This is a genomic window from Lentilactobacillus laojiaonis (genome assembly GCF_020616595.1).
GTDB lineage: Bacteria > Bacillota > Bacilli > Lactobacillales > Lactobacillaceae > Lentilactobacillus > Lentilactobacillus laojiaonis.
The window spans coordinates 519,043-576,713 of record NZ_CP085278.1 but is presented as its reverse complement, the minus strand read 5'-3'; the positions used below and the strand labels follow the sequence as shown (position 1 = coordinate 576,713).

The following is a 57,671-nucleotide window of genomic DNA, read 5'->3' as shown; positions in this document are numbered from 1 at the left end:
ATTCATCAACCTCAATTAACTTCTTAGAATTTAGTTTAACAATTCCATCTAGCCACTCAGTGTTAGGCTTGTTGCCAACTGCTAATAGAACCATGTCTGCCAAATACTCACCTTTATTAGTCTCTACTGATGCCACGGTGGTATCACCATTAATTCTGATAACTTGTTGCGATAATTCTAAATCAACTTGATGATTTTTTAAATCATTCATTAGTATCTCAATAAAATCATCATCTAGATAATTATCTAATATTTGCTGACTACCATTAATTAGAGTTACCTGTTTGCCAGCTTGGCTAAACATATTGGCTGCCATTATTCCAATATATCCTCCACCAACAATAATTACATTCTTAATTTGCGCATTATGCAATTGTTGTTTAACCTTATTAATTCCAACCTTCCCGCGCATGGTCATTACTCTATCAAGATTGGTTCCAGGAATTCTTAATTTATTAGCATCAGATCCAGTTGCGATAATTAATTTATCATAATAATCAACTATTTCTTCATCGGTAACTAAATTTTTAGCAATAATACAATGTTTTGAAGCATCGATATTAATTACCTTACTCAAGCTAAACAAATTGATATGATTTTTATTTAAAGCTTCATTAGTCATATGCCTAACATCTTTAGCATCATCAACTCGTTCTTTACTCCAATTAACTACTAAATCTAGGTCACCTTGATCATACCAATTAACCACAGTATTCTTAGGCATAGTTTCATAGATTGTTTCAACCGATTCATAACCACCGTGTGAGCCACCAATTACAATAACTTTCATATTTAAATCTCCTTAATTATAATCTGATCCAACTAATAAGATACATATTGTATTTAATATGATGATTAATATTATAATTAAGATACACTTTGTTTTCTACCTATTTTACGGTACACTTTTAATTAGTTCGTATCTAACCATAACTATCAGGAGTGATAAAATCATGCAAAAAGATACCAGAAGACGTGGCGACACGTTACAAATTCAAATATATGAAGCAACCTATTATTTATTAGAAAAAGATGGCTATAACCACATTAATTTTTCCAAAATTGCTAAGCAGGCTCATACCAGTAGATCTGTACTCTATCGATATTGGGACCAATTATTTGATCTAGTTTTAGAAACTATTTTATACGAAATCAAAATTTCTAATAACGTATTAACTAGTCTAGAGTTCGATTTAGGATCATTGGAAAAAAATTTAATGTTCGTTGGCAAAGAATTTATTAAGCAATCTACCCGCGGAGCTAATCACCATTTTAAAATCTTGTTTGGAATTGCTAATTCATCCCAAAATATTCAATTAAAAAAGATCATTGCGTATTCGAGAACCGCTAATTTAAAAATTATGGATTATATTTTACAATTAGCCATTAGCAAGCATGAAATTAAAGGGCTCCCCAGCGAGACTGTTAAACTAGCTTATTTTGATTTACTAAGATATAATTCATGGACTTTAGACAGTGATGTTACCATACCAGTAATTGAAAAAATCGTTAGAGAGGTTACTCTACCATCCATTTTGGCATTTTCTAACGAAAAATAAAAAAGCCCTAGGGCTTTTTTATTTTACTTGATTAAATTGTTTAGCTTGAATCTCATAAACAAAATCACTAACATGATCAACTAATTGTTGGTCATGACTTACCAATATTACGGTTCCTGGATAGTCTATTAGCATCTTTTCTAATTCGGTTACGGTAACGATATCTAAATAATTAGTAGGTTCATCTAACATTAAAACATTTATATCACTAACCATTAACCTAGCCAAGGCCAATTTAACCCGTTCCCCTCCACTTAATACTTGAACCAATTTATGAAAGTCCGCTCTATCAAAACCTAAATTTGCCAAAACGGTCTGGTTAATGGAATTATCTTGAATCGATAGTTCATTTACTGTATCTAAAATAGATTTAGTAGTATCTAGTTGCGTAAGTTGCTGATGAAAATAGCCTAGTTTTAATTTAGGTGAGGCAATGATTTTAGCATCATTATTTTGCTTGTAGGCGTGATAAATCATATCTAGTAAAGTAGTTTTGCCGGTCCCATTTTCACCGATTACCGCAATATTTTGGCCCGCTTTTATTTTTAAGTTAACCTCATCAATTAAAATATTCTCATCCCTTTTGACAGTTAAATTATTAACAGTTAGTAGGGTGGATTGCTTTAAATTATCCATTCCGGGTAAGTTAAATTTAATAGGCTTACTTTCTTTAGGTTTATCGACACCCGTCGTTCGCTGCAATCTACTTTTAAGTGCAGCTGTATCCTTGCTAAGTTTTCCTTGCTGATCTTTATAATGTTGCTTCATATTTTTAGCTTCATTAGTACCTTGATATTTTTTAGGTACCTTAGTAGCTCGGCTAGCTTGCTGTTTTTTCTTATTTAAAGCCCTTTGTAGCTGTTTTTGCTTATTCCTATAGGTTTGGTAATCTTTTGCTTGTTGATCGCGTTGATTCGTCTTATAATCAACAAATTCAGTATAATTGCCTGTAAATGTCTGCAGCTCGCCATCCTGTAATTCCCATATTTCATCAACTACCCCATCTAAAAAGTCCCGATCATGAGAAATGATGATTACTGTTCCCGGATAGTATTTTAACTGATATTTTAATTTATTTAGATGATTAAGATCTAAGTTGGCGGTTGGTTCGTCTAACAATAATATGTTAGATGGTCGTCTAAATGCATTATTTATATACTCTTGTACTTGCTGACCTCCACTAATATCTTCATCAGGTTTTAGCTGTGGTAATAGTTCCACCACTGCCTTAGGTCGAATTTGCTTTTCTCTGTTCTTAAGTTCTTTAATTAGCGTAGTCTTACCAGCACCATTTACTCCAATCAAACCAATTACTTTACCTTCTGGTATGATTATTTTATCAATATCATAAATTTGTCTACCAGCATAATTTGCCTGTAACTCTCTTAATTGATATGCCATATTTACCGTCTCCTTTTACGAAACGGCCTTTAAATTTTTATATAAAAAAAGACCTAATATTTAAGTCATTAGGTCAAATTAATGGTCTACATCCATAATTAACCCAATCCAATTTAAAGACCATTTCTAAATTACTATTAAATAGCATCCCCCAATACGGAATTACTATAAAATATTGTTTTAAAAATGATGATTAGTTGGATTAGATTCTCATGTTTGCAGCCACCTCCGATTTATTTATTTCAATTATAGCATTTATTACTAGTTTTTCAATAAAACTTTTATGTATAAAAAAAGCCACTTATCTCTAAATGACTTTTTCTTTATTTAATTATAGTGCCCAAGCAGCCATACCTTGTTGGTTGTAAAGACTTACGGCAGCATCGATTTGGTCTTGAACAGAACCACCACTAATGTGCATGTTTTGGAATAATCCATATGCACCTGAGCTACTGTTTCTTACGTATGGTTGCCAGTTTGATTCACGGTTAATAATGTAGTTCCAAGTTGAAGCTGAAACTCCAGTTCTTTGTTCCATTTGACTTAAGATGTCAGCATGTGAGCTTGAACCATAGTTTGATGAACTTGAACTAGTTTTGTTTGATGAACTAGTATTTGATGAGCTAGTTGCAGCAGTGTTTGCTGATGAACTAGTATTTGATGATGAACTAGTATTTGCTGAACTAGTTGCAGTAGTGTTTGCTGAAGTAGTTGCAGCTGATGAACTTGCAGCAGTATTTGCTGAAGTAGTTTGAGTTGCTGAGCTAGTTGCAGGAGCAATAGCTGCAGTGTTAGTTGATGTAGCTTGAGTTGCTGAGTCAGCAATTTCTAATTGGTCCCCAACATAAATCAAATTAACATTTTTAATGTTGTTTAGGTTAGCAATTGAGTTAACCGTAGTATCATAGTTTTCTGCGATTTTTGAAAGAGTATCTCCTGATTGAACAGTGTAAGTAGTGTTTGCACTAGCTAGAGTTACTCCTGTTAGGATAGTACCCATTAATGCTGAACTAGTAACGATAATTTTCTTTAGACTTAAAATAAGAATTTCTTCCTTTCTATTTGAAACCAATAATTTTCTTGTCATCTTTTTGACGCTATTAAATTTATCATAGATTTACTTTCTTGTATGTATCATATCTATGACATTATAGTTACAATAAGTTTTATAAAAAAATGTAACAATCTTTATTAAATCAAGGTTTAAATATTTTTTAGTTGGAATTTAAAATTCATAATTATCGTTAAATAGTGCCGTTAAATCAACAATTTATTGAAAAGCAATAGCTGTATATTACAAAAATTTCATCATATTTACATCGGCTAATTTAAAATGTTTTACTTATTCTATTAAAAAAATCTATCTAATTACCAATTTATCAACCATAAAACGGATTCATAAAATTATATTTTTAATTACATTATGTAATATTGTAATAATAAATTAATTATTTTTTTATAACTAAATGATGATTATTATTACCTAATAAAAAAGGTACCAGCTAAAATTGCTGATACCTTTTTTTATTTTAATCTAATTAGCATTGGTCTCTTTATCCTTAGCAATTGACTTAGCAACTAATCCTGCAAAATGGGTTACCCCAACATTATTTGGATGAATTCCATCAGTTGTAAACCAGCTAGTTGGATGATTTTTAGCAGTTCCATACCAATCGATGATGTGGAGATTACTGTGCTTCTTAGCTTCTGCATATAGAGTAGAGTTAACTTGTTGTTGCCAACTACGATTTGGTACATAAGCAGTTGTCCAGTAAACATCCCGATCCTTACCTAAAAAGTCTAAGATTTCTTCAACTTGGTCTTTGGTAACTGTTCCATTAGTTCCGATGTTAAGTAAGACATTCTTACTTAATTGACCATTAGATTCTAACGAATTTAGAACTGGCATTACTTCTGCAGCCTGTCTACCAACTTTACCATTAACAGTTGCGGCCGGAAATACATCTTGAATGCTAGTTGAAACATCAATCATAACTGAATCACCTACCGAAGTAAGCGGTGTTTGTTTTAATGTCACAATATCTCGCGCACTCAATTGATAAGTCTTCATATTTTCACGTTGAGTTTTACTCAAATGTTGCATTTCACGTTTTTCTAAGGCTTGATTATGTGAATATTCAGCTGCTGCTTTGGCTTGTTGCTTCTGTAACTTGATGGCTTTAGCATTAGCTTTATTAGCCTTTTTACTGCGGCTATTAATTACCTTTTGTAAAGATGAACCAGTAGTTTTTTGAGGTTGTTGAACTAATCCAACTGTAGTTAAAGCTACTAATGCAAATACTCCAGTTAATCTAGCGATATTTTTTACACTTAAATAACTCTTACCATTATTTTCTTTAAGTTGTGACCATTTAAAGTTACGGAGTGGTTTTTCAATATAACGGTAACTGATTTCACTAATTAATAAGATAATTGCAATTTGAATAATTGCATTAATCACTGGGTGATCTCCAATGCTTTTGACTTTATTTTCATAAAAAATCATTACTGGAAATTGATATACATAAATTCCATAACTTCTTTTACCAATGTAAGTAAATAACTTATTAGTAAGCCAAGCGTTCCAATGACTAGCTGGATGAACTATCATAGCAACTAATAATGTTGCCACTGCTGAAAATACATACATCCCCCATTGGTAAACTGAAGTATCAGAGCCTGATAAAGTAAAGTAAGCAATTACCATGGCTACAATAGCAAACAAGCCAATCCCATCTAACCATCTACGATTAGATTTACTTACATTATTTGATAAATGATTCATTGGCCATAAGAAAGCTAATGATGCTCCCAATAACAAAGCGAAGAAACGGGTATCAGTTCCATAATATACTCGGTTAACATTACCTGGATCATAGATCAAAGCCATCTCAACAGCTGAAATTACGGAGCCAGCAAATAAAATTATTCCTGGAATTACTCGATTTTTAAATAGTTTTAACAAAATTAACATTACGAAGGGCCAAATAATATAAAATTGTCCTTCCAATGACAATGTCCATAAATGCGTAAATGGTGATTCACCCATGGCTCGATCAAAATACGATTGACCATGATTGATTTCAAACCAGTTATATACAAAAGTGAGATTAGTTAAAATAGTTCCTCTAATATTAGTTAGCAATTGACGTTCAAACAACGTAATATATGCAGTTGTTCCCACTAATACAGTAATTAATGTTGGATATAGTCGACTAATTCTTCGTTTGATAAACGACCCAATATGTAATGACCGATCTTTATCCCAATCTAATATCATAAAGTAGGTTACCAAATATCCCGCCAATACTAAGAAAATGGGAACCCCCAAAAATCCTCCCTTTAGTGACGATGGTGCCAAATGAAATACAATTACACCGATTACTGCGAGACTTCTTAATCCATCAATCCCGGTTATGTATCGTCGCTTAGCCCCCTGCTTTTGCTGCTTTTTTTGATTTGTTCGTGATAACTCTTGATTCACTTAAAACACCCCATTACCTATATTATTCTTTTTCCCATTAGTCTAAGCACTATGTTTTGGTTAACTAATTTATCACTAATTATCGTACAATTAAATCATACCAAATTTCTGTAGTTTTGGTTATATTTAAGCTTAAATTATCAGACTTTTTGCCATTTTATTTATTCACTTTATCCGATCAATTTTACATCCCTAACCTACAACTTTATATTCTTAACCTACACACAAAAACTTACACACAAAAAAGGTCATCTGTTGATTTCCAACAGATGACCTTTTTTATTATATTCAGTTTTATTTACGTGCTTTCTTTGCTGCGTTACCTTTTTCTGCGATATCGTGATAGAAAGCTTTTGAATGTGTTGCGGCTGTTTGACGGCCACCTTTTGCACCAATTTCTTTATAAAATTCGTGTCCGTGGGTTGCCACAGTCTTCTTACCACCTAAACTACCATTGTATTGTCGTGTTGCTTTACTTTCTTTAGCCATAAGAAACACCTCCAAATTAATTTAAATGTAAGATACACATACATCAAATTAGGTTCCCCTTTATTTGATGTTGAATATATACTAGCAGGATTCTTTTTATTAGTGTTGTATCTTGCTCACTTGGTTGGGTTCTTTAGCCGCTTGAGTAGGCTTTATGTTCTTTTCACCTACATCAAAATTCTGGTGAACTAGATTTTTGAACACATACTTATCACCTAAACTGGTAAAGGTTCCTTGAAATAAGAAGGCAAAAATAGTCCCTAATCCAAAATTAGTAAATTGATGAGTTATCATTAAAGCGATTATTGCCATAATTGTTGGTGGAATATACGATGCCCACATAGCAATTATCGCATTACCATTAAAATACTTAAATCTTAAAATCTGCATTAAATCATCAGCAGGATGTAATACAAAATTAACTCGTTGGTAAATCGAAATCGCAATCCCAATTAAGGCTACTCCTAAAAAATTTAAGAAAACATATACAGCTACCATCATGGGTGTCTTTGCTTCAGGTAAACCACCGTAAATTGAAAATTTACCAATAAAGAAGTTTTCAAACACTTGAATTAAAGCAGAAAAAGGAACCATATAAATTAAGTTTCCAAAAATCCGCTTAACATTAAATTTACCTACTAGCACTGCATTTAGGACTGAAATAAGCATTCCTAAAATCAAAAATGTCCAAAATAAATTCCAATGCAAAGCAATCCCCAAATTAGCTTCGGCAGCTGTCCAATAAGCAGATCCTAAAAATGACGGATGAATTTTATCACTCGTTGCCAAAGTTAAAACATTTCCAGCAGAATTAATTATTAGTGAAATAATAAAATAAAAGGCTATCATTGACGGTGATAAATTTTCATTTTTTGTACTATCATTTACCATTTTATTTTCCCCCAATTAACTAAAATAACTTAATCAACTAAATAATTATTTGACAATTTCGCAAAACTCAATAATTTCATCATTTGGCCCGATTATATTGAAATATTTAATTCCATTTTGCCAATAATCTAAATGTTGCACCTCATTTTCTTTTATCTTATATCCATTTAATTTGGCAGCTTTAAACGCTTCGTCGGCATCACTAACATTTAAAGAGATATGATTAATTGCACCTGTTTGATGAACAGCAGGATCACTATTCCAAATTTCAATAATTAAATGATCCGCTCGCATAAAAGCCACTTCATGTTTTTGGTCTTCCATTGTAAAGCGACCAATTTCTTTGAATCCTAATGATTGCCAAAATTGAATACTATTTTCTAGATCATCAGTTGGAATTCCCACATGTGCTAGATCATCAAAATATCCTGATAAACTTTTATTAAATGCCATTTTATTTTCCCCCAATTAATAGTTATTCAGTGGCTGCTTTTAAGGCCAATGCAAAATTACCCAGCGTTGCTGATCCGTTGTTTTTTGCTAAAGGCATTCTAATATAGTCATTCAAATCCCCTACTTCGAGATATCCATTTAATAGTTCATTAAACTGCTTACGAACTTTATCTAAGAACGGTTCACTAACTACACCACCACCGAATACAATTTCAGCAGGTCTAAACATCGCAGTTGCATCCATTGCGGCTTGAGCAACATAGTAAGCCATTATATCCCAAGTTGGATCACTTAAAGGTACATCTTTACCCGGTTTTCCAAGACGTGCGTCAAACGTAGGACCACTTACTAATCCTTCTAAACAATCACCATGGAAAGGACAGATCCCATCAAAATTAATATCTTCTGGATGACGTTTTAATTTAATATGTCCCATTTCAGGATGACCAGCATCCCCAACAAATTTACCATCAATTACGCATCCAGCTCCGACCCCAGTTCCAATTGTGTAATAAACCAATGAATGAACCGGTTTATTAAAGAGGGTTTCTAGTACATATTCACCATATGCCGAACCATTAACATCAGTGGTCCAATAAATCGGAATATTAAAGTATTGCTTTAGAACTCCCACAAAATTAGTATCTTGCCATCCAGGTTTAGGAGTATTAGTAATATATCCATACTTATCTGAACTGTGGCGAATTTCAATTGGTCCAAATGAGGCTACTGAAATAGCTCCTAACTCATCAAATTGTTTAAAATATTCAACTACTTTTCCAAGAGTTTCATCAGGAGTGGTAGTAGGAATTCTAATACTATCTTGAACCTGATAATTAGTATTACCTACTGCACAAACAAATTTTGTCCCTCCTGCTTCAATACTACCTAATAACATAAATCTTCACTCCTTTATTTTTTAAGCGCTTACATTAGTTAACAACTTAATATTAGATCCTTATCAAAAATATGTCAATCGATTGACATAAAATATTTTTTAAAAATTATGCCGTAGATCCCTTAATCAATTTTACTGGCAAAGTAACCGATTTAACTTCAGTGTTACCTTCAATTCGTTGCTCTAATAGTTCTACTGCCACTTCCGCCATCTGATCAATTGACTGTTGTATAGTGGTTAATTCCGGTAAAAACATCTGTACCATTTTTGACCCATCAAAACCGACTATTTTTAAATCTTCCGGAATTTTATATCCTAGCTTTTTAGCCGTTTGCATTATTAAATTTGCATTTGTATCATTATCTGCAAAAATTCCATCAACTTCCGGGTGTTCTATAAATAATTGATGAATAATTGAAATTTTATCTTCCAAAGAAGAATCAAAATCAATATGATATATTGTTACCGGCAAATTATTTTTATGCATTACATCTACATATGCATTTTGGCGTAATTGATTGGTTGAAGCAATCAATTCAGGATAGTTAGTATGGATTATATGTTTACATCCATCATCAATTAATTGTTGTGTGGCAAGCTTTCCTCCTAAATAATTATCTGATGCTACCACTGGAATGTGATCAGCAATATGTCGTTCGATAGATATTATTGGTAAATTCAAATTATTATATTCTGTTAGTCCTTTATTGTGAGAACCAACGATTAGTCCATCAATTTGGTGATTTAACAACTGTTGTAGATAATTTTGTTCTCTATCTGGATCATTTTGGCTATTACCTAGTAAAGTTTTATAACCTAATTTATATAATTGACTATCTAGTTTAGTCTCAAGTTGGCTAAAAAATGGATCATTCATAGTAGGAAAGACTAACCCAACTAAATTAGTTTTTCTTTCATGCAACTGCCGAGCAATTTGGTTTGGTCGATAATTTAAATTATCAATAGCTTCATGCACTTTATCGATGGTTTTCTGGCTTAAGTAACCACGATGATTTAAAACCCTAGATACTGTTGTTTTTGACACTCCAGCTAATTTAGCAACATCCTCTAACTTTACATTTTTATCGCTTAGCATAATCGACCTCCTATTAGTAATTTAATTATACTATCTTTAATAAAAAATTCCGTTACCTAATTTTGAGGTAACGGAATTTTATTGATAATTAATTATGTAACATCTTTGACAACAAAAAATGTGTTAGTCCTCCCCCAAGAACTAACACATCGTTTTTATATCCCCCAAGGATATCCCCGTGATTTAATCATACTACATAGTTAGTCATAAGAATAAAATAACGTATTGTTAATTTAAATATTACATTGTAATATTTAAGTTATGGTGTAATTTTATATCAATTTAATTAAATTAAAGGAGTTATAAATTGGCAAAAAAGAAAAATAAGAAAACAACTAATAAATTCCCTAGTTTGCTAACCATTTTGGCTGGAATTCTGTTATTAGTTGGTGGCTTTGCTACATATAACAATCATACTTCACCTAATAATTACTTAAAAACTGTCACTAATAAAGTAATTAATAGTAACAATCAATCTACTAATGTAACTAGTTCGCAAAGTGAAATTTTAACGAGATTAGTTTCTTATACCAACCAAAAGTCCGCAGGTCCCACTAGCAACTATTATTGGGAAAATGGTAAATCTAGACTGAGTGGCTTTGACGGCATGAATGCTGGTAATTATAAATTTTCTGCTGATAGTTTAGGTCGATCCTCGACTGCTCGAGCAATTTTAACTTACTCTGAATATCAAGCATCAAGAGGTTCTAGACAGGGGTCCCCTCTTGATCCTCCGGCTTGGCCACATAATCCCAAAGTTTCAATTCATTATGGACTAAACAACCGTACTTATCATGGCTATTTATATAATCGTAGTCATTCAATCGCTGATAGTTTACTAGGTAAGGGGTCATATGATTCTAAATATAATTTCACTACCGGAACTCGACCACAAAATGTGGGAGCCGATCAAGATGGTGGTATGCGATATGCTGAAGAATTAGCTGAAAATTATTGGGTAAATCATCCTAGCCAAACTGCTACAATTTATTACGAAACAACCCCTCTATATAACAAGAATGAAACTGTCCCTCGAGGATCTATTGTTGATATTAAATCTTCCGACAATATAATTGATAAAGAAATCGTAGTTATTAATTCAGTTGAAGGAATTACTATAGATTACAATAATGGTAATCTATAATAAAAACCGCCTATATTTCATAGGCGGTTTTTTATATTATTTTATGTTGTTTTAAATAATTATGTGCTACCTTAGAAGCTTTTTTATGCTTAATTTGCACTTGGTAATTCATTTCTTGCATATCCGTATTAGAGATGCGATTACTTAGTTTTTCCAATGATTTTCTTATTGATGGATAATTTTTAAGGGTCGAACTTTTTAATAATGGAGCTCCCTGAAATGGTGGGAAGAAGTTTTTATCATCCTTTAACGCTACTAAGTCATACTCTTTTATTTCAGGGTCCGTAGTGTAGCCATCAACAATATTAACTTTACCTTTTTCAATTGCTTTATATCGAATAACCGGTTCCATAGTTTTAATTGAACCCATATTCAAATGATAGCTTTTCTTAATTCCAGGATAACCATCCTTTAAGGAATTAAAATCCGGGTCAAATCCAGCCTGTAGTTTATTTGCAATTGGCAATAAGTCTGAAATAGTTTTTAAATTATATTCTTTAGCAAACTGCTTAGTAACTAGTAATGCATAGCCGTTATAGTATTTCATTGGCTGTAAATAATCCATATCATATTGCTTTTTTAAGCCTTGTTTAGCAAGTTGATAAGTTAATTTTGCTGAGTGATCTGTACTATTTGTAGCATTTTTTAAGATTGTTTGCGTAATGGTACCAGTAAATTCTGGATAAACTTGAATTTGGTTACTTTTTAACGAATTAAATAAAAAAGTAGTTGCTCCAAAATTTGGTTTAAGCGTGACTTTTAAATTTTGATTATCTCGTTCAATTAATTCTTTATACATATTAATTAATATATCGGGTTCACTACCCAACTTGCCAGCAATAACTATTTCATTTTTAGGACCAATCAATTTTTGGTATCCAAAATAACCACTAAATATGGCTAATAATCCTAAAAAAGTTATAATTATTTTTTTCTGTGAAAATGATCCAATCCATTTTACTAGAGCTGAAAAAGTAATTGCCAAAATAGAAGATAATATAACACCAATAATTAAGTATGAATTGTTATTAGTTTCTATACCGGTAATAATGTAGGTTCCTAATCCACCGGCACCAATTAAAGCCGCTAGGGTACCTGTTCCAATAATCAAAACTAACGCCACTCGAATACCTCCAATAATTGATGGCATAGCAAGTGGTAAATCAATTTTAAATAAAGTCATCCATTTGGGTAATCCTAATGCTAATTCCGCTTCTTTTAATGATGGGTCAATTTCCGACAAGCCAGAATAGGTTCCTTGAAAAATTGGCATAATAGCATAAATTACTAATGCAATTATTGAAGGCACCGTACCTATTCCAACAAACGGAATTAAGATTCCTAACAATGCTAAGGAAGGGATAGTTTGCATAATACTCGTTATTTGTAAAACAATTTCAGCTAATCGTTTATTTCTAATCAAAACAACCGCTAAGGGAATTGCGATTATCGCAGCAATTAGTAGCGAAACTAATGACAATTCAATATGTTGAATTAATGCTTGCCAAATTTCAGTATGTTGAGTATTAATTGTTTTAATTAAGTCTTGCCACATTTAATTAAACCCCTCTTTCTGAGATGAAGCTTAACAAATCATTAGTAGTGATAACTCGGTAAGTTCCCTCACTAGTTTTAACTTTCACACCATCAGTATGTCCCTTAAGTCCTTGAGATAGTTGATTGATCGTAGCTTCCATAGGTAGTTCTAAATAATTCCCATTATCTTGAGGTAATTGATCATAGCCGTCGAGTATAAAATCACTAAGTGTAATATTGGTATCAATATTTACCGAATCAAAAAACTCTTTAACAAAATTATTGGCGGGTGAATCTGTAATCTCATTAGGTGTCCCAATTTGTTGAATATGTCCATCTTTCATTACTGCTATATGAGTACCTAGTCTTAAAGCTTCTTGCATATCATGAGTAACAAACACTATCGTTACATTAAGCTTTTGATGAAGCTCTAAAACTAAATTTTGTAGTTGCTTTCTAGAAATGGGATCTAGCGCACTAAACGGCTCGTCCATTAATATAATTTTAGGATTGGTTGAAATTCCCCTAACGATTCCCACTCTTTGCTGTTCACCGCCGGATAATTCGCGAGGATAGCGCATAGCATATTCATTTGCGGGCAAACCCACTAAGTCTAATAATTTCCTAGCCTGTTTGACTCGTTTACTTCTAGGAACATGTTTTGCCTCTAGTTGTATTGCGATATTGTCTTGTAAATTTAAATTAGGAAATAACGCAATATTTTGCAAAATATACCCCATATTTAAGCGTAATTTTTGGACGTTAATTTCAGTAACATCTTGATTATCCAGCTTAATGGTACCACTGGTTGGTTCTATTAAACGATTAATCATTTTTAAGGTTGTTGTTTTTCCACTCCCACTTGGACCAACCAAGACAAATAAATCACCAGTAGGTATTGTTAGATTTAAATCATTTAATGCCAGTTGATTTAGATATTTTTTATTAATATGACTAAATTCTATCAATCTATATTTCCTTCCTAATAACTAACTATTTTATATAATTCTCCCGTAAAAATTCTCGCATGGTTTTGGGCTTATTACCTGTTATTTGAATAAAGTCATCACTAATGCCATTCATTAATCCCATTGCACCAGCTTTATACATGGATGCTAATTCATCTCCATCACCTTCATCAGCATACTCCCTTGCAAAATTTTCAAGTGTCATTTCATTGTAGCCTATATGGTGACCAGTTATTTCCGTCATCAAATTTCCTAACTGGTTCATAGTGTAATTTTCTCCCTGTGTTAATAAATATTTTTGTCCACTGTTACGCAAACTAGGAGTTACTGCTACTTTAGCGATGGCCTTTGCACTATCAGACCTTGTAATAAATGATAGTGCCTGATTGCCAACTGGATATATTAACCCTTCCCGTTCAATTAATTCTGGTAAATATGGTATTAATGGATCTGCATACAAAGAATTTTTCAAAATAGCATAGTTTAAATTAGTTCCTGCTAGTCTTCGTGGTACATAAGCATAATAACCCGACATTTTAAATGGATTATTTTCTTGATCAGCAAAAAAGCTAACAAAAACTAAATTTTTAATTTGTGCTTTTTTCATTGCAACTAAACTATTTTCAAATTCAATAATTCGTTGCTTAACATTATATGTAATACTGGGAATATAAATTAAAACCTCACTGTCTTTAAAAGCCTTAACCATTAAGTCAATATTTGCATAATCAATTGGTACAATAGACATTTTAGAGTTATGAAACTTATTAGCTTTAGCTGGGGTATGGACCGCTAATCTAATTTCTTCCTGACTAATTAACTTAGTCAATTCATTGACTACTTTTTGACCAAGATTTCCAGTTGCTCCAGTTATAGTTACCATCATTAACAATCACCGGTCCTTTCCGCCTGTTTAATTAAGATATCATCAACAATATCTTGTAAAGTAATGCTTGCTAGCTTAGTTTGCATAGCCTCTTCAACTTCTGCATATTTTTTTTTCAAAACTTCCTGAATATTGCCACCGACAATACAATCCGGGTTAGTTTTATTATCCACATTAAATAAAGAACGTTCTTCAACTGCTCGCATTATATCTAAAAGTGAAATACTTTCTAATTTTTTTGCTAATTTAGGATTAGCAGTTCCCTTAGTTGTATAAATCAATTTAGCTTCACTTAACTGTGACATCAATCTTCGAACAACTACTGGTGAAGTTCCAATACTACTAGCAATTATTTGACTAGTTAATTTTATACTAGAATAAATTTTAATAAACGCAAGAATATGAATTGCATCACTAAATTTGGTTGACTCTTTCATGATTTCTCCTTAATAGTTGTAACTTTATTAGTTACAACTATTAAAACACAATTTACATAATTTAGCAAAAAAATTATTTATTAGTACCTTTATAATTGCTTAAATTGATGGATCACTTTATCGATTAAATCGTTCTTTTCTTTGTAATGCAAACAATGTCATAAGTTAAAATACTATTTTGATTTTCAGAAATTATATCAAGATATCTTGAACTGAATATAAAAATGCTTTTCCATTTTCAGTCAAATCAAATTATGCATAAACAAAAAATCGTTACCATTTTGGTAACGATTTTTTTAAATTCTTTTATTGTAATAAGCTTTTAAAGCTTCTTTTCCTTTGGTTGTTAGTCCATTAAGATCCGGATTTATTTCGATATATCCAACATCGATTAATGGTTTTGGATTAGCATTAAAATTAAATTCACAAAAATCAATAAGAGATGATAAACTCATTCCAATTTCTGCTTGACCAGAATCAATCGATTCTAAAATATGATATTCATTTTCAGTTAATTCCATAATCTCTTCCCCCTTAATTTAAATTGATTTTAACACTATTTGGACTTCTAGATACTAATTTTGATTTACGCCGTTTTTAACATATTATTCATCATAGAATCATAAATTGGCTTTCCACCTAATAGATCAACTATTAAATATGAAGTTAATGCAACTAATCCTAACGGAACTAGGTGCTGAACGCTACCAACCATCTCTGTTATTAATAGTATTGCAGTAAAAGGAGTTTTACTAATTCCTGAGAAATATCCCACCATTCCGAAAATGATAAAATCAATTAAATATTTTAATGGTAAGAGACCTAAATTAACCATACATACGCCATATAATGCTCCTATTATGGCTCCGAGGGTCAACATTGGTAAAAAGATACCTCCTGGAAGACCAGAGCCATACGCAAGCATGGTAAAAGCATATCGTAATACTAATAATATTACTAGCGATACAATGGTTAATGGAATTTTATATAAACTAACGATTAAACTACTACTTCCCCCTAAAGCATTAGTCCAAAAGTAGCCAATTGGAATTATTAAAGCTAGTGGAACTATTCCCTGATAATTACGCGGAATAAATTTAAACAACTTTTGATATATATTTGGCATGATCAATAAATTTTTTTGAAATAGGAATGCTAATAACCCAATAATCACTCCCATTAATACTACATACCAATAAAATTTTAAAGGTAGACTATGATTTTTAGCCGCATATAAAACGGGTTTTAATCCAAATACTTTCATAGCCACTAAATCAGACGTAATAGCTGCGGAAAATGATGTCATCCATGCTAAAGAAGAGTAACCAAATTCTTCTAGGCCAAAAATTGTAGCTGCAATCGGGGCATTAAAAGCTGCAGATATTCCAGCGGCGGCCCCACCTTTAATTAAGTATCGAATATCTTGATTTGAATTGTGTGTAATCTCTCCATAGCCTTGACCAATCATTCCACCTAACTGAACGGTTGGACCTTCTCTACCTAAAAATACCCCTGTACCTAGAACTAAAACACTTGCTATAAATTTGTTAACTAAGGTTGATAACCAATTTAATTTTAATTTATTTAACAAAATTCCCTTAATTTCTGGAATTCCCGAGCCCATTATATGTAAGTTTTTTTTAATCATTTGACTAACCACTAACCAAATCATTAAATTTATCAATAAAATTACCAACATATAATTAAAATTAGAATTACTTTTTATGTAAAATAATGTAGTTAATTTTAATAATATTTCGATTAATTTTCTAAATATACTAATTACAGCACCAGTTATTCCACCAATAACAATTCCATGCAAAACTAATTTTAATCCTCTAAGATTGCGTGTATCAAAAATATAAATCTACTCCTTTTATTTTGTTCTTAATTTAACTTTAAAATCAATTTTATCTTTTTACAATAAAATTTTATAAAATATTTAAAAATCAAATTTTTTTTAAAAAAGTTAGCTAAATGATAGAATAAAATTCAGTGTAAGATGATTAAATTTTGAACGAACCCTTTATTTAATCCGTTTTACATTAAAGGAATTGAAATTCATACTATTTTTTATTTATAAACATATTAGTAAAATGATATAAATGCTTATAAATCTAAGGTTGTATTTATCTCGAAATTCCTTTAAAATGTTTCTGTTGCGGTTTTTAAATCGCTATCATAAATTACGAAAAAAGAAAGAAATGAGTGTGATTTTATGCCTTTCGTTGTTTTACTATTAGGTATTTTATTCCTATTGTTCTTAATCATTAGGGTAAAACTTAATACTTTTGTCTCACTTATCGTAACTTCAATTTTAGTTGCTTTAGGTCTAGGTATGAATCCAGCAGACATTGCTGATGCAATGAAAACTGGTATTGGTGGTTCACTTGGTGAACTAGCCATTGTTTTTGGATTTGGTGCCATGATCGGCCGATTAGTATCTGATTCCGGTGGATCATATCGAATTGCCCAAACCCTAATTCAAAAATTTGGTAAGAAACGTCTCCAACTAGCAATTGTAATTGCATCATTTATTATTGGTATGTCATTATTCTTCGAAGTTGGTTTAGTTCTTCTTACTCCAATCGTATTCTCAGTTGCTCTTGAAGCAGATGTTCCATTTGTTTATCTAGGTATTCCTATGGCAACTGCTTTATCAGCTACCCAAGGATTCTTGCCACCACAACCTGCTCCTACCGCAGTTTCAACTGCTTTAGGTGCAAATATTGGTCAAGTTCTTTTATTCGGTATTATTGTAGCTATTCCGTGCGTTATCATTGCCGGACCAGTATTTACAAAGATCGCTGAAAAATGGGTTCCTGATGCATTTGTAGTTAAAAAGAGTTTACCAGCCTTTGGTGAAATTAAAGAATTTGATCTTAAAGAAACTCCAGGATTTGGAATTTCTGTATTAACATCATTATTCCCAGTAATCTTTATGGCAATTTCTACCATCTACACTTTCGTAGTTTTTGGTGGAAAAACTCCTAAAGAACCACACGGTTTTTCATCAATCGTTGTTATGCTTGGTAACCCAATGATCGCCATGGTTATTGCACTTCTATTCGCTATCTGGTCAATGGGTATTCACCGCAAACGTTCAATGAAACAAATTTCTGATACCATTTCAACTGCTATTCAATCAATTGCTATGCTACTAATGATTATCGGTGGTGGCGCAGCCTTTAAACAAGTTTTAATTGATGGTGGTGTTGGTAAAGCCGTTCAAGACGTAATGGTTCACGCTAGCTTATCTCCACTAATCTTAGGTTGGTTAATTGCTGTTATCTTACGTGCATCTCTTGGTTCAGCTACCGTAGCTGGTATGACAGCTGCTGGTTTAGTTACTCCATTAATGCACTCATTAAACGCCAACCCAGTATTAATGGCTTTAGCTATCGGTGCTGGTTCATTAGCCTTATCTCACGTTAATGATGCCGGTTTCTGGATGTTTAAAGAATACTTTGATATTTCTGTTAAACAAACTATCCAAATTTGGACCGTTTTGGAAACTATCATTTCAATTGTTGGATTGTTAATGGTTCTTCTATTAAGTCTATTTGTTCACTAAAATGAATTTAATAATAAAAAAGCTAGCCAATTGGCTAGCTTTTTTATTTATCCCAATTTTTCTTGATAAAGTTTTCTCGACCGCCCATCTCTTCAATTTGGTATCTAAAAGGATTCTTTTTATAAAAATCTTGATGGTAATCTTCAGCTGGGTAAAATGGCTTTACCTCTTCAATTGAAGTTACAATTGGATCATTAAAACGACCACTTTCACTTAAAGCCTTCTTAGATGCTTCCGCAATCTTTCTTTGGTTATCATCTTTAACAAAAATTACTGGTCGGTAACTATCGCCTCGATCTTGAAATTGACCACTAGCATCAGTTGGATCAGTTTGTCGCCAATAAATTTCTACCAAGTCTTTATAGCTAATTTTTTCCGGATCAAATACAATCTCAACCGCTTCTGTATGTCCGGTTTTATGACTTGCAACTTCCTCATAAGTTGGATTTTCTGTATGTCCACCGGTATATCCTGAAGTAACCCTAATTATTCCAGGCATTTGATCAAAAGGTTTGACCATACACCAAAAACATCCACCGGCAAAAATTGCAGTTTCTTCCATAAGATACTCCTCCTTACAAAACTTACTTTTAGTTATTTAAACAATCTCTCGTAATCACCATATCCTTGACTACTTAATTCATCAAGTGGAATAAATTTTAAAGCTGCTGAATTAATACAAAATCTTAGGCCACCACTTTCTTTAGGACCATCTGTAAATACATGACCCAAATGAGAATTAGCATCGGTACTACGAACTTCTTCTCTAATCATTCCATGAGAAGTATCCGTTTTTTCAACAATTTCTTTTTCATCGATTGGTTTAGTAAATGATGGCCAGCCACAGCCAGCATCATACTTATCTTTTGAAGAAAATAATGGTTTACCACTTACTACATCAACATAAATTCCATCCTCATAAAAATCATCGTATTCACCAGAAAATGGTCGCTCAGTTGCCGCTTCCTGAGTTACTGCATACTGTTCAGAATTTAATTTCTTTTTTAATATATCTTTATCATATTTTGTCATAACTAAATCCTCCTAAATATTGCAAAATCTACTAAGAAGTTTGGGTACATTTTAGCACATTCATTTAAAATAAAAATAAAAAAGACTTAATATCTCTAACAGATATTAAGTCTTTTAATCTTTATTTCAAAGCGTCAGTTAAAGCAGGAACTACTTGTTTCTTTCTAGAAACAATTCCTGGTAAATCAACCATGTCGTTATCTAGATTAGCATTAAATGCAGCAGCAGCTTCATTTGCTTTATCACCATATACAATCATTTTAGAATTACTGTTCAATACATCGGTAACCATAACTACAAATAAATCATAGTTTTCACTTTGTGCTTCTTTTTGCATTTCTGCCATAAGATCATCTTTACGCTTAGTAACATCATTAAAATCAACCACATTAATTTGGTCAATTCTTACATTGTTACCATTAAGATCAAATGACTTAGCATCAGCATCAATTAATTCTTTATCGGATTTAGAATCAACATTAGTACCTGCTTTAAGCATTTCAATTCCATATTCTTCATAATTAACACCAGCTATTTCAGCTAATGCCTTTAAAGCAAGTTTATCTTCTTCAGTAGTAGTTGGTGATTTTAATAATAAAGTATCAGAAATAATAGCTGACATCATTAAACCAGCGATTTCCTTAGGAATCTTAACTTCTTCACGAATAAACATTTGTGTCAAAATGGTACTAGTACAACCAACTGGTTTAGCCATGTAGTAAAGTGGGCTATTAGTATTGAAATTGGCAATACGGTGATGATCAACTACATGAGTAATTTCTAATTCTTCAATATCCGCAACGCTTTGTTGGAACTCATTGTGATCAACTAGCATAACTGAATCAACATCTGGTTTAGCATTAGTAATTACTTTAGGAGCATCTGTATGGAAATAGTTTAAAGCAAAAACAGTTTCAGGACCCGCTTCACCCAAAGAAACTGCTTGGGTATCGTATCCTCTTTGATTTTGTAAATATGAAAATGCGATTGCAGCAACAATTGCATCAGTATCTGGATTTTGGTGACCAAAAACATATTGTTTCATTGTAAAAACTCCTTAATTATTTAAATTTATTTTTCTAATCTTGAGAAGTAATCTTCTTCTTTAAGAAAAGCATCAAATCTATCTAAAAAGTTCTTTATTCGAGGGATTTGATTCTTATTATTACGATAAACAAAAGATAAATCAAATTTTATTTTAGGATCAAATTCAGTAATCCAAGTATGTTGATCTGATAATTTTTGCTTATCAACACCTAAAATATATGATTTAGGTAAAACCGTGTTTAATTGGGTACTAATGGCAAACTTAAGTATCTGGTCTGGATTAGTATATCTTGCGGCAACTTTAGGAAAATCAATATTGCAGTTTTTAAATGATTCATGTAATAAAGTATTTAGATAATACTCGCGTGGATAGATTACCCACGGATGCTTTTTAGAATCATTTAACTTAATCTTGTTGCGATTTTTATAATTCTCATTATGGTGAATAAACATCAAATCATCCGTAACAATTTTCTTAGAGCTATAAGGTTTCCAGTTCTTTATTGATTCATCCGGTAAATACATAATTGCTAAATCGATTTTATTATTTTCTAAATGTTCCCAAATCTCTTTGCGATTAAGCATCAAGGTATTAATAACTAAATCAGGATTACGTTTGTACAATTCAATTGTAAAGTCTTCAATTACTTTAGTCTCAATTGACGATAAAATTCCTAAATTAATTTCACCAATATTCGAACTAGTAGCTTGCTGAATTTCATCAGTAGCTTCATTTAACAAATCATAAATTTCATGAGTTGTTCTTAACATTGTTATCCCAGCATCAGATAGTTTCAACTTTTTACCAACTGAATAAAATAATGGTGTGCCAACAGTTCTTTCCAACTTTTTAATTTGTTGGGTTAGGGCAGGTTGTGTAATTCCCAAAATTTGTGCAGCTTGGGTATAGTTCATCGTATCAGCTAGCTGTAAAAAATAAGATAACGTTTTTGAAGAAAATATATTCTCCTGGGTCGTTTTCATTCAAATTCTCCTAAATCTACAAGTAATATTAATCATTTATATTAAATAAATATAATATTAAAATTATAAATAATCAATCCGGATATTAATTACTTAAGATTTAACTAATAATTAATTCCATAATCTTTGGTTGAATAACCGCTGGGATACCCTCAGCATCAATATCAATTAAAAATAATCCATTGGAACTACGACTACTTAGGGTAAATTCAGATGGTAAAATATCATGAATTCTTCGTCGATTAGTAATTACTTCTAATGGTGAATTGTCGACTATTAATGTAAAATCAACAACTTTATGGGGATCATTTTTTAACTTCTTAATGATCAAAATACCCTTTTTAGCTCTCGTAGTAATTGGAATATCACTTACACTTTGTTTTTTAAATGCCCCGCGTTGCGTTATTATTCCAATTGTATCTTCAGAACCAACTAATTCAAAACCAACTACATAATCATCTGTTCCTAAATTCATTGATTTAACCCCAGTGGTTCTAGCACCATTAACTGAAATCTCATCAATAGAATATCTTAAAGCCAATCCTAAATTAGATATTAATAATACCGATTTATCTACAATGCCATCCAAATATTTAACGCCAACTACTCGATCCGTATCGGACTTGAATTTTTCATATATTAAAGAATGTTTGCGATAATTTCTACCTGGTTTTAATTTTTCAAAATTAACTCGTTTAATATATCCTTCTTTAGTGGCAATTATAAATTGACCAACTTCATCTAAAGATTTAAATGGATATACTGCAATAATTTCTTCATCTTCATTTAAACCAATAGTTTGGGAAATATGCTCTCCAGTATCTTTCCATTTATAATCATTTATTTCAAAAACTGGACGATAAATTAAATTACCCATATTAGTAAACATAAATAAATGATCACGAGTATTTAATTTTTGTAAGAACATTGAATAGTCGTCTTCTTTAAGACCACTTTCCTTACTATATGAAGCCGTGTATGAACGCATACTACTACGTTTAATGTAGCCATCATGACTAACCATCACTACAACGTCTTCGTCTGGAATGGTAACTTCCATACTAATTTTAAGTTCATCAATGTGTTCTTGGATTTCGGTTACGCGATCTTGACGATAATTTTTTAGAATTGCTTTTAATTCCTTAGATAGAACTTTATCAAGTTCATTTTCATTATTTAAAATTTTATTGTAGGTTTCGATTTGATCAGCTAATTGTTTAGCTTCAGCTTCTAATTGACTAACATCTGTATTAGTTAATCGGTAAAGTTGTAAAGCAACAATTGCATCAGCTTGCTTTTCAGAAAATTCATATTCACTCACTAAATTATCTCGAGCATCCTTACGATTCTGACTAGCTCTAATGGTTTTAATAACCTTATCTAAAATTGATAACGCCTTAATCAATCCCTGAATAATATGTTGGCGGTCCATGGCCTTATTTAGATCATAGATAGTCCTTTTACGAATAATGCTTCGTTGATAAATTAAATATTCTTGCAATATTTTCTTTAAGGATAGACGTTCCGGACGCATATTATTAATTGCAACCATATTAAAGTTATATGAAATTTGTAAATCAGTATTTTTGAATAGGTAGTTTAAAATTCCTTTAGAATCAACATCTTTTTTCAATTCAACTACAATTGATAGTCCTTCTCGGTCAGATTCATCCCGAACTTCCGCAATACCTTCGATTTTTTTATTTATTCTTATTTCATCCATCTTTTTAACTAGTTGAGCCTTATTAACTTCATATGGAATTTCCGAAATAACAATTTGTGATTTATTACCACGAATATTTTCAATACTAGTCTTTGCTCGTACGATAATTTTACCGCGACCAGTTTCGTAAGCCTTTTTTATACCGTCAATTCCTTGAATAATTCCGCCAGTTGGAAAATCCGGACCTTTTACAAACTGCATTAGTTCATCTAAATCAGCATCCGGGTGTTTTTGTAAGTATAAAAGTGCATCAACTACTTCACCTAAATTATGAGGGGGAATTTCCGTTGCATACCCAGCAGATATCCCAGTTGAGCCATTAACCAATAAATTTGGAAAACGAGCTGGTAAAACTACTGGTTCATATTCTGTATCATCAAAATTTAATATCCAATCAACAGTATCCTTATCAATATCCGCAAGCATTTCACCTGCTATTTTACTTAATCTGGCTTCAGTGTAACGCATAGCGGCTGGTGGATCACCATCCATTGAACCATTATTACCATGCATTTCAACCAATGGTTCTCTAACTTTCCAATCTTGACTCATCCGGACCAAAGCTTCATAAATTGAGCTATCTCCATGCGGATGAAAATTACCCATTACATTTCCGACCGACTTAGCTGATTTTCTAAAGCCTTTATCATAGGTATTACCATCTTTATTCATGGCATATAAAATTCTTCTTTGCACGGGTTTTAATCCGTCACGAATATCTGGAAGTGCGCGTTCTTGAATAATTGATTTTGAATAACGTCCAAATCGGTCACCCATGACATCTTCAAGAGTCATATTTTCAATTTTGCTCATAAAAATGTGCCTCCTTTTACTACTTAATTAAATATCTAAAATACTTCCATCATCATCCATATTGAACTTAACATTTTGTTCAATCCATTTTCTACGGGGTTCAACTTTGTCACCCATTAAAGTAGTAACACGTTTTTCCGCTAAGGCTGCATCATCAATGCTTACTTGAATCAGAGTTCTTGATTCCGGATCCATAGTAGTTTCCCACAATTGATCAGCATTCATTTCACCAAGTCCTTTAAATCTTTGTAATGAATACCCTCTAGTAAATTTCTTTTCTGCTGTTTTTAATTCATCATTGGTCCAGGCATATTCAATTTTAGGCTTTTTGCCGTTACTTTGTAATTTATACAATGGAGGCATAGCAATATAAATTCTGCCATTGTCAATCATTGGTCGCATGTATTTATAGAAGAATGTTAAAAGTAAAATTTGGATATGTGCTCCATCATCATCAGCATCTGTCATGATAATAATTTTGTCATAATTAGCATCCTTAATATTAAATTCACTACCAACACCAGCACCAATAGTGTAAATCATCGTGTTAATTTCTTCATTTTTCATAATATCAGCTAATTTGGCTCTTTCGGTATTCAATACCTTACCCCTAAGTGGTAAAATTGCCTGATGCTTACGATCGCGACCTTGTTTAGCTGATCCACCAGCGGAATCTCCCTCAACTAAAAATAACTCATTTTTCTTATAATCTTTAGATTGAGCAGGAGTTAGCTTTCCAGATAATAGTCGTTCTTGCTTATGTTTTTTAGACCCACTACGACTTTCATCACGAGCCTTTCTAGCTGCTTGACGAGCTTGACGAGCTCGAATGGCTTTTTGAACTAAGGTTTGGGCAAATTCACCATTTTCCATTAAGAAATAGCCCAACTGTTCATTAATTATTCCATCTACAATTGATCGAGCCTCGGGAGTTCCTAATTTTTCTTTAGTCTGACCTTCAAATTGTAAAATTTCTTCTGCCACTCTTAAAGAAACTACTACTGATAATCCTTCTCGAACATCACTACCATCCAGATTTTTATCTTTATCTTTCAATAAATTGATCTTTCTGGCGTATTCATTGAAAGCTTTCGTCCAGCCAGATTTCAATCCCGCTTCATGACTACCACCGTCTTTGGTACGTACATTATTTACAAAAGAAAGCATGTTTTCTGAATATCCATCATTATATTGAGCAGATACTTCTACTTCAATGCCTTCCTTTTTACCTTCAAAATACATAATGGGACCTAAAGTATGTTTATCTTCGTTTAAGTAAGCAACAAATTCCTTAATACCAGCTTCATAATGATAAACCTCTTCTTGTTCTTGACCAGCTCTTTCATCACTTAAAGTTATCTTTGTTCCTTTTAATAAAAAAGCAGCCTCTCTAAGTCTTTCAGATAAGGTACTAAAATTATAAACCGTAGTAGTAAAAATTTGTGAGTCCGGCTTAAACGTTACCATAGTTCCATTTGGTAAGCCGGTCTTCCCCAATTTTTCTAATGTGCCAATTGGGTGACCACCATTTTCAAAACTTTCTTGATACTTAATTCCATCTCGTACAATAGTAACAGTTAATTTTGAGGATAGCGCATTTACTACTGATGCCCCTACCCCGTGTAAACCACCGGAAGTTTTATAACCGCCCTGGCCAAATTTACCACCGGCATGTAGAACCGTTAAAATAACTTCAGGGGTAGGTTTTCCAGAGGCATGCATCCCTACTGGCATTCCACGCCCGTGATCTTTAACTGTAATACTGTTATCTTCATGAATAGTAACGTTTATTTCATTACCATAACCAGCTAAGACTTCATCAACTGCATTATCAACAATTTCATATACTAGGTGATGGAGCCCGCGACTATCTGTGGAACCAATATACATTCCGGGACGCTTTCTAACAGCGTCTAATCCTTCTAAAATTTGAATAGAAGAATCTTCATAATCATATTTTTGATTTGCCATATTATTAACAGACTCCTTTTTTGCAATCTATTTTATAATAACCTAATTTTTGTTGGTTGAAAACGAATTTTATTGGCTACAACTATAAAACATGCTAGAATTATAGACATTCCTAATTATCTTATCCTATTTTTAAAAGAAGGTCAGTTATGAATTTAAAGGTTTTACAAATTATTATAATGTTAGTTATTGCATACTTATTAGGTTCTATTCCTAGTGGTGTATGGATTGGAAAAATATTTTTCCATACTGACATTAGAAAACATGGATCAGGAAATATTGGTACCACCAATACCTATCGTGTTTTAGGTCCAATCGCTGGTACCATTGTAATGATCCTCGATATTTCTAAAGGAGTTATCGCAACTCTTTTACCTACATTCTTTAATAATTGGACATTAAATCCCTTAATTTTTGGATTAATGGCTATATTAGGTCACACCTTCTCGATCTTTGACCATTTTAAGGGAGGAAAGGCTGTCGCTACCAGTGCCGGAATGCTCTTAGCATATAACCCGGTTTTGTTTTTAATTGCTGCCGGTTTATGGATAACGTTTATTTTACTAACTAGTATGGTAAGTCTAGCAAGTATCTTAGCATTTATTATTATTACAATTATTATTATTTTTACCCACGACTTACTATTAAGTATTTTAGCAATTATCCTTACGGTATTTATCATCTATCGACATAGCAAAAATATCGTTAGAATATTGAATGGTTCAGAAAATATGGTACCTTTTGGTATTGGCAACTATATTCGTAAGCAGAATAAATAAAAAGATGTTATCTAGATTAATCTAGATAACATCTTTTTATTTATTTCGCTTTTGATAGCCATTTAGCAATTTCATAAGCAGCATCTTCAGCTTGAGCATATAGTCCAACGTTATTTAAGAATGCGTGAGTCATTCCTGGATAATAAATGTAGTGTAGATCTACTCCTGCTTGAGATAATTTCTTCGCAAAATCATAATCTTCCTCATGTAAAGGATCGAATTCATCAGCTACTAATAGCGTCCGAGGAAGATTTTTGGTGATATCATCAGAATAATTTATCGGTGAAACTAACGGATCCAATTTACTAATCTTATTATGAGTATAAGCTGTTCCAATTGTATCAATTAGTGTGGTAAAATCTCCGCTAGCTCCTACTGCTCCACTTCCTGAACCAGTTGGTACCATTTTGCGAATTTGTTCTGAATCAATGGTTACTAATGGATAAAATAGTATTTGCTGTTTAGCATAGCGTGTATCACGATCAGTATAAATTACTGCCGCCGTAATATTAGCTCCCGTACTTTCACCATACAATGTAATGTTCTTTGGATCTATTCCCAATTCACTGGAATGATCATAAAGGTATTTTAATGAAGTATAGTTGTCTGAAATAGCTGTTTCATAATCATATTCAGGCGCATATCGGAAATCAATCGCATAAACTTTTACCCGAGCAACTTGCGATAAAAGATACGAAAAGTCTTCCGTTAAATAAATTGAACCACCAATAAATCCACCACCATGAATATAAACTACTGCTGGTAATGGATTAGATTGGTCAACCAACTTAGGAGTATATTCTTTCATAGTTATCCCTTCGTCAGTAGTAATCAATCGAGTATCCACATATGGAGCCATGTTTTTGCTAACTCCATTCATTCGTGCACGCCAATCAAATAATTTTTTTTCAGTATCATTTCTAGGCTCACGTTCAGCCGATTGCATGGCCTTAGATTTAGCAGCCTGATAATCCTTAGGAAATTTATATTCCTTTTGATATTCAGCTAAAACTGGATCTTCTTGACCTTCTTTTACTTTCGGATCACGCTTAGTTAATGATAATACTCCATTTTGATCTTTTTCAAATTGAGTAATTTTAGCCAAACGTTCTAATTTATCATAATATGTTTCCGTTCTAGGATAAGCATCTGAATTTGACATATTTTAACCTCCTTAATTATTAGAAACTATTCCTTTATTCTTTATTTGTCCTAAAATTACTAGAATTGCTATAATAACTAAACCTACTGCACAGATAATCATTTCTGAAGCAGATGATTTTAGCCCCATTAGAGAAGCCAAACCATTTACCCAAATAGGTCCTATAAATACCCCAATATTTAAGATTATGAGCATAACTGATGATGCCATATTCTTAGAACCCTGAGGAGCTACTAAAGTAACTAAAGTAAATAAATATGGACTAGAAATGGAGTAACCTAACCCAACTACTAATACTGAAATAGTTACTCCCCAAAATGAATCAAAAATGGATACGCCTACAAATCCAATAGCCATTACTATCAAACCAATAGGTAAGACGGTTTTACCCATTAATTTATGAACTTTACCATAAACAAAACCAATGACCATTGCTAATAAAGTATACACAGCTAAAACAGCTGAAGCTTCACTAGCTGTACCGATTTTTTCGGTAGTAAAAATGCTGGCTAATTTAACAGTTAACACCATAAAAAATCCAAAAACAAAGAATGTAATAAACGAAATTAAAATAACTTGAAGATTAACCCGTTGTTTAGCCTTAGTTTGTTGTCCATTCTGATTAGTAGTCTCAGCCGGATTACTATTAGGAATTACAGATCCAAACAAGAATAGAATTGGCAAGGCGATTGCATAAATCCAATATGATGCATGCCAACTAAACATTAATAGATATCCAACTAAGAAGGTAAATACTGAATTACCTAACGATTGAACCGCGCTTTGGTAACCCATCATTGTTGACAATTCATTTCCTGAATAATATTCAGAAATTAAACTAATTGCTAAAGAATTATATAAACCAAAACTTACTCCTAAAATAAATCTAGAAATTAACAAGATAATATAATTATCAGTAAATACTGGTATTATCCCAAATACAAAAACTCCCGCTACTCCAAGTAAAACGGTATGTTTAGCTCCCCAATGAATTGCTAAAAATCCACCAATTAAAATTCCAAATATCAAACCGAAATTTGGAATACTTACTATAGCTTCAATGGCTGAAGACGATTCATGACTTAAAGTTTTCGTCATCGATGGAACAGTGGTAGATACAGCAGGTCCCATCATCAATAGAATCGAAATAGATAATAACGCAATTTTAAATAATGGAGATTTGGTATTTTTAGTCAATATATCACTTCCTTATATTATTTACTAAAAGTATAGCAATCCATGAACTAAAAATGATAAATTATGATTGTGATTTATTAAACTTAAAAAGCACCCTCATTTATTATGAGGGTGCTTTTGATTTAAAAACAAGTTATTTGAAAATTAGCATCAAATTGTTGATCGACTGGTAATTTATTAATCCCAAATTTATTAGTTAGTTTTCCATCACTATCGACAGTATCAGCTAATCCCCACCAAGGTTCAATACAAACAAACGGTGCTTGTTTGGGATAAGGTGACCAAATTCCTACATAAGGAGCATTGTCAATCGTTAATAACACCCCATGATCATTCTTTTTATTACCTATTAAAATCGAAGTTTCTTTTTCGTTAAGTACCTCAACTAAAGCATCTTTATTAAACATCTCATGGTTCAAACTAAGCGGCTTAGTTAAGTTAATATCTGTAATTTTTTTAGGAGCACTGTAAGGTGGCTCTAACGGTATTCTTTTATATACTGCCATTGGCGAAAATTTAACAAAATAATCTTCAAAATCAGTATCTGCAGTTAATGGGACATTAAAGCCGGGATGGGCTCCAATTGAAAATAGTAAGTCCGTATTATCTTTATTAATTACTTGATATGATACGTCTAGTTTATGCTCATCTAGTTGATATTTAACTAATAAAGTAAATTTAAATGGATATACTTTTAAGGTATCTTCACTAGATGTAAGTTCTAATACCACAGTTTTTTCATCATTAGAAACTACCGAAAATTTCATGTCTCTTGCAAAACCATGTTGAGTTAAAGAATAATCTTGATTAGCGTATTCATATTGATTATTCTTTAACCGACCAACAATTGGAAATAAAATTGGTGCATGCCGATTCCAGTAATTTGGATCCGCTTGCCAAATGTATTCCAAACCATCTTCATTTTTAACACTAGTAAGTTCGGCTCCCAATTCATTAACATGAACTGTTAAATACTGATTTTGTAATTTGATCATTAAAAACGCCCCATTCACAAAAGATTTTATAGAATATATCTTGATAGATTTTGATCTTTAGCTAAATTACCTACTTTGTCATTAACATATTGTTCAGTAATTGTAATTTCACCCATTTGCATATCTGGTCCTTCATATAAAATATCTTCTAATAATTTTTCAAGAATAGTATGCAAACGTCTAGCACCAATATTATCAGTGTTTTTATTTACATCTGCAGCAATTGCAGCAATTGCTTCGACTGCTTCTTTAGTAAAAGTAACCTTAATATTATCAGTACCAATTAATGCAATATATTGTTTAATTAGTGCATTATTAGGTTCTGTTAATATTTTAACAAAATCTTCGGCACTTAGGTCATTTAATTCTACTCGAATTGGAAATCTACCTTGTAATTCTGGAATTAGATCACTTGGTTTACTATTGGCAAAAGCACCAGATCCAATAAATAAAATATGATTTGTATCCACCATACCATATTTAGTTTTCACTTTAGTTCCTTCCACAATTGGCAAGATATCTCTTTGGACCCCTTCTCTAGAAACCTCACCGTTATTTTGCTTACCACTACCAGTAATTTTGTCAATTTCATCAATAAATACAATTCCAGTGTCTTCGGCGCGTTTAATAGCCTTATATGAAAGGTCATTTTGATCAACTAAGTTTTCTTGGATTTGATTAGTTAAAATTTCTCTAGCATCCTTAACAGACGTAGTTCGTTTAATCTGTTGTTTAGGCATAATATTGGAAAGCGTATCATTTAAATCAATCCCCATTTGATTTAACATTTCATTTTGGCCACCGACATTAGCAGTAGGCTTATCAACTAAAATTTCAACTTGATCATTTTCTAATAAACCAGCATTTAATTTATCTAAAACCCTTTGACGTTCAGTTTTGACTTCTTCAGTAACTTCTTCAGTTTTTTCATTTAAATCTAGATTAGGCATTTCACCTTTTTGGATTTTATTTAGCATTTCCATAAAATTATTTGCTGATTGATCGTCATTATTTTTATTTTTTGATTTAGCTGGTACTAATAATTTGGCTAGTTGTTCATTAGCTTGGCGTACCGCATCAGCGTGGACGTCTTTATAGGCAATATCTTTTTCAAGTTGAACTGCATTTTCCACTAAATCTCTAATCATTGATTCTACGTCGCCACCAACGTAACCAACTTCAGTAAATTTAGTTGCTTCTACTTTAACAAAAGGCGCATCAACAATTTTAGCTAGTCGGCGAGCAATTTCAGTTTTACCAACTCCAGTTGGGCCAATCATTAATAGATTCTTAGGAGAGATTTCTTCTTGCATTTGTTCTGATAAAAGCATTCTTCTTTGACGATTACGTAAAGCAATCGCTACTGATTTTTTAGCAGTATCTTGTCCAATTACATATTGATCTAAAATACTTACGATTTTTTTGGGAGTTAAATTTGTTTCGTTCATTATTATATATTTCTCCTTATAATACTTCTGAAATTACATTTTGGTTAGTAAAGATATCGATTCCACCAGCAATATTAACTGACTTCTCTACAATACTTTTGGCATCTAAATCACTATTATGCTTTAACGCAGTTGCTGCGGCTAAAGCGAAATTACCACCAGATCCAACAGCTAAAATATCATCATCTGGTACAATAACTTCACCAGACCCAGACACCATTAAAAGATCATCTTTATTCATAACTATTAATAGTGCTTCTAGTTTTTGAAGTGCTTGGTCTCCTCGCCATTCTTGAGCTAATTCAACTGAAGCTCGTGTTAAGTCACCGTCATATTGTTCTAATTTCTTTTCAAATTTTTCTTCAAGATTAAATGCATCGGCAACACTTCCGGCAAATCCTACCACCACTTGGTTGTGGTATATGCGACGTACCTTATGCGCAGTACCTTTCATAATTACTTTTTCACCCATAGTAACTTGTCCGTCACCAGCCATTGCTGTATGACCATTATGTTTAATTGCACAAATCGTTGTCATTTGATTACCTCTTAAATTTTAATTTCTGAATATTATATTCTTTAATATGCCGAATGTTAACCCTTATTTATACTTTCTTAACAGAATCATAAATCAAATAATAATAAAAGGTCTAAGAAGATATCTTCTTAGACCTTTTATTATTATTTATCATGTTTAGCTGACTTTTTAATATCGTGAATAACCTTTTTAGCACGATTATTGGTTTTTTTGTTCTTACTTTTTAGGCGACGTAATGCACTAGCATAATCATTTTTTTCAGTCATAATATTACCTCCCCAAAAACTACAATATATTAATTATGATTATTGACAATAATATATCCATTTAAATAATTTGTAAACTATATACTCCTAATAGTTTTAATAACTAAATGACTGTTAATAACTTATAAATAAAAAAAGAGCTTAGCAAAATTGCTAAGTTCTTTTTAAATAAATTATTTACGAGGACGACGTGATTCTTTAATACGAGCAGCCTTACCTTGTAAGTCACGCAAGTAGTAAAGTTTAGAACGACGTACACGACCATGACGAACAACTTCAATTTTATCAACACGTGGTGAGTGTAATGGGAAGATTCTTTCAATACCAACACCATTACTTACTTTACGTACAGTATAAGTTGCTTGGATTCCAGCACCTTTACGTTTAATAACTACACCTTCAAATAATTGGATACGTTCACGGGTACCTTCAACAACCTTAACGTAAACCTTAACAGTATCTCCGGCACGGAAATCTGGAATATCATTACGAAGTTGACCTTCGTTAATACTTTGAATCAATTGATTTTGACGCATAAATAAATCTTCCTTTCGCCAACATTCATTATCTACTGGACAGCGGAATATTGTTTATAGGGCTTTTAGCCAAATAAAAGTTTACCATATAAATAAAGAATGTGTAAAGGCTTATTTTAATGATGAAATTAGTTTCGATTTTCCTCTTCAATTCGAACTTCTAAGAATAATTCTTTTTGACGTTTAGTTAATTTACTATGATCAATTAAATCCGGTCTACGCAAATAAGTTCGTCTTAAAGATTCTTTTTGATTCCAATCAGCGATTTTTTTATGATCACCACTAGTAAGTACCTCAGGAACTTTCATTCCTCTAAAATCAGCTGGTCGGGTATATTGAGGGCCTTCTAGTAATCCCATTGAAAATGAATCTTCAACCGCTGAGGCGGCATTTCCTAAAACATCTGGTAGCAATCTAGTTGTTGCATCAATCATAACCATGGCTGGTAATTCTCCACCGGTTAATACAAAATCACCTAATGAATACTCATCAGTGACAATGGTGCGAATGCGTTCATCATAACCTTCATAATGACCACAAATAAAAGTAATTTGTTCTTCTTTAGCCAACATTTCAGCATCCGCTTGCTCAAACTTCTTACCAGCGGGGTCCATTAGAATTACTTTACCAACTTGCTTTCCCTCTGATGAAACCTGTTGCTTAATACTTTCATAAGCATCAATAATTGGTTGAGCTTGTAGGAGCATTCCCTGACCCCCACCAAATGGTGAATCATCTACATGTCGATGTTTATCAGTTGTAAATTCACGAAAATTAGTAATATTAAGATCCAAAATATCATTTTTGATTGCCTTACCAATTATCGACTCTTGCATCGGACCGACAAACATTTCTGGAAATAAACTCAATACATCAATTCGCATTACTCAAGACCCTCTAACAATTCTACCGTTACTTTATGGTTTTCTAAATCAACCTTTTTAATAACTTGATCAATTTTAGGCAATAATAGGTCTGACTTACCAGGTCGTTTAACTACCCAAACATCATTTGCCCCAGGTGATAAAATTTCTTTTATAGTCCCTAGCTTATTTTCATCTAAGTCATATACATCCAAGCCAATAATTTGATGATAGTAATACTCACCTTCATCTAGATCATCTTCAGAAATTGCTTCTTCGCTGATTTTAAGTTCAGATGGTTTTAAAAATTCCACATCATTGATATTATCCATACCTTTAAAATGTAAAATAATAAAGTTTTTGTGCTTTCTTACTCCATCAATTTCTAATTGTACCAATTCATTTTTATTAGGTAATTGAGCAAATACTATATTGCCTTTTTGATATCTTAATTCAGGAAAATCAGTTACTGAGACTACTCGCACTTCTCCACGAATTCCCTGGGTATTAACAATTTTCCCAATATTATAATACTCCATTGTTCAATCCTCCTTCGTTTATAACAAAAAAGGTTCCTAAACAAAACAACCGTTTCATTTAAGAACCTATTTTTTTACATCATCAACAATTAAGCGAACTTTTTTACTTCCAATAACTGGAATGCTATATACAATCGTTCTAATTGTTTGAATTACATGACCGTACTTACCAATTACTCGTCCCACGTCACTCTTATTTAAAACTAAATGATATTCGATAAATCTATCTGTATCACTTTGTAAAATTTGAATATCGTTAGGAAAATCAACTAACGGTATAATTATGGTTTTAATTAATTCATCAATATTAATCATGATGATTTTCACTCACTATTTTTTTGCGTACTTAGCTTCGTGATATTTTTGCATGATACCAGCATCTGATAATAAGTTACGAACAGTATCTGATGGTTGGGCACCATTGTTTAACCAACTAAGAATTTCTTCTTCTTTAAGAGTAACTTCAGCTGGTTGAGTTAGTGGATTGTAAGTACCAACTGTTTCGATGAAACGACCGTCACGAGGACTTCTTGAATCAGCAACTACTACACGATAAAATGGACGTTTTTTAGAACCCATTCTCTTTAAACGAATTTTAACTGACATGTGATACACCTCCTATAAATCTTTTAACGTTAATAATATAACAGCATTTCGATAGGTTGTAAAGGTTTTTTTCTTTACACCATAAAATTATTATTTGCGCTTAGCTTTTAAACGTTTCTTCTTATTCTTTTTCATTCGGCGACCCATTTGCTTCATTGCTAGATTTGAAAGTTTTCCACCCATACCAGATCCATTCATTCCAGCAGCATTCATCATATTTTGCATATCGCCCATATTACCATTAGAAACTTTATTCATCATTTTCTTCATGGTATTAAATTGTTTGATCATTCGGTTAACTTCTTGAATAGGTCTTCCGGATCCCGCAGCAATACGACGTTTTCTGGATGGATTTAAAATATCAGGATCTTCACGTTCTTGCTTAGTCATAGAATAAATGACTGCTTTAATATGTTCCATATCTTTAGGATCCATATTAACATTTTGCAATGCTGGGTTATTGGCCATTCCCGGAATCATTTTAATTAAATCTTCCAATGGTCCCATTTTTTGGACTTGTTCTAATTGATCCAAAAAATCATTAAAGTCGAAAGTATTTTCTCGCATCTTTTCAGATAGGGCTTTGGCTTGATTTTCATCATATTCTTGTTGAGTTTTTTCAATTAAGGTTAATAGATCACCCATTCCAAGAATTCTAGATGCCATTCTATCAGGATAAAAGACATCTAGGTTACTCATCTTCTCGCCTTGACCAACAAACTTAATGGGTTTATCAGTCACTGCTCGAATTGACAAGGCAGCACCACCACGAGTATCACCATCTAATTTAGTTAATACCACCCCAGTGATACCTAAAGCATCATTAAATCCTTCAGCTGTAGCTACCGCATTTTGACCCGTCATGGCATCTACAACTAACAGAATTTCATCAGGATGTGCTAAATCTTGAATATTTTTTAACTCATCCATTAATTTTTCATCAATTTGAAGACGACCCGCTGTATCAATAATGACATAGTCATTATGGTCATTTTTAGCTTGTTCTAACCCTTGACGAACAATTTCAACTGGATCAGTGTCAGTACCCATTTGGAAAACTGGAACATCAATTTCTTTACCAACGGTTTCTAATTGATCAATAGCCGCAGGACGATAAACGTCATCAGCAATTAATAAAGGACGAGCGTTTTCTTCTTTTTTTAATTTTAAAGCTAACTTCCCAGCTGTAGTAGTCTTACCAGCCCCTTGAAGACCAGCCATCATAATAATTGTAGGAATTTTATTAGATTTATTTAAAGGAACGGCTTCTTCACCCATCATTTTAGTTAATTCTTCATCAACAATTTTTACAATTTGTTGAGATGGATTAAGTCCTTCTAAAACTTTGGCACCTTTAGCACGTTCTTCTACAATCTTTACAAAGTTTCTAACTACCGTAAAATTAACATCCGCTTCGAGTAAAGCTAACCGAATTTCACGCATGGTTGTTCTTAAATCTGCATCCGATACTTTACCCTTACCACGTAAATTTTTAATAGCATTTTGTAATCTTTCAGTTAATCCTTCAAAAGCCATAATTTCACCACTCTCATCTATTCTTCTTCAGTAACTTCCAAATTTTTAATCATTTTAATTAGCTGTTGGTCATTCGCATAATTTTCAGCAACATACATACTAATTTGATCTAATTTTTGATTTCTTGCTTGATAAAGACGGTATAACCCCAATTTATCTTCATATTGTTGTAATAATTTTTCGGATCTTCGGATATTATCATAAACCGCTTGGCGGCTAATACTAAATTCTTCAGCAATTTCTCCTAAAGAATAATCATCAGCATAATATAATTCTAAATAGCTTTTTTGTTTATCAGTTAATAGTGACTGATAAAATTCAAATAATGAATTAATATAATTGTTTTTTTCAAGTTCCATTTAGAAAATCCCTTTCAACCCAATTTACCTAATATAGCCTACCTTATATGGACTTCAATAGTCAATAGAACTAATAAAAAAAGTCCCTATATTATAAATTAACATAGCGACTGTTTTAATTTTATGATATCAAGCCTTTAAATAATCCATAGACAAATTCATTAGGATCAAACACTTGTAAATCAGTAACTTTTTCACCTAAACCAACATATTTAACTGGTAAGTGAAGTTCATTTCTAATTGCTAAAACAATCCCACCTTTAGCAGTTCCATCTAATTTCGTTAAAACAATTCCGGTTACTTCAGTGGCTTCTTTAAATATTTTAGCTTGGTTCATAGCATTTTGTCCGGTAGTTCCATCCAATACTAATAATACTTCATGTGGCGCATCTGGAATTTCTCTAGTTAAAACTTTTTTCATTTTAGTTAATTCATTCATTAAGTTAACTTTATTTTGCAAACGTCCAGCTGTATCCACTAATAAAATATCATAATTTTCGTTTTTAGCCTTTGTGACTGCATCATATACAACTGCTGAAGGGTCTCCATGCTCTTTTCCCTTAACAATATCAACTCCATCACGTTTAGCCCAAACGTTTAATTGCTCAATGGCTCCCGCTCTAAAAGTATCGGCAGCAGCTAAAATAACTTTTTTGCCTTCATCCTTGTACATTTTAGCCATTTTACCAATTGTAGTAGTTTTACCTACTCCATTAACACCAACAAATAAAATCACAGTAGGTCCAGAAGAAGCCATATTAACTGCATTAGATTCTCCATTACCTTGTTGATCGTATAAGTCAATTAATTTTTTAATGACGACATTTTGAACATCCGCACTCTTTTTAACATTACGAAGTTTAACTTCATCTCTAAGTTCATCTGTAATGCTTAATGCCGTTTCAAAACCAACATCTGATTCAATTAAAGTGTCTTCTAAATCATCAAAAAAATTCTCATCAACACTTCTAAAGTTAGCAAATAAGGCATTTAATTTTTTACCAAAAGAAGATCTCGACTTAGCTAACCCACGTTCATAAACAGCTTCTTTATTATCGCTATCTTCAGCTGGAGTATCGCTTGTCTTTGCTTGGTCAACATTAGTTTCTTCCTCTACTGAGGATGTTTTATCTAGTTCAGATTTATCTTGATCATCACTTAATGAACTATCTGCTGAATCGTTATCTTTTTCGGCGATATTTGAATCGCTTTTATCATCTTTCGATGCAGTATTTTGGCTTTCTATATTATCAGCCGCTGACGATTGATCATCAGTATCTAATGATGTCTTATCTGGGTTAACATTGTTAGTCTGTGAATTATCAGGAGTTTTCTCTGAATCATCATCTTTAGCCGCTAAATTTTCAGATTTTTTAGGCTCTTCTGAGTCATTTGAATCTTCATTAACTGTGGTAGGTTCATCCTTTTGTGAATCATTAGGTGCTAATTTAGGCTCATTTACCTCATTCTTAGTTGGCTCAGCATTAACTGGTTCATTTTCATTGTTATTATTTTCAATTGGTTGATCTTTTTCTGGTTCAGTATTTTTATTTTTAGATCTTTTTTTAAAGATATCAAATAATCCCATTTACTCTACTCCTTGAATTAAGTTTTTTAATTTAACAGTTACTACTTTAGAAACTCCGGATTCTTGCATCGTAACTCCATATAACTGGTCTGCATACTTCATGGTTTCCTTACGATGAGTGATCACTATAAATTGAGTTTGATCATCTAGTTGTGTTAGATAGTTTGCAAATCGATCTACATTAGCCGGATCAAGTGAAGCCTCCGCTTCGTCTAAAATACAAAATGGTACGGGTTTAACCTTTAAAATAGCAAATAATAAACTAATTGCTGTAAGAGCTTTTTCTCCACCAGATAGCAATGACAAGTCACGAAGACTCTTTCCTGGAGGCATCGCCATAATTTCAATTCCACTGTCCAAAATATTATCTGGATCCGTTAAAACTAATTCTGCTTTTCCGCCACCGAACATTGCCTTAAAAGTTTTAGAAAAATTACCTGATACTTGGTCAAAGGCATCTTTAAATTTAGTTGAGATTGTGTGATTCATAGTTTTCATAGATTGCTCTAATTGCTCGTTTGCCTTAAGCAAATCATCTCGTTGTTGACATAAAAAATTATAACGTTCATTGACCGATTGATATTCATCAATTGAATTGATATTAACTGTTCCTAATTCATCAATGCTTTGATTTATCAATCTAATATGAACTAACGTTTCTTCCAAATCATATTCTTTATCATCAAATTCGTGAACATCTTCTTGGGATAATCCATAATCATTTAATAATTTAGCAAAATTTTTATTCAATAATTCCTTAGATTGATTAAATTCACCAGTTAAACTTTGAACGGCTTGCTTACTTAATAATACATTGGTTTGAGTATCTTGTAATATTTTATCAATTTTATCCAAATTATTCTCAAAATCAGCAATATTTTCCTTAATATTTTTAATATTATTAAATTCATCATTTTTTGAATTAATTAATTCTTGAATCATATCATTCAAAGCGTTTATTTCTTGGATATTAGTTGATTTATTATTTCTAATATTATTAATTAATTGGTTTACTTGTTGCTCAATTAACTCTAAATCTCTTTGAATAACCGATTTATTATCTTGATAACTAGCTAAGTCATGTTTAACTACTAGTAAATCGTTTTGAGTTTCTTGATTAATTAGCTTAACTTGTGATAATTCATTATCCTTATCGATAATTTGTTGATCAATCTCTACAATTTGTTGATCGACTTCAGCTAGCTTCACCGATAACTCATCAGATGATAACTCATCTAACTTATCGTGAACTTGTTTGGCCAATTGTTCTTTTAACTTACTTAATCTAACAGAATTAAAAGAAATTTCTTTATTTAATTGATTAATGGTTATGGTTAGTTCACTAATGGATGATAGCACTTTTTGACGTTCGGTTGTAGTCTCGTCTAGCTTAGATTGATCCTGTTTTACTAGACTCTCTTTTTCTATTAGTAACTGTTCCATTTTACTTATTGAATTGACTAAATTATCAATTTCTTGTTTTTGAGATAAAATTCCTTGTTGATTGGAACGAACATTACCTCCAGTCATTGATCCACCTACGTTGACTACTTGTCCATCTAGAGTAACAATTCGATTCTGATAATTAATGGCTTGACCAATAGCATTGGCACTATCTAAATTATCAGCAATAATCACATTTCCTAATAAAAATTTTCCAACCGAGATTAGCTTTTTATCTAATTTAATTAACTCATTCGCAATTCCTACATATCCAGGAACTTTCGAAATAATCTTTCTCTTATCCACAGAAATTGATTTTTCCTTAATCGTAGTTAACGGTAGTAAAGTTACCCTACCCAATTTATTGTTAGATAGATACCGAATAATATTTTTAGCGACTAATTCATCCTTTACAATCACATTTTGTGCTTGGTTGCCTAAAGCAATTTCAATAGCAGTTAAATATTTTTCATCAATCTTAATTTCATCTGCGACCGGACCAATAATTCCTTCAAATTTAGCCTTGTTTTTTAATAAATTCGAAACCCCTTGGTAAAAAACTTGAAAACTATCATGTATTTCTCTTAAATTAGTTAGCTTAATTTTAGCTTGTTCTAATACCTTAGACGCCTCTAACCAATTACTTCTAACTTGGTTTAACTGCAATTTTATTTGTGAAATTTGTGTGTCGATATCACTTAAGCGAGCTTGCTTACTTGATTTTTGATTTAAAACATTTTTTAAACGTTTCTCAGATAATTTAATTTCATCTTCTAAATCCGCCACTTCTTGCCGGACATGTTTATTGCTTACTTGATAATTTTCCAAATAACGTTCATTTTGTTGCTGATGTTCAATTTGATTACTTAGTTTAGTTTGCTGCTTAATTAACTCTACATATTTGTTCCTTAAATCAGCAATTTCTCGATTGATATCTTCCACGGATGTCCCGGTTTTAGGTGATTCAATGTCTTTTTGATGGTCAGCAATTTTTTTCTTAGCTAGCTCAATTTGCGAATCAATCTCTGATAGGTTTAAAACCAAGTTAGCTTGCTTAGACTTTAGAGAATCTAGGTCTTGGTGCATACGCTCTAAATCCTGAGTTTTAAAATTTGATTTTTGTTTAAGTAATGCTAATTTATTTTCGGCATCCTTTATTTGATTCGATAGTTTTAATAAATTGGCTTGCTTATCATCCAATAAGTTCCTAGAAGCTAATAGCTCTTGTTTAAGATTAGATTTACGAGTTTGTAAATTATCCAGAGATACCTCTAATTCACTTAATTTATCTGATTTGTCTTTAATTGAATTTTCTTGAACATCAATTTCATTTATTAATTGTTGTGAGGTCAAGATTAATTTAATCTTATTTAAATGTTCTAATTTACTAGTCTGATTTAAATATTCTTTTGCAAGTTGTTGCTGTTGTTTTAATGGATCTAATCTACTACCGACCTCACTAATAATATCGTTAATACGACTAAGATTATCTTTAGTGGAAAGTATATTCTTATTAGCAATTTGTTTTTGTTGCTTATATTTATAAATTCCCGCTACATTTTCAATAATCGAACGACGTTCTAATGCGTTACTATTAATAATTTTTTCTACGTTTCCTTGAGAAATAATCGATAGATTGCCTTCACCTAATCCAGTATCCATAAACAAACTAGTGATATCTTTTAAACGACATTCACGATCATTAATTAAGTAGGTACTATCACCATTTTTAAATAATTTTCTAGTTATTTTTAGTTCATTAAAAGTATTTTCAATGTATTGATCTGAATTATTAAACAACAAAGAAACGGTAGCATAATTTAGCGACCGTCTCTTTTCAGAACCTGAAAAAATTATATCAGGCATTTTATTTCCTCGTAATGATTTTGCTGACTGTTCACCTAATACCCAACGTACTGCTTCAGTGATATTACTTTTACCACTACCATTGGGACCCACAATTCCAGTAACCCCAGTCGGAAAATTAATAGTAGTCTTATCAGCAAAAGATTTAAATCCGTAAATTTGTATCGATTCTAGTTGCACCTTTTATTCCAACTTCCAACTATTTATTATCATTTGCTTCTAATTTTTTTAAAGCTTGTTGAGCTGCTTTTTGTTCGGCGCCTTTTTTGGAATGTCCAATTCCGATGCCTAACTCTTGATTATCAATCAATAAACGTACTTTAAATTGGCGATCATTTTCAGGGCCAAATTCATCAATCAAAATATACTCGATTTTAACTGGTCCGTCTTGTTGTACCAATTCTTGTAACTCTGTTTTGTGGTCAAAAAACTCATCAAATACTCCTTGATCTAGTTTAGGGAAAATAACTTCACCACAAAACTTTTCAACTGCTGGTTTGCCTTGATCCAAATATAATGCACCCATAAAGGATTCGAAAATATCACATAATAATGAATCGCGTTGGCGAGCATTGGCTTTTTCTTCACCTTTACCTAAACGAATATATTCATCAAAATGGCATTCTCTAGCAAAACTACTAAAGCTTTTTTCATTAACCATAGCAGCTCTTAAACGAGTTAAACGTCCCTGAGGCAAATTAGGGTATCTTTTAAAGATATATTCCGATACAACTAATTGTAAAACCGCATCTCCTAAAAATTCGATACGTTCATAATATTTTAAATGATGTCCCTTATGTTCATTTACATATGATGCTTGAGTAAAAGCCTCGTTTAATAAATCAAAATTTTTAAAATGAATGCCGAAATCTTTGATTAACATTTCATTTAATCCTTTAATCAAAATGTACCTCCTAGTAAAAATTAAATTTAATAATAAAAAATTGAAATTATTCCTAAAAGGAACTAATTTCAATTTGTAGATAATCTAATTATGCTTCTTGTTTTGAAACAATGAAATCAACCGCTTCGTCAATAGTGTTCAATTTTTCTGCATCTTCATCTGAGATTTCTGCATGGAAAGTATCTTCAAGATCTAATACAAATTCTACTAAGTCGATTGAATCAGCATCCAAATCATTTTGAAAATTTAAACTACCAGTAATCTTGTCTTTACTAATATCAAATTGTTCAGATACTAAATCAGTCATTTTTGCTAAAACTTCTTCTCTTTGCATGTTTATCACCTTATATAATTTTAATTTATTCGAATGTAAATAGAATTAAGCATTATTTTTAACGTCTTCTTTAATTCTATCTAATTCTTCTTTATTGTTATTTACATAATCTTTTAAATCATCAATTAATTTAGAATCGATGATAGTTTTGATTTGTCCAATTGTATTTTTAACAACGGTTTCTTTACTACTACCATGTGCCTTAACTACTGGTGCTTGAACACCTAATAATAAAGCACCGCCTTGCTTAGAGTAATCCATCTTATTGGCAATTTGTTTAAAACTATCCTTAAGCATTAATGCTCCTAGTTTAGCTTTAACTCCTCCATCAGATACACTACTCTTAATTAATTTTAGCATAGTTAAAGCAGTTCCTTCAATACTCTTCAAAACAGCATTACCTGTAAATCCATCAGTTACTACCACATCAGCTACACCATTAAGTAATTCACGCGATTCAACATTTCCAATGAAATTAAACTCTTTGTTTTGAGCTAATAATTCATGTACTCGTTTGTGGTTTTTATCCCCTTTATCATCTTCAGTACCATTATTTAGTAAGCCAATTTTAGGGTTTTTAATTTTTAAAATGTTTTGAGCATAAAATTTACCCATGAAGGCATATTGATACATGTTTAATACTTTAGTATCGGCATTTGCTCCGACATCTAACATAACAAATTGATCATTTTCGCCTTCTAGCATAACTGGTAATTGAGTTGTTAAACCTGGACGATCAATTCCTTTAATTCGGCCAATTATAAATAATCCAGCAGCTAATACCGCACCACTATTTCCGGCTGAAAAGAAAGCATCAGCTTGGCCATCTTTAACTGCTTGGGCAGCCAAAACTAAACTGGAATTCTTTTTATTTCTAACTGATTTAACTGGTTCATCTTCCATTTCAATAATTTCATCAGCTTGGATAACCGTAATGCGATCACTATTTTTTAAAAATTGATTTACTTTATCACTTTGACCAAACAATAAAAATTCAATTTCAGGATAAGCATCCCTAGCTTGTTCTATTCCTTGGACGATTGCCTTAGGTGCAAAATCTCCACCCATAGCATCAACAGCAATTTTCAATTCACTCACTCCTTAATCAACAACTAACTTAGTAGTTGTTTTTAAATACTGAAACAATTGTACATTTTCTTGAGTTCTTTGCCAATTACTTTCTTTAACAATTTTCTGAGCTTCAAGATTAGCAACCGTTAATATATTTAAATCTCCAATTGGATCACCTATTTTAAAGGTAGGTAAACCAGATTGCTTTAGTCCCGTTAAATCTCCTTGACCTCTTAATTCTAGGTCTTTTTGTGATAGGTAGAATCCATCAGAACTATCTGAAATTATTTTCATTCTTTTCTTACCAATTTCATTTTTAGGATCAGCAATAAAAATACAGTAAGACTGCTTGTCACTACGACCAACTCGACCCCTTAACTGATGTAACTGAGCCAAGCCAAAATGATCCGCATCAAATATAACCATGGTAGTGGCATTAGCTACATCTACACCAACTTCAATTACAGTCGTTGAAACCAAAACCTGAAACAAGTTATCCTTATAATCTTGCATAATTTGGTCTTTTTCTTCATTACTCATTTGTCCGTGAAGTAACCCGACCTTATATTCTGGGCCCAGTTCATTTTTTAATTTTTCATAAATTGCAACAGCATTTTTCATTTCCATAGCTTCAGATTCTTCTATTAACGGAGTAACTACATAAACCTGCTCATTTTTAGATAATTGTTTGCGCATGAAGCGAAGGGCCGATTCAATTTTATCAGACTTGATCCAAGCAGACTTAATTGGTTTTCTTCCTTTGGGTAATTCGTTAATAATTGATACATCTGATTCACCATAATTAGTCATGGCTAGCGTTCGTGGAATGGGGGTGGCTGTCATTGATAACACGTTAGTAGCCCTTCCCTTATTACTTAATTGGTTACGTTGATTAACCCCAAATCGGTGTTGTTCGTCAATTATTACTAATGATAGGTCAGAATATTCTACTTGGTCTTGAAATAGGGCATGGGTCCCAATCACTAAATCAATCTCTCCAGATTTAATCATTGGTAATAATAATTTTCTAGCTTTTGGTTTTGTTGATCCTGTTAGTAATCCAATATTTACTCCTAATGGAGCTAATAAATTAGCCAACTTATTAGCATGCTGTTCTGCCAAAATTTCGGTAGGTGCCATAATTACTGACTGTTTATTAGCTAAAAAAGTCGCCCAAATAGCGATAGTAGCTACAATAGTTTTCCCACTACCAACATCCCCTTGTAGTAAACGATTCATTGAATACTCACTACCTAAATCAGCTAAAATATCTTGAACCACTCCTTGTTGTGACTCGGTTAGTTCAAATGGGAGCTTATCTATGAAATTTTTTATCTCTATTTGATTAATATCAATTTTAGAATCCACTTTCTTAACGCGATGTTGGTGTTTTAATAACTGCATTCGCATTGAAAATAAGAAAAATTCCATAAATTTAGCCGTTCTAACGGCCTTTTGAGCCATCTCGGGACTAGTTGGAAAATGAATATTCTTTATAGTACTGTTAAAATCCTCCAATAGATAATGGCTTCTTAAGCTGCTAGGAATAAAATCAACTAAATCTTCTTGGTATTCATCTAATGCTGCTTTAACAATTTGCTTAATGGCAGTAGCTTTAATATCCTTATTGGCTGGATATATGGCATCAAATGAGTTGTTGTTTAAATTAGAAATTAATTTCATTCCTTGAAGTTGATTACGCATTTTATCGTAAGTACCGTAAGCGGCAACTTCTTGGTTAATATCGATTTGTTTTTTTAGCCATGGTTGATTAAAAAATGTAATTGAAATGACTTCTTCATTAGTAGTTACAATTTGAAAATTCAAACGACTTTTTTTGTATCCATACCTAGTTAAAGTTGGTACGTTTAAAATTTTACCTTTAACGGTTATTTTTTCACCATCATTGGTATCGCTAACTTTCTTAACCGTTAAGTCATCATAACGTCGTGGAAAATACGTTAATAAGTCAATTATGCTATTAACTCCAAGTTTATTTAACGCAACCTGTTTTTTCGGACCAACTCCAGAAATTTCACTGACTAAATCATTTAATCTCTCATACATTTCTTAACCTCCCTATAAAAATAAAAGTTTGGCAAATGCCAAACTTTTATTTTTCAATATTTTTATTATTCGACTGATATCAAAAATGGATAGATTGGTTGATCGCCCTCATGAACTTCAATTTCAAGTTCATCATCCAATTTAAGAATTTCATCTTTTATATTATTAGCAGTCTTTTCATCTGTATCAGATCCCCAGATAATAGTAATAGCTTCGCTAGTATCATCTAACATTTTAGCTACCATTTGTACAGTAGACTCAGTTAAACTATCATTAACAATTTCAATTTTACCATCAACAATTCCCATATATTGATCTTTTTTAATGGTTAAATTATCTAGTGTAGTATCTCTAACAGCAACTGTTACTTGTCCTGATTTAACAGTACCAAGGTTAGCTTCCATAGAAGCCCCATTTTCTTTTAATGAGGCCATTGGATTATAACCTAGCATAGCAGTAATTCCCTGTGAAATAGTTCTACTATGGATGATTTCCGTTGGTATTTCAGAAACTTGGGCTGCTTGTTCAGCAGATAAAAAGATGTTTTTATTATTTGGTAATACGATTACTTTTTTAGCATTTGATTCGTTAATAGCATTAACAATATCTTCGGTACTTGGATTCATAGTTTGGCCACCACTAATAACATTAGTAACCCCTAAACTCTTAAATAGTTTAGTTAATCCTTCACCAGTTGAAACTGCAATAACAGCCGTTTCCTTAGTTTCAGTACTATCATCAGCTTCTTCTTGGTTTAAAGATTCATCACGTTCGATAATTGTTTCTTGTTGCAAACGCATGTTATCAACTTTTACTTTAGCTAAATCACCAAATGATTGTCCCCAAGCAATTACCTTACCCGGAAATTCAGTGTGAACATGCACTTTTACAATTTCTTCATCATTAACAACTAATAATGAATCACCTAAATTAGATAAATAATCATAGAATTCTTGATATTCAAATTCATGTTCAACTTGTTTACCACGACCAATTCTAACCATGATCTCGGTACAATATCCATAAACTATATCTTCAGGATTAAGTTTACTTTGGACACTTTGGTGATGAGCCGAATCAATCATCTCACTCATTTCAGAATCATTAGGTTGATATACTTCATCACTTTTAGCCTCACGACCATTTAAAATATCATCAAAAGCTTCTAATACAAAAGTCAATCCTTGACCACCAGAATCTACTACTCCAACTTGTTTTAAGACTGGAAGTTGTTCTGGAGTTTTTTCCAAAGCATCTTTAGCATTTTGATAAATCGCATCCATAACTACAGCAATATCATCAGTTTGTTTAGCAGTATCTTTACCGGCTTGGGCACCCATTCTAACAACTGTTAAGATAGTTCCCTCGGTAGGTTTCATTACAGACTTATATGCTGTTTCTGTAGCTGATACAAAAGCATCAGCTACATCTTGCGCTGTTAGGAATGATTTTCCATTAGTTGATTTTGAAAACCCACGAAAAATTTGTGATAAAATTACGCCTGAATTTCCACGAGCACCCATTAGTAATCCCTTAGCAAGAGCATTGGAAAGGTCACTAACTGAATCACTAGTTTCTTTATTTACATAATTTTTTCCACTAACAAGTGAAAGACTCATATTAGTTCCAGTGTCACCATCAGGAACCGGAAAAACATTTAATGAATTAATAAAATCAGCATTTTTATTTAGTTTGCTGGCTGCTGCATCTACCATCGCAATAAATTCGGTATTGGTAATTTTGGTTACTTTCAACTACTTATCCTCCTTGGTTCGTGCGTAAAATTATATTAATCTGATATAACTTGTACGCCCTGGACAATTACATTAACCGAATTAGCAGTTACGCCTAGCATACTTTCTAGATTATATTTTACTTTTGATTGTACATTCTTTGACACTTCAGAAATTTTAGTTCCGTAGCTTACAATAATATAAACATCAACAGTTATATCATTATCAATTTGTTTAACTTCCACACCTTTGGAATAATTGTCTCTTTTTAATATATCATTTACGTTATCGCGTAATTGATTCTGGCTAGCCATCCCAACTACTCCATAATTATCAGTAGCTGCACCACCAACAACAGTGGCAATAACATCATTATCAATGTCTACCATGCCTAGTTGTGTTTTAATCTTAACGGCCATGAGCAATAGCCTCCTTAGTAATTCTATAATAGTTATGATAATTTATATTACCACAATATTAATAAAAACTAAAACCCATTCCTTAATTTATTATCTACTGTCAAGTAAAATTACTTGAAAGAAAGGTATTGCAAAAACAAGGTAATTATGATAAATTATTCAAGTGGAATAAAGCAATGTTTTAAATATAAAACTGCTAAAGAAAGGGGATTGGTTACCCATGGCAAAAGATTATATTACTGGTAAAAGAACTCACTTTGGTAACAAACGTTCACACGCCTTAAATGCAAGTCGTCGTAGCTGGAAGCCAAACTTACAAAAAGTTCGTATTTTAGTAGATGGTAAACCTAAAAAAGTTTGGGTTTCTGCTAGAACTTTAAAATCAGGTAAAGTTACTCGAGTTTAATTTACTCACACTAAAGGCCAAGCTAATTGGTCTTTTTTTATTTAATAAAAAAGAGTCGGATAATTAATTTATCCGACTCTTTTTGTTTAGTTATCTTTACTTTGAATAACGCAAACAATCCCCTGGTCAAAACTAAAACTTACAGTATCCTTAATAAATTCATTACTTGCAAATGAAAATGGATAATTGCCATTAAAATTTTTCAAGGTATATTTGGCATCATCAATATTAAAATTTTCAACCGGCGTCATTAATACAAATCCCAAATATTTTTTACCAGGTTCTTTTTCAATAATGTATTCTCCTGGTAAAAAATAGTTAATAGTATTTTGTCGATCAATAATTCTAATCTTAGATACATATTTTTTAAACCGCGGTTCTAGAACTAACCATAAATTAGAAAGTAAGTGATCAATTCTTCCACCTGTAGCCCCATATATATCAACTCGATCAGCGTGATATTCATCAATAGCAATTTTTAATCCTAATTGGGTATCTGTATCATCCTTTTCAGGAATTGATTTTCGAATATCCTTTACAGATTGACTAACTAAATTAAATTCACTTGAAGTCAGCGAATCAAAATCACCAATTGCTACTAGAGGAGTTATTCCCATATTAAGTAAATATAGGTTTCCACGGTCAATCCCCAACCAATCACCCGTTACCTGATTAAGTTTTAAAGTATCTGGCCAAAGCTCACTGGGACCACCAACCAATAAATTTAAATGCTTGGTCATGAGCTTATTTAGTAACGTCTTTTAGTAATTGAACTTTTTGAGCTGGATCAGCATCATTAAACACATATGAACCAGCTACAGCTACAGTTGCACCAGCTTTATAAGCATCCACAACTGTTTGATCATTAACTCCACCATCAATTTCAATATCAAAATCATAACCCATTTTTTTCTTCAAATCGTCTAATTCGGCAATTTTCTTAATAGTTTCAGGAAGGAATTTTTGACCACCAAAACCGGGGTTAACAGTCATAACTAATACTTGGTCAACCATATATAATACTGGTTCAATTGCAGAAACAGGAGTTCCTGGATTAATTACAACTTCAGCTTTAGCGTCTTTGTCTTTAATCATTTGTAAAGCACGGTGAATATGTGGAGTTGCTTCTACATGAACTCCAACAATATCTGCACCGGCTTCTACAAAATCATTTACGTATCTTTCAGGTTGTTCAACCATTAAATGAACATCCAATACCATATTAGTAACTGGTTTAATAGCTTTAACCCAACCGGCTCCATATGAAATTGCTGGTACAAACATTCCATCCATTACATCAATATGTAAATATTCGGCACCTGCATTTTGAACTAATTCAATATCTTTTTGTAAATTAATATAATCTGCACTTAAAATAGAAGGAGCTACTTTAATCATTATAAATTCCTCATTTCTTATAATTTGGTTTACGATTTTTTATATCGGTATATAGTAATAGATAATTTTCATATCTACTATGCATTATTATACCAGCTAATACATCAGTTTTAACCTGGCAATCTGGTTCATTTACATGCACACATCCTCTAAATCGACATAGTTTAGAAGCCGATTTAAATTCTGGAAAATAGTCTGCTAATTGTTTAGCATCAATTTCAAAAGTATCGTATGAAGAAAATCCTGGTGTATCTGCAATTAATCCATCATTTACATTTAAAAGTGATACCTTACGAGTTGTATGCTTACCACGGTTTAACGATTGAGATATTTCTCCAGTTTCTAAATTTAGATCTTTTGAAAGGTGATTCAATAAAGTCGACTTACCAGCACCAGTTTGTCCCATAATTACATTTTCCTTATTAGCAAATAAGCCTCTTAATTCATCAAGAGATTCATCAGAGAATGGAGTCGCTGGTAAAATAACCGCATAACCAATTTCTCGATAGTTTTCAGCAACGTTAATAAAGAATTCAAATTGTTCATCACTCAATAAATCAGTTTTTGAGAAATAAATAATTGGTGTGATATGGTTAATTTCTAATGCAACCAATTGACGGTCTAATAAATTGCTAGAAAATTCTGGTTGAGTAGCAGCAGTCACAACAATTGCTTGATCGATATTCGCAATTGGTGGCCGAACCAATGAATTTTTTCTAGGGAGGACATTTAATATGTATCCTAAATTATCATCATCCATTTGAAACTCAACATCATCACCTACAATTGGAGAGATGCCTTTTTTTCTAAAATTACCTCTAGCTCTTGTACGATAAATTTTTCCATCTGAAAAAACGTCATAGTATCCGGCCAATAGCTGGTAAATTTTTCCTTTTTTCAATATATCACCTCACTTAAAAAATCACTTCTCTTATATTATAAGAGAAGTGATTTAATTTTGCAGTAACATTAGTCTATATTATTAAATTTGGAGATAATTACATTCTCTATGTTGCTGATTAAATCTTTATTAGGAATAGTCAAACTGTGTATCTTACTATTTTTAGCTAAGAAAAATCCGCTAAAAAATATTATTAAAATAGCGATCAAGGCAATCACTATCCATACATTTTTTATCTTGGTTGCTGGTGCAGATTTTTCGTTGTCCTTTTTTTCGTCATTAATGGGCATAAACGGCATGACTTTGGTTTCATCATCATCTTCATTGATATCATTAGATATAAATTTAGCAACGTTAGCATTGGCGTCATCTAGTGAAACATCTAATTCTTTCATCATATCCTCTACATTTTGATAACGTTCATTAGGATCTTTAGTGGTAGCTTTTAAAACTACATTTTCTAATGCCTGAGGAATTCTAGGATCAAATTCTCTTACAGACGGAATAGGCGATTGCGAATGCTGGATCGCAATGGAAATAGCACTTTCTCCATCAAAAGGTACCTTTCCCGTCAATAATTCATACAAAATAATCCCTAAAGAATAAATATCTGACTGTCTAGTAGCCATGCTTCCTTTGATTTGTTCCGGAGATAGATAGTGAATAGAACCAATGATATTTCTAGTTTGTGTCATTGTATTTTTTGATTCTGCTCTTGAAATACCAAAATCTGTAATTTTAACATATTTTTCTTCATCGATTAAAACGTTTTGCGGTTTTAAATCACGATGAATAATATTATGATTATGAGCTTCTCCAACCGCTGAACATAATTGTTCCATAATGTCTACAACTTCGGCATATGGAATTGGGAAACGTTCTTTAATGTATTGCTTTAAATTCTGACCATCAACAAATTCCATAACTAAATATTGAATTCCATCATCTTCATCAACATCATACATTCCTACTATATGATTGTTATCTAATTCTGAAGCTGCCATAGCCTCCTGCTGGAATCTTTTTTGTGCCTGTGTATTACTACGGAAGTCTAGTCTTAAAATTTTAATAGCAACCTTACGATTGAGATACCGATCATCTGCTAAATATACATCTGCCATCCCGCCTTTACCTATATGATCAATAATTTCATAGCGATCATTTAAAATAAAAGCTTTATTCATCGGCATTTACCTCCGAATCTTTTTGCATAATTAGTACAGTAATATTGTCTTTACCACCATTTTCATTAGCTAAATCGACCAGTATATTACATTTATCAATTAGTGGAATTTCTAAAGCTAAAGTTTGCGCAATTTTTTCATCGCTTACCATGTTAGTCAATCCATCTGTACATAGTAATAACTGATCGCCAATTTCAGCATTGTAAATTCTGAAATCTGCAGTAGCATCGCGATTTATACCCAAACTCTTAGTAATTATATTTTTGTAGGGATTATTTTGAGCTTCTGCTTTAGTTATATCACCATGCTTAACTAACTCATTTACATAAGAATGATCTTCAGTTATTTGAGTTAGTTTATTATCATGAAATGCATATGCCCGACTATCACCAATATTTAAAATTAAGCTATTATAATCTTTTACAGCTGCTGCAACCATGGTAGTACCCATGCCATACAAATTTGCATCGGCATTAGCTTCATCAATAATGGCACTATTTTCTGACTCTAATTGATAACCAAACCAACTTTGAAGTTCTTCTGGACTGGTAAAACTTGTTTTTTCAAACTTTCTACCAATATGGTTTACGGCCATCTTAGAAGCAATCTCACCAGCGTTATTGCCACCAATTCCATCAGCAATTACCGCTAAAATTGTGTTTGAAGCATTTTTAAACGTACCAACGTTATCTTCATTTTTATCACGTACTCTACCTTTAGAAGATTGATAAGCAATTCGCATAGTTTCAACTCCGTTAATTTTTTCTTATTAAATTACATACAAAGAATCCATCAGAAAAGTAGTCATCTGGATAAATATTTAAAAATAAGTTTTCACGATTTGCCTTTAAATTCATTTTGGTTTCAGTGAATTTAACTTCAAATCCTGGGTTTTCTTGAATGAATTTATCAATTACATCTTGATTTTCTTGATTAACAATTGTGCAAGTACTATAAGTAATCATACCATTAATTTTTACTTTTTTGGCAACTGCATTAAGAATTTCTAATTGAACTGACTGAAGTTTTTTAACATCATTAATACTTTTTTCATATCTAATTTCTGGTTTACGTCTTAATAGACCTAATCCTGAACATGGAGCATCCACTAAAATTTGATCAAACGTTTCATCTTCAAATTTAGTAGAAACTTTTCTGGCATCTAATGCAAGCAGCTCAACAACATCATCTACTCCAAGGCGATGCGTATTATAGTTAATTTGTTTTAATTTATTTTCGTGAATATCTAAAGCCACTACTTTTCCACCGGCGTTTTTATCTAATTTTTCAGCAATTTGAGTGGTCTTACCACCAGGAGCTGCACAAGCATCTAAGATAAGCTCATCGGGCTTGATATTCATTGATTCTACAGGAAGCATGGCACTCTCATCTTGGATAGTTAAATAACCATCTTTAAAAAAGCTACTATTAACGACTGAATGATTATCTAATAACAATCCACTTAATGACACCTTGCTATCGGTAACCTCATAATCTTCTCTAAACAAATCATCTTTTAAAATATCTTTATCGATTTTTAGTGAATTATATCGTACCGAATGACTAGGTGCCTCGTTTAAAGATTTTAAAATAGTAATTGTTTTATTTTCACCAACTTGTTTATGCAACTGCTCAATAATCCAAACTGGTACGCTATATTCGATTGACAAACGTTTTATTTTATTTTTTATGTTTGCAACTTGAGGCAAGCCTTGACGATCGATTTGATGTAAGACCCCTGTTACAAAACGTCTTATTCCATCATGTCCCATATTTTTAGCAATTTTAATACTTTCATCAAAAACCGCATGTTTTGGAATTCGATCTAAGTATTCTAATTGATAAATCGCAGTATATAGTAATTCGGTAACCCAACTATCAATTTTTTCTGGATTTTTAATAAAGGGCTTTAATTGATATTCTAAAGTTAATCTATGCTGAATAACTCCATAAACGATATTAGTATATAAATTTGCATCATTAACGCTCATATTACTATTTTTAATAGCTGCATCAATTTGAAGATTTGAGTAAGTTCCACTTGATGTTTTAACAAGGGACTGCACTGCTAATTTTCTAGGATTGTTTGTTGAGTTATTCATTAATTATTACCTGTTGTCCTTCTTTTATACTCTGGCCGATACCATTCAAATAGTCACCAATTTTTTGTTTAGGCTTGCCTGCAGGTTGTAATTCCAAAATAGAAATTACGCTATTTTCTCCTGCTGCAATCCATAATTCTTTTTTGGTTTTCTTAACTACTTCGCCATACTGCAAATCAGTTGATTGATCAATTATTTCAGTTTTCCAGATTTTAGTTCGTTTTCCGTTAAGGAAAGTATATGCACCTGGGTTAGGACGTAGCGCTCTAACTTTAGCATCTACTAACACTGCTGAAACAGAAAAATCCAGTACTTCTTGTTCTGGAGTAATATTAGGTGAAAAGACTACTGCTTGTTCATCCTGTTTAATAGGTTTGATAGTTTGATTAATTATTTTCGGTAAGGTATCAATTAATAGGTCACGACCAACGTAACTTAATTTTTCAAACATACTTTCTGTATCATCATCACTAGTAATATCAATCGCCTGTTTAGCAATCATATCACCGGCATCCATTTTCTTAACCATATACATAATGGTTACACCTGTTTGCTTGTCATTATTCATGATAGCGTATTGAACAGGGGCGCCTCCACGATATTTAGGAAGCAATGAACCATGAACGTTAATTGCCGCAATTTTAACTGATTCTAGTAATTTAGTGGGTAAAAATTGACCAAATGCTGCTGTAACAATAAAATCAGGTTGCATTTGAATAATTTCATCCATTTCTTGACTACCACTAATTTTACTTGGTTGTAAAACTTTGATACCTAATTGTTCTGCCAATACTTTAACTGGAGATTTTTGAATTTGGTGCTTTCTTCCAACTGGCTTATCTGGTTGGGTAACCACCGCTTTAATTTCATAATCATTATCAACTAATGCTTGTAAAATTGGTACTGAAAAACTAGGAGTTCCCATAAATACGATTGAAGTCATTTTATATCACTTTCCTTACATAAAATCTATTGGATCATTATCAATTGAAAATTGTATATCATTTTTTCCCTTTTTTTGTGAACCATTCAATAATTGATTTAAAGTATCTTTCAAATTCGGTTCGTTTTGATACTTAATGATGATTTGATAGTAATATCGATTATTAACTCTAGTTATTAATTTAGGAGTTGGTCCTAGAATAATCGCTTTACTAGATAGACGCTTTTTTAAAAAATTAAAAACAGAGAACATAGTTTGCATAGTCTGGGTTTCAATTTTAGAGCTAGCTGTTAATTTAATTGTATAGTAATACGGTGGATAATTTCCTAAATGTCGAACGCGCATTTCAGTTTTATAGAATAATTCATAGTCTTGGATTTTAGATAATTGAATTGCATAATGGTCGGGATTATAGGTTTGAATAATTACCTCACCTTTTTTATCAGCACGTCCTGAACGTCCAGCAACTTGAGTTAATAATTCAAAAGTACGCTCACTAGAACGAAAATCCGGAAATGCCAAAGCAGAGTCAGCATTTAAAACTCCCACTAAAGTTACATTGGGAAAATCTAATCCTTTAGCAATCATTTGGGTTCCTACCAATATATCAGCTTCATGATTTCCAAATTGATTGATAATTTTTTCATGCATTCCCTTTTTTCTGGTTGTATCTACATCCATACGTAAAACTCGAGCATCTGGGTAAAGGTTTTTAACTTCTTCTTCAAGTTTTTGACTACCCATCCCAAATGTACGCATTCGTTTACTGCCACAATTTGAGCATTTATCAGGGATACTTTCCCTATGTCCGCAATAATGACAATTTAACGTGTGAGTATCTTTATGCGTGGTCAATGTAATATCACAATTAGGGCATTGAGGGACAAATCCACAATCTCGACACATTATAAAGTTAGAGTATCCTCGACGATTAAGCATTAAAATAACCTGCTCATTTCGATCGATTCGTTTTCTAATAGCCACTTGTAAGGCACTGGAAATTCCGCCACTATGAGTTGTAATCTCTTCTTTCATATCCACAATTGAAACTTCTGGAAGAGCCTGATTATTAATTCTGGTAGGTAGTGACAATAATTTATACAAACCTTTGTGAGCCCGGGCCCGAGTTTCTAAAGACGGTGTAGCACTCCCTAAAACGACTGGACAATGATTATATTTTCCTCTCCATTTAGCCACTTCTCTAGTTTGATATCGTGGATTTTCTCCCTGTTTGTAACTACTATCATGTTCCTCATCGATAATAATTAATCCAACATTTTCTAAAGGAGCAAAAATAGCCGATCGTACGCCTACTACTACTTTGGCTTGGCCAGAATTGATTCTTTGCCACTCATCAAACCTTTCACCATCTGACAGTGAACTATGCTGTAAAGCTACCTCATTACCAAATCTTCCTCTAATTCTTTCAACAATTTGTGGCGTTAATGTTATTTCAGGAACCAGTAATAAGGCGGTTTTTCCAGATTTCAAAGCAAAATCGATACTTTGCAAGTATACCTCAGTTTTTCCAGACCCAGTTACACCTTCTAACAAAAAAGTTGTATCGCTTTTATTCTCAATAGACTTAACAATATGATCAACTGCATTCTGTTGAGACTTATTGAGACTAAAGGGGGTAGTTTTTTTAGCCTTACTTGCAAACGGATTTCTTTGCTTTTGAACTAGATATTTATCCAGCCATCCCTTTTTAACAAAATTATTAATAGCATCCATAGTAATTCCCATTTTGATTACTTTTGAGACAATCAGTTCTTGATTAGGGTTTGATTGTAATAGATCTAATAATTTCAATTGAGAAACAGCATTTTTTCTAATTTCATTAACTTTACTTTTTAATTCTTCATTAGATAGCTTATTTTTAATCACGTTAATCATCATCGGTTTAGCATTTTGCAGAAGCTCATAGTTAACGCTAACTTTATTTTGCTTTTGAAGATCCAAAATTATACTGATATCTTCAGTAGATAGCTGGTCACTATTATATTCAATTTCATTATTGCCATTAAATATCTTAGGATATTTTTCAACTACCTCGCTACTAAGAGCCTTAATAACTTTTTTAGTTTTTACATGTAAACTTC

The 57,671-nt window shown here is 32.2% G+C and carries 53 protein-coding genes and 2 pseudogenes (2 of these 55 only partly in view); 5 read left to right on the top strand and 50 right to left on the bottom strand.

Features of this window, described 5'->3' with window-relative positions:
* Positions 1–790 carry the 5' portion of an FAD-dependent oxidoreductase gene (locus LHL71_RS03050; protein WP_227361553.1) on the bottom strand. It extends 554 nt beyond the left edge of the window, so 790 of the gene's 1,344 nt are visible here — the first part of the coding sequence; its start codon is at positions 788–790; its stop codon lies off the left edge, out of view.
* 163 nt (positions 791–953) lie between these two features.
* Between LHL71_RS03050 and LHL71_RS03045 the strand changes: the two genes are divergently transcribed.
* Positions 954–1,559 carry a TetR/AcrR family transcriptional regulator gene (locus tag LHL71_RS03045; protein ID WP_227361552.1) on the top strand — a complete coding sequence of 202 codons (606 nt, stop codon included), beginning with the start codon at positions 954–956 and terminating at the stop codon, positions 1,557–1,559.
* An 18-nt stretch (positions 1,560–1,577) separates the two neighbouring features.
* Here the strand turns inward: LHL71_RS03045 and abc-f are convergent, their stop codons facing one another.
* The 8 genes from abc-f to LHL71_RS03005 all read right to left on the bottom strand — a co-directional run bounded on the left by abc-f (position 1,578) and on the right by LHL71_RS03005 (position 10,271).
* Positions 1,578–2,960, bottom strand: a complete 1,383-nt coding sequence (abc-f, locus tag LHL71_RS03040; RefSeq protein WP_227361551.1) for a ribosomal protection-like ABC-F family protein — start codon at positions 2,958–2,960, stop codon at positions 1,578–1,580.
* A gap of 331 nt (positions 2,961–3,291) precedes the next feature.
* Positions 3,292–3,960, bottom strand: a complete 669-nt coding sequence (locus LHL71_RS03035) for a LysM peptidoglycan-binding domain-containing protein (protein ID WP_227361603.1) — start codon at positions 3,958–3,960, stop codon at positions 3,292–3,294.
* 534 nt (positions 3,961–4,494) lie between these two features.
* Positions 4,495–6,444, bottom strand: a complete 1,950-nt coding sequence (locus LHL71_RS03030; protein WP_227361550.1) for an acyltransferase family protein — start codon at positions 6,442–6,444, stop codon at positions 4,495–4,497.
* A 294-nt stretch (positions 6,445–6,738) separates the two neighbouring features.
* Complete coding sequence (locus LHL71_RS03025) at positions 6,739–6,933, bottom strand: general stress protein B (protein WP_227361549.1); 195 nt, start codon at positions 6,931–6,933, stop codon at positions 6,739–6,741.
* A gap of 99 nt (positions 6,934–7,032) precedes the next feature.
* Positions 7,033–7,824, bottom strand: a complete 792-nt coding sequence (locus LHL71_RS03020) for a DUF6198 family protein (RefSeq protein WP_227361548.1) — start codon at positions 7,822–7,824, stop codon at positions 7,033–7,035.
* Between the two features lie 45 nt (positions 7,825–7,869).
* Complete coding sequence (locus LHL71_RS03015; RefSeq protein ID WP_227361547.1) at positions 7,870–8,277, bottom strand: VOC family protein; 408 nt, start codon at positions 8,275–8,277, stop codon at positions 7,870–7,872.
* A 22-nt stretch (positions 8,278–8,299) separates the two neighbouring features.
* Positions 8,300–9,175, bottom strand: coding sequence for a fructokinase ScrK (gene scrK / locus LHL71_RS03010; RefSeq protein ID WP_227361546.1), 876 nt, complete (start codon positions 9,173–9,175; stop codon positions 8,300–8,302).
* Between the two features lie 106 nt (positions 9,176–9,281).
* The gene (locus tag LHL71_RS03005) at positions 9,282–10,271 is read right to left on the bottom strand and encodes a LacI family DNA-binding transcriptional regulator (RefSeq protein ID WP_227361545.1); all 990 of its coding nucleotides are present in this window, start codon (positions 10,269–10,271) and stop codon (positions 9,282–9,284) included.
* Positions 10,272–10,623: 352 nt separating this feature from the next.
* Here LHL71_RS03005 and LHL71_RS03000 point away from each other — a divergent pair.
* Positions 10,624–11,409, top strand: a pseudogene (locus LHL71_RS03000) (DNA/RNA non-specific endonuclease); the annotation flags it as partial.
* A 37-nt stretch (positions 11,410–11,446) separates the two neighbouring features.
* Here the strand turns inward: LHL71_RS03000 and LHL71_RS02995 are convergent.
* The 6 genes from LHL71_RS02995 to LHL71_RS02970 form a co-directional block, all read right to left on the bottom strand.
* The gene (locus LHL71_RS02995) at positions 11,447–12,970 is read right to left on the bottom strand and encodes an ABC transporter permease/substrate-binding protein (protein ID WP_227361544.1); all 1,524 of its coding nucleotides are present in this window, start codon (positions 12,968–12,970) and stop codon (positions 11,447–11,449) included.
* Positions 12,971–12,974: 4 nt separating this feature from the next.
* Positions 12,975–13,919, bottom strand: a complete 945-nt coding sequence (locus LHL71_RS02990; RefSeq protein WP_227361543.1) for an ABC transporter ATP-binding protein — start codon at positions 13,917–13,919, stop codon at positions 12,975–12,977.
* A gap of 25 nt (positions 13,920–13,944) precedes the next feature.
* The gene (locus tag LHL71_RS02985; RefSeq protein ID WP_227361542.1) at positions 13,945–14,805 is read right to left on the bottom strand and encodes an NmrA family NAD(P)-binding protein; all 861 of its coding nucleotides are present in this window, start codon (positions 14,803–14,805) and stop codon (positions 13,945–13,947) included.
* Entirely contained in the window at positions 14,805–15,242 is a 438-nt protein-coding gene (locus LHL71_RS02980; protein ID WP_227361541.1) for an Rrf2 family transcriptional regulator, read from the bottom strand. The genes LHL71_RS02985 and LHL71_RS02980 overlap by 1 nt, the downstream gene beginning before the upstream one ends.
* Positions 15,243–15,538: 296 nt before the next feature.
* Positions 15,539–15,763: a hypothetical protein gene (locus tag LHL71_RS02975; protein ID WP_227361540.1), complete on the bottom strand. Its 225-nt coding sequence runs from the start codon at positions 15,761–15,763 to the stop codon at positions 15,539–15,541.
* Positions 15,764–15,828: 65 nt separating this feature from the next.
* On the bottom strand, positions 15,829–17,064 hold the full coding sequence (locus tag LHL71_RS02970) for a ClC family H(+)/Cl(-) exchange transporter (RefSeq protein ID WP_227361539.1): 1,236 nt from the start codon (positions 17,062–17,064) through the stop codon (positions 15,829–15,831).
* Positions 17,065–17,460: 396 nt separating this feature from the next.
* Here LHL71_RS02970 and LHL71_RS02965 point away from each other — a divergent pair, with 396 nt between their 5' ends.
* Positions 17,461–18,816 carry a gluconate:H+ symporter gene (locus LHL71_RS02965; protein WP_227361538.1) on the top strand — a complete coding sequence of 452 codons (1,356 nt, stop codon included), beginning with the start codon at positions 17,461–17,463 and terminating at the stop codon, positions 18,814–18,816.
* 43 nt (positions 18,817–18,859) lie between these two features.
* Here LHL71_RS02965 and msrA read toward each other — a convergent pair whose 3' ends face one another.
* The 6 genes from msrA to parE all read right to left on the bottom strand — a co-directional run bounded on the left by msrA (position 18,860) and on the right by parE (position 26,386).
* Complete coding sequence (gene msrA / locus LHL71_RS02960; RefSeq protein ID WP_227361537.1) at positions 18,860–19,378, bottom strand: peptide-methionine (S)-S-oxide reductase MsrA; 519 nt, start codon at positions 19,376–19,378, stop codon at positions 18,860–18,862.
* Positions 19,379–19,410: 32 nt separating this feature from the next.
* Positions 19,411–19,848: a peptide-methionine (R)-S-oxide reductase MsrB gene (msrB, locus tag LHL71_RS02955; protein WP_227361536.1), complete on the bottom strand. Its 438-nt coding sequence runs from the start codon at positions 19,846–19,848 to the stop codon at positions 19,411–19,413.
* 121 nt (positions 19,849–19,969) lie between these two features.
* On the bottom strand, positions 19,970–20,893 hold the full coding sequence (locus LHL71_RS02950) for a manganese-dependent inorganic pyrophosphatase (protein WP_227361535.1): 924 nt from the start codon (positions 20,891–20,893) through the stop codon (positions 19,970–19,972).
* 26 nt (positions 20,894–20,919) lie between these two features.
* On the bottom strand, positions 20,920–21,879 hold the full coding sequence (locus tag LHL71_RS02945; RefSeq protein ID WP_227361534.1) for a LysR family transcriptional regulator: 960 nt from the start codon (positions 21,877–21,879) through the stop codon (positions 20,920–20,922).
* Positions 21,880–21,979: 100 nt separating this feature from the next.
* Complete coding sequence (gene parC, locus LHL71_RS02940; RefSeq protein WP_227361533.1) at positions 21,980–24,415, bottom strand: DNA topoisomerase IV subunit A; 2,436 nt, start codon at positions 24,413–24,415, stop codon at positions 21,980–21,982.
* Between the two features lie 27 nt (positions 24,416–24,442).
* Positions 24,443–26,386, bottom strand: a complete 1,944-nt coding sequence (parE, locus tag LHL71_RS02935; protein ID WP_227361532.1) for a DNA topoisomerase IV subunit B — start codon at positions 26,384–26,386, stop codon at positions 24,443–24,445.
* Between the two features lie 149 nt (positions 26,387–26,535).
* Between parE and plsY the strand changes: the two genes are divergently transcribed.
* On the top strand, positions 26,536–27,165 hold the full coding sequence (gene plsY / locus LHL71_RS02930) for a glycerol-3-phosphate 1-O-acyltransferase PlsY (RefSeq protein ID WP_227361531.1): 630 nt from the start codon (positions 26,536–26,538) through the stop codon (positions 27,163–27,165).
* Between the two features lie 40 nt (positions 27,166–27,205).
* Here plsY and LHL71_RS02925 read toward each other — a convergent pair whose 3' ends face one another.
* The 21 genes from LHL71_RS02925 to LHL71_RS02825 all read right to left on the bottom strand — a co-directional run bounded on the left by LHL71_RS02925 (position 27,206) and on the right by LHL71_RS02825 (position 48,635).
* Positions 27,206–28,327: an alpha/beta hydrolase gene (locus LHL71_RS02925; RefSeq protein ID WP_227361530.1), complete on the bottom strand. Its 1,122-nt coding sequence runs from the start codon at positions 28,325–28,327 to the stop codon at positions 27,206–27,208.
* Positions 28,328–28,339: 12 nt separating this feature from the next.
* Positions 28,340–29,524 (bottom strand): MFS transporter, encoded by a 1,185-nt coding sequence (locus LHL71_RS02920; protein ID WP_227361529.1) that lies wholly within the window; start codon positions 29,522–29,524, stop codon positions 28,340–28,342.
* A gap of 122 nt (positions 29,525–29,646) precedes the next feature.
* Positions 29,647–30,519: an aldose 1-epimerase family protein gene (locus tag LHL71_RS02915; RefSeq protein WP_227361528.1), complete on the bottom strand. Its 873-nt coding sequence runs from the start codon at positions 30,517–30,519 to the stop codon at positions 29,647–29,649.
* 26 nt (positions 30,520–30,545) lie between these two features.
* Positions 30,546–31,967, bottom strand: a complete 1,422-nt coding sequence (gene hslU, locus LHL71_RS02910; protein WP_227361527.1) for an ATP-dependent protease ATPase subunit HslU — start codon at positions 31,965–31,967, stop codon at positions 30,546–30,548.
* Positions 31,968–31,983: 16 nt separating this feature from the next.
* Positions 31,984–32,505 (bottom strand): HslVU peptidase proteolytic subunit, encoded by a 522-nt coding sequence (gene hslV, locus LHL71_RS02905; protein ID WP_227361526.1) that lies wholly within the window; start codon positions 32,503–32,505, stop codon positions 31,984–31,986.
* A gap of 143 nt (positions 32,506–32,648) precedes the next feature.
* Positions 32,649–32,771, bottom strand: coding sequence for a putative metal homeostasis protein (locus tag LHL71_RS02900; protein ID WP_227361525.1), 123 nt, complete (start codon positions 32,769–32,771; stop codon positions 32,649–32,651).
* 173 nt (positions 32,772–32,944) lie between these two features.
* Entirely contained in the window at positions 32,945–33,307 is a 363-nt protein-coding gene (rplS, locus tag LHL71_RS02895; RefSeq protein WP_227361524.1) for a 50S ribosomal protein L19, read from the bottom strand.
* Between the two features lie 128 nt (positions 33,308–33,435).
* The gene (trmD, locus tag LHL71_RS02890) at positions 33,436–34,191 is read right to left on the bottom strand and encodes a tRNA (guanosine(37)-N1)-methyltransferase TrmD (protein WP_227361523.1); all 756 of its coding nucleotides are present in this window, start codon (positions 34,189–34,191) and stop codon (positions 33,436–33,438) included.
* Positions 34,191–34,709 carry a ribosome maturation factor RimM gene (gene rimM, locus LHL71_RS02885; RefSeq protein ID WP_227361522.1) on the bottom strand — a complete coding sequence of 173 codons (519 nt, stop codon included), beginning with the start codon at positions 34,707–34,709 and terminating at the stop codon, positions 34,191–34,193. The genes trmD and rimM overlap by 1 nt, the downstream gene beginning before the upstream one ends.
* Positions 34,710–34,775: 66 nt before the next feature.
* Positions 34,776–35,024, bottom strand: coding sequence for a KH domain-containing protein (locus tag LHL71_RS02880; protein ID WP_227361521.1), 249 nt, complete (start codon positions 35,022–35,024; stop codon positions 34,776–34,778).
* A gap of 15 nt (positions 35,025–35,039) precedes the next feature.
* Positions 35,040–35,315 (bottom strand): 30S ribosomal protein S16, encoded by a 276-nt coding sequence (rpsP, locus tag LHL71_RS02875; protein WP_227361520.1) that lies wholly within the window; start codon positions 35,313–35,315, stop codon positions 35,040–35,042.
* A gap of 90 nt (positions 35,316–35,405) precedes the next feature.
* Positions 35,406–36,851: a signal recognition particle protein gene (ffh, locus tag LHL71_RS02870; RefSeq protein ID WP_227361519.1), complete on the bottom strand. Its 1,446-nt coding sequence runs from the start codon at positions 36,849–36,851 to the stop codon at positions 35,406–35,408.
* A gap of 17 nt (positions 36,852–36,868) precedes the next feature.
* Positions 36,869–37,210: a putative DNA-binding protein gene (locus LHL71_RS02865; protein ID WP_227361518.1), complete on the bottom strand. Its 342-nt coding sequence runs from the start codon at positions 37,208–37,210 to the stop codon at positions 36,869–36,871.
* Between the two features lie 121 nt (positions 37,211–37,331).
* Positions 37,332–38,798, bottom strand: a complete 1,467-nt coding sequence (ftsY, locus tag LHL71_RS02860; RefSeq protein ID WP_227361517.1) for a signal recognition particle-docking protein FtsY — start codon at positions 38,796–38,798, stop codon at positions 37,332–37,334.
* Positions 38,799–42,287: a chromosome segregation protein SMC gene (gene smc / locus LHL71_RS02855; protein ID WP_227361516.1), complete on the bottom strand. Its 3,489-nt coding sequence runs from the start codon at positions 42,285–42,287 to the stop codon at positions 38,799–38,801. It abuts the gene before it with no gap.
* A 19-nt stretch (positions 42,288–42,306) separates the two neighbouring features.
* On the bottom strand, positions 42,307–43,011 hold the full coding sequence (gene rnc, locus LHL71_RS02850; protein WP_227361515.1) for a ribonuclease III: 705 nt from the start codon (positions 43,009–43,011) through the stop codon (positions 42,307–42,309).
* Between the two features lie 88 nt (positions 43,012–43,099).
* The gene (gene acpP / locus LHL71_RS02845; RefSeq protein ID WP_227361514.1) at positions 43,100–43,345 is read right to left on the bottom strand and encodes an acyl carrier protein; all 246 of its coding nucleotides are present in this window, start codon (positions 43,343–43,345) and stop codon (positions 43,100–43,102) included.
* Positions 43,346–43,390: 45 nt separating this feature from the next.
* Positions 43,391–44,434 (bottom strand): phosphate acyltransferase PlsX, encoded by a 1,044-nt coding sequence (gene plsX, locus LHL71_RS02840; RefSeq protein WP_227361513.1) that lies wholly within the window; start codon positions 44,432–44,434, stop codon positions 43,391–43,393.
* Positions 44,435–44,446: 12 nt separating this feature from the next.
* Positions 44,447–46,483: an ATP-dependent DNA helicase RecG gene (gene recG, locus LHL71_RS02835; RefSeq protein ID WP_227361512.1), complete on the bottom strand. Its 2,037-nt coding sequence runs from the start codon at positions 46,481–46,483 to the stop codon at positions 44,447–44,449.
* Between the two features lie 65 nt (positions 46,484–46,548).
* Entirely contained in the window at positions 46,549–48,237 is a 1,689-nt protein-coding gene (locus LHL71_RS02830) for a DAK2 domain-containing protein (protein ID WP_227361511.1), read from the bottom strand.
* Between the two features lie 35 nt (positions 48,238–48,272).
* Entirely contained in the window at positions 48,273–48,635 is a 363-nt protein-coding gene (locus tag LHL71_RS02825; RefSeq protein ID WP_227361510.1) for an Asp23/Gls24 family envelope stress response protein, read from the bottom strand.
* A 220-nt stretch (positions 48,636–48,855) separates the two neighbouring features.
* Here LHL71_RS02825 and rpmB point away from each other — a divergent pair, with 220 nt between their 5' ends.
* Positions 48,856–49,041 (top strand): 50S ribosomal protein L28, encoded by a 186-nt coding sequence (gene rpmB / locus LHL71_RS02820; RefSeq protein WP_227361509.1) that lies wholly within the window; start codon positions 48,856–48,858, stop codon positions 49,039–49,041.
* A gap of 86 nt (positions 49,042–49,127) precedes the next feature.
* Here rpmB and LHL71_RS02815 read toward each other — a convergent pair whose 3' ends face one another.
* The 8 genes and pseudogenes from LHL71_RS02815 to priA all read right to left on the bottom strand — a co-directional run.
* Positions 49,128–49,781, bottom strand: coding sequence for a thiamine diphosphokinase (locus LHL71_RS02815; protein WP_227361508.1), 654 nt, complete (start codon positions 49,779–49,781; stop codon positions 49,128–49,130).
* Between the two features lie 4 nt (positions 49,782–49,785).
* Positions 49,786–50,439 carry a ribulose-phosphate 3-epimerase gene (rpe, locus tag LHL71_RS02810; protein ID WP_227361507.1) on the bottom strand — a complete coding sequence of 218 codons (654 nt, stop codon included), beginning with the start codon at positions 50,437–50,439 and terminating at the stop codon, positions 49,786–49,788.
* A 10-nt stretch (positions 50,440–50,449) separates the two neighbouring features.
* Positions 50,450–51,340, bottom strand: a complete 891-nt coding sequence (rsgA, locus tag LHL71_RS02805) for a ribosome small subunit-dependent GTPase A (RefSeq protein WP_227361506.1) — start codon at positions 51,338–51,340, stop codon at positions 50,450–50,452.
* Between the two features lie 293 nt (positions 51,341–51,633).
* Positions 51,634–52,524: pseudogene (pknB, locus tag LHL71_RS02800) on the bottom strand (Stk1 family PASTA domain-containing Ser/Thr kinase); the annotation flags it as partial.
* Positions 52,517–53,266 carry a Stp1/IreP family PP2C-type Ser/Thr phosphatase gene (locus LHL71_RS02795; RefSeq protein ID WP_227361505.1) on the bottom strand — a complete coding sequence of 250 codons (750 nt, stop codon included), beginning with the start codon at positions 53,264–53,266 and terminating at the stop codon, positions 52,517–52,519. The pseudogene pknB and the gene LHL71_RS02795, both read right to left, overlap by 8 nt.
* Before the next feature lie 13 nt (positions 53,267–53,279).
* Positions 53,280–54,626, bottom strand: a complete 1,347-nt coding sequence (rsmB, locus tag LHL71_RS02790) for a 16S rRNA (cytosine(967)-C(5))-methyltransferase RsmB (protein ID WP_227361504.1) — start codon at positions 54,624–54,626, stop codon at positions 53,280–53,282.
* Positions 54,619–55,569, bottom strand: coding sequence for a methionyl-tRNA formyltransferase (fmt, locus tag LHL71_RS02785; protein ID WP_227361503.1), 951 nt, complete (start codon positions 55,567–55,569; stop codon positions 54,619–54,621). Before fmt ends, rsmB begins: the two co-directional genes overlap by 8 nt.
* A gap of 15 nt (positions 55,570–55,584) precedes the next feature.
* Positions 55,585–57,671, bottom strand: partial view of a primosomal protein N' gene (gene priA / locus LHL71_RS02780; RefSeq protein WP_227361502.1) — the 3' portion only. 313 nt of this gene lie beyond the right edge of the window; only the last 2,087 of its 2,400 coding nucleotides appear in the window; its start codon lies beyond the right edge, outside the window; its stop codon occupies positions 55,585–55,587.

Bases quoted from the DNA above. Each gene is read 5' to 3' on its own strand.
- LHL71_RS02880 (WP_227361521.1), bottom strand. From the start codon at position 35,024: ATGATTAATATTGATGAATTAATTAAAACCATAATTATACCGTTAGTT.
- LHL71_RS03045 (WP_227361552.1), top strand. From the start codon at position 954: ATGCAAAAAGATACCAGAAGACGTGGCGACACGTTACAAATTCAAATA.
- parC (WP_227361533.1), bottom strand. From the start codon at position 24,415: ATGAGCAAAATTGAAAATATGACTCTTGAAGATGTCATGGGTGACCGA.
- parE (WP_227361532.1), bottom strand. From the start codon at position 26,386: ATGGCAAATCAAAAATATGATTATGAAGATTCTTCTATTCAAATTTTA.
- LHL71_RS02865 (WP_227361518.1), bottom strand. From the start codon at position 37,210: ATGGAACTTGAAAAAAACAATTATATTAATTCATTATTTGAATTTTAT.
- LHL71_RS02965 (WP_227361538.1), top strand. From the start codon at position 17,461: ATGCCTTTCGTTGTTTTACTATTAGGTATTTTATTCCTATTGTTCTTA.
- LHL71_RS02795 (WP_227361505.1), bottom strand. From the start codon at position 53,266: ATGCGAATTGCTTATCAATCTTCTAAAGGTAGAGTACGTGATAAAAAT.
- LHL71_RS02915 (WP_227361528.1), bottom strand. From the start codon at position 30,519: ATGATCAAATTACAAAATCAGTATTTAACAGTTCATGTTAATGAATTG.
- ffh (WP_227361519.1), bottom strand. From the start codon at position 36,851: ATGGCTTTTGAAGGATTAACTGAAAGATTACAAAATGCTATTAAAAAT.
- rimM (WP_227361522.1), bottom strand. From the start codon at position 34,709: ATGGAGTATTATAATATTGGGAAAATTGTTAATACCCAGGGAATTCGT.
- LHL71_RS02945 (WP_227361534.1), bottom strand. From the start codon at position 21,879: ATGAAAACGACCCAGGAGAATATATTTTCTTCAAAAACGTTATCTTAT.
- rpe (WP_227361507.1), bottom strand. From the start codon at position 50,439: ATGATTAAAGTAGCTCCTTCTATTTTAAGTGCAGATTATATTAATTTA.
- LHL71_RS02925 (WP_227361530.1), bottom strand. From the start codon at position 28,327: ATGTCAAATTCAGATGCTTATCCTAGAACGGAAACATATTATGATAAA.
- LHL71_RS02980 (WP_227361541.1), bottom strand. From the start codon at position 15,242: ATGAAAGAGTCAACCAAATTTAGTGATGCAATTCATATTCTTGCGTTT.
- ftsY (WP_227361517.1), bottom strand. From the start codon at position 38,798: ATGGGATTATTTGATATCTTTAAAAAAAGATCTAAAAATAAAAATACT.
- LHL71_RS02825 (WP_227361510.1), bottom strand. From the start codon at position 48,635: ATGGCCGTTAAGATTAAAACACAACTAGGCATGGTAGACATTGATAAT.
- hslU (WP_227361527.1), bottom strand. From the start codon at position 31,967: ATGAACGAAACAAATTTAACTCCCAAAAAAATCGTAAGTATTTTAGAT.
- LHL71_RS03025 (WP_227361549.1), bottom strand. From the start codon at position 6,933: ATGGCTAAAGAAAGTAAAGCAACACGACAATACAATGGTAGTTTAGGT.
- LHL71_RS02985 (WP_227361542.1), bottom strand. From the start codon at position 14,805: ATGATGGTAACTATAACTGGAGCAACTGGAAATCTTGGTCAAAAAGTA.
- LHL71_RS03005 (WP_227361545.1), bottom strand. From the start codon at position 10,271: ATGCTAAGCGATAAAAATGTAAAGTTAGAGGATGTTGCTAAATTAGCT.
- hslV (WP_227361526.1), bottom strand. From the start codon at position 32,505: ATGACAACGATTTGTGCAATTAAACATAATGGTCATACAGCAATGGCT.
- msrB (WP_227361536.1), bottom strand. From the start codon at position 19,848: ATGACAAAATATGATAAAGATATATTAAAAAAGAAATTAAATTCTGAA.
- LHL71_RS03020 (WP_227361548.1), bottom strand. From the start codon at position 7,824: ATGGTAAATGATAGTACAAAAAATGAAAATTTATCACCGTCAATGATA.
- LHL71_RS02900 (WP_227361525.1), bottom strand. From the start codon at position 32,771: ATGACTGAAAAAAATGATTATGCTAGTGCATTACGTCGCCTAAAAAGT.
- plsY (WP_227361531.1), top strand. From the start codon at position 26,536: ATGAATTTAAAGGTTTTACAAATTATTATAATGTTAGTTATTGCATAC.
- rsmB (WP_227361504.1), bottom strand. From the start codon at position 54,626: ATGAATAACTCAACAAACAATCCTAGAAAATTAGCAGTGCAGTCCCTT.
- rplS (WP_227361524.1), bottom strand. From the start codon at position 33,307: ATGCGTCAAAATCAATTGATTCAAAGTATTAACGAAGGTCAACTTCGT.
- LHL71_RS02815 (WP_227361508.1), bottom strand. From the start codon at position 49,781: ATGACCAAGCATTTAAATTTATTGGTTGGTGGTCCCAGTGAGCTTTGG.
- recG (WP_227361512.1), bottom strand. From the start codon at position 46,483: ATGTATGAGAGATTAAATGATTTAGTCAGTGAAATTTCTGGAGTTGGT.
- acpP (WP_227361514.1), bottom strand. From the start codon at position 43,345: ATGCAAAGAGAAGAAGTTTTAGCAAAAATGACTGATTTAGTATCTGAA.
- rpmB (WP_227361509.1), top strand. From the start codon at position 48,856: ATGGCAAAAGATTATATTACTGGTAAAAGAACTCACTTTGGTAACAAA.
- fmt (WP_227361503.1), bottom strand. From the start codon at position 55,569: ATGACTTCAATCGTATTTATGGGAACTCCTAGTTTTTCAGTACCAATT.
- msrA (WP_227361537.1), bottom strand. From the start codon at position 19,378: ATGGAAGAAACTGCAATTTTTGCCGGTGGATGTTTTTGGTGTATGGTC.
- LHL71_RS02975 (WP_227361540.1), bottom strand. From the start codon at position 15,763: ATGGAATTAACTGAAAATGAATATCATATTTTAGAATCGATTGATTCT.
- abc-f (WP_227361551.1), bottom strand. From the start codon at position 2,960: ATGGCATATCAATTAAGAGAGTTACAGGCAAATTATGCTGGTAGACAA.
- LHL71_RS02950 (WP_227361535.1), bottom strand. From the start codon at position 20,893: ATGAAACAATATGTTTTTGGTCACCAAAATCCAGATACTGATGCAATT.
- LHL71_RS03015 (WP_227361547.1), bottom strand. From the start codon at position 8,277: ATGGCATTTAATAAAAGTTTATCAGGATATTTTGATGATCTAGCACAT.
- trmD (WP_227361523.1), bottom strand. From the start codon at position 34,191: ATGCGAATTGATGTATTGAGTTTATTTCCAGAAATGTTTGTCGGTCCG.
- LHL71_RS03035 (WP_227361603.1), bottom strand. From the start codon at position 3,960: ATGGGTACTATCCTAACAGGAGTAACTCTAGCTAGTGCAAACACTACT.
- rpsP (WP_227361520.1), bottom strand. From the start codon at position 35,315: ATGTCAGTTAAAATTCGTTTAAAGAGAATGGGTTCTAAAAAACGTCCA.
- scrK (WP_227361546.1), bottom strand. From the start codon at position 9,175: ATGTTATTAGGTAGTATTGAAGCAGGAGGGACAAAATTTGTTTGTGCA.
- LHL71_RS02995 (WP_227361544.1), bottom strand. From the start codon at position 12,970: ATGTGGCAAGACTTAATTAAAACAATTAATACTCAACATACTGAAATT.